58 protein-coding genes and 2 tRNA genes (2 of these 60 cut by a window edge) are annotated in these 54,431 nt (G+C 58.9%); 31 read left to right on the forward strand and 29 right to left on the reverse strand.

Annotation, left to right across the window (positions count from 1 at the left end):
- A protein-coding gene (gene modA / locus ACR3EQ_RS15605) for a molybdate ABC transporter substrate-binding protein (RefSeq protein ID WP_480491170.1) crosses the window boundary here: on the reverse strand, nt 1-494 show its 5' portion. The gene continues 286 nt to the left of window position 1, outside the view; the window shows 494 of its 780 coding nt (coding positions 1-494); the start codon lies at nt 492-494; its stop codon lies beyond the left edge, outside the window.
- A 204-nt stretch (nt 495-698) separates the two neighbouring features.
- Here modA and ACR3EQ_RS15610 point away from each other — a divergent pair.
- Nucleotides 699-774 (forward strand) — tRNA-Val (locus ACR3EQ_RS15610).
- An 85-nt stretch (nt 775-859) separates the two neighbouring features.
- Here the strand turns inward: ACR3EQ_RS15610 and ACR3EQ_RS15615 are convergent.
- Genes ACR3EQ_RS15615 through ACR3EQ_RS15630 form a run of 4 tightly spaced genes read right to left on the reverse strand, consistent with a single transcriptional unit; the run spans nt 860 to nt 5,529 of the window.
- Nucleotides 860-2,101: a dipeptidase gene (locus tag ACR3EQ_RS15615; RefSeq protein WP_480491172.1), complete on the reverse strand. Its 1,242-nt coding sequence runs from the start codon at nt 2,099-2,101 to the stop codon at nt 860-862.
- Between the two features lie 46 nt (nt 2,102-2,147).
- Nucleotides 2,148-3,329, reverse strand: a complete 1,182-nt coding sequence (locus ACR3EQ_RS15620; RefSeq protein WP_480491174.1) for a carbohydrate porin — start codon at nt 3,327-3,329, stop codon at nt 2,148-2,150.
- Nucleotides 3,326-4,090 carry a DUF3299 domain-containing protein gene (locus tag ACR3EQ_RS15625; RefSeq protein WP_480491176.1) on the reverse strand — a complete coding sequence of 255 codons (765 nt, stop codon included), beginning with the start codon at nt 4,088-4,090 and terminating at the stop codon, nt 3,326-3,328. The genes ACR3EQ_RS15620 and ACR3EQ_RS15625 overlap by 4 nt, the downstream gene beginning before the upstream one ends.
- A 26-nt stretch (nt 4,091-4,116) precedes the next feature.
- The gene (locus tag ACR3EQ_RS15630) at nt 4,117-5,529 is read right to left on the reverse strand and encodes an amidohydrolase family protein (protein WP_480491177.1); all 1,413 of its coding nucleotides are present in this window, start codon (nt 5,527-5,529) and stop codon (nt 4,117-4,119) included.
- Between the two features lie 127 nt (nt 5,530-5,656).
- On the opposite strand from ACR3EQ_RS15630, the gene ACR3EQ_RS15635 reads away from it, so the two are divergent.
- A complete protein-coding gene (locus ACR3EQ_RS15635; RefSeq protein ID WP_480491179.1) occupies nt 5,657-6,664 on the forward strand; it encodes a helix-turn-helix transcriptional regulator in 1,008 nt (335 codons plus the stop codon).
- 132 nt (nt 6,665-6,796) lie between these two features.
- On the opposite strand, the gene ACR3EQ_RS15640 is transcribed toward ACR3EQ_RS15635, so the two are convergent.
- The 6 genes from ACR3EQ_RS15640 to ACR3EQ_RS15665 all read right to left on the reverse strand — a co-directional run bounded on the left by ACR3EQ_RS15640 (nt 6,797) and on the right by ACR3EQ_RS15665 (nt 10,490).
- Complete coding sequence (locus ACR3EQ_RS15640; protein ID WP_480491181.1) at nt 6,797-7,594, reverse strand: DUF1217 domain-containing protein; 798 nt, start codon at nt 7,592-7,594, stop codon at nt 6,797-6,799.
- Nucleotides 7,594-7,992: a flagellar biosynthesis repressor FlbT gene (gene flbT / locus ACR3EQ_RS15645; protein WP_170614178.1), complete on the reverse strand. Its 399-nt coding sequence runs from the start codon at nt 7,990-7,992 to the stop codon at nt 7,594-7,596. The genes ACR3EQ_RS15640 and flbT overlap by 1 nt, the downstream gene beginning before the upstream one ends.
- On the reverse strand, nt 7,989-8,366 hold the full coding sequence (flaF, locus tag ACR3EQ_RS15650; protein ID WP_170614179.1) for a flagellar biosynthesis regulator FlaF: 378 nt from the start codon (nt 8,364-8,366) through the stop codon (nt 7,989-7,991). Before flaF ends, flbT begins: the two co-directional genes overlap by 4 nt.
- A gap of 77 nt (nt 8,367-8,443) precedes the next feature.
- A complete protein-coding gene (locus ACR3EQ_RS15655; RefSeq protein WP_170619290.1) occupies nt 8,444-9,655 on the reverse strand; it encodes a flagellin N-terminal helical domain-containing protein in 1,212 nt (403 codons plus the stop codon).
- A 210-nt stretch (nt 9,656-9,865) separates the two neighbouring features.
- On the reverse strand, nt 9,866-10,225 hold the full coding sequence (locus tag ACR3EQ_RS15660; protein ID WP_170614181.1) for a flagellar biosynthesis protein FlgN: 360 nt from the start codon (nt 10,223-10,225) through the stop codon (nt 9,866-9,868).
- Nucleotides 10,215-10,490 carry a rod-binding protein gene (locus ACR3EQ_RS15665; protein WP_170614182.1) on the reverse strand — a complete coding sequence of 92 codons (276 nt, stop codon included), beginning with the start codon at nt 10,488-10,490 and terminating at the stop codon, nt 10,215-10,217. Before ACR3EQ_RS15665 ends, ACR3EQ_RS15660 begins: the two co-directional genes overlap by 11 nt.
- Nucleotides 10,491-10,602: 112 nt before the next feature.
- Here ACR3EQ_RS15665 and ACR3EQ_RS15670 point away from each other — a divergent pair, with 112 nt between their 5' ends.
- From ACR3EQ_RS15670 to ACR3EQ_RS15680, 3 genes are read left to right on the forward strand one after another with little or no spacing between them, the layout of a single operon-like run.
- A complete protein-coding gene (locus ACR3EQ_RS15670) occupies nt 10,603-11,826 on the forward strand; it encodes a flagellar hook-length control protein FliK (protein ID WP_170816970.1) in 1,224 nt (407 codons plus the stop codon).
- Between the two features lie 3 nt (nt 11,827-11,829).
- Nucleotides 11,830-12,495 carry a flagellar hook capping FlgD N-terminal domain-containing protein gene (locus ACR3EQ_RS15675; protein WP_170619288.1) on the forward strand — a complete coding sequence of 222 codons (666 nt, stop codon included), beginning with the start codon at nt 11,830-11,832 and terminating at the stop codon, nt 12,493-12,495.
- A complete protein-coding gene (locus ACR3EQ_RS15680; protein WP_170614184.1) occupies nt 12,467-13,417 on the forward strand; it encodes an aminoglycoside phosphotransferase family protein in 951 nt (316 codons plus the stop codon). The genes ACR3EQ_RS15675 and ACR3EQ_RS15680 overlap by 29 nt, the downstream gene beginning before the upstream one ends.
- Nucleotides 13,418-13,424: 7 nt before the next feature.
- Here ACR3EQ_RS15680 and ACR3EQ_RS15685 read toward each other — a convergent pair whose 3' ends face one another.
- From ACR3EQ_RS15685 to ACR3EQ_RS15705, 5 genes are all read right to left on the reverse strand, one after another.
- On the reverse strand, nt 13,425-14,726 hold the full coding sequence (locus tag ACR3EQ_RS15685; protein ID WP_480491185.1) for an NAD(P)/FAD-dependent oxidoreductase: 1,302 nt from the start codon (nt 14,724-14,726) through the stop codon (nt 13,425-13,427).
- A complete protein-coding gene (locus ACR3EQ_RS15690; protein ID WP_170614186.1) occupies nt 14,723-15,541 on the reverse strand; it encodes an ABC transporter permease in 819 nt (272 codons plus the stop codon). The genes ACR3EQ_RS15685 and ACR3EQ_RS15690 overlap by 4 nt, the downstream gene beginning before the upstream one ends.
- Nucleotides 15,538-16,428 carry an ABC transporter permease subunit gene (locus ACR3EQ_RS15695; protein WP_170614187.1) on the reverse strand — a complete coding sequence of 297 codons (891 nt, stop codon included), beginning with the start codon at nt 16,426-16,428 and terminating at the stop codon, nt 15,538-15,540. Before ACR3EQ_RS15695 ends, ACR3EQ_RS15690 begins: the two co-directional genes overlap by 4 nt.
- Nucleotides 16,428-17,555: an ABC transporter ATP-binding protein gene (locus ACR3EQ_RS15700; RefSeq protein WP_170614188.1), complete on the reverse strand. Its 1,128-nt coding sequence runs from the start codon at nt 17,553-17,555 to the stop codon at nt 16,428-16,430. The genes ACR3EQ_RS15695 and ACR3EQ_RS15700 overlap by 1 nt, the downstream gene beginning before the upstream one ends.
- 70 nt (nt 17,556-17,625) lie before the next feature.
- A complete protein-coding gene (locus tag ACR3EQ_RS15705) occupies nt 17,626-18,711 on the reverse strand; it encodes a polyamine ABC transporter substrate-binding protein (RefSeq protein WP_170679340.1) in 1,086 nt (361 codons plus the stop codon).
- Between the two features lie 139 nt (nt 18,712-18,850).
- On the opposite strand from ACR3EQ_RS15705, the gene ACR3EQ_RS15710 reads away from it, so the two are divergent.
- From ACR3EQ_RS15710 to ACR3EQ_RS15720, 3 genes are all read left to right on the forward strand, one after another.
- A complete protein-coding gene (locus ACR3EQ_RS15710; protein WP_480491188.1) occupies nt 18,851-19,534 on the forward strand; it encodes a GntR family transcriptional regulator in 684 nt (227 codons plus the stop codon).
- Nucleotides 19,535-19,609: 75 nt separating this feature from the next.
- Nucleotides 19,610-21,007 carry an aspartate aminotransferase family protein gene (locus ACR3EQ_RS15715; RefSeq protein WP_480440817.1) on the forward strand — a complete coding sequence of 466 codons (1,398 nt, stop codon included), beginning with the start codon at nt 19,610-19,612 and terminating at the stop codon, nt 21,005-21,007.
- Between the two features lie 181 nt (nt 21,008-21,188).
- Entirely contained in the window at nt 21,189-21,551 is a 363-nt protein-coding gene (locus ACR3EQ_RS15720) for an MmcQ/YjbR family DNA-binding protein (RefSeq protein WP_170614447.1), read from the forward strand.
- 21 nt (nt 21,552-21,572) lie between these two features.
- Here the strand turns inward: ACR3EQ_RS15720 and ACR3EQ_RS15725 are convergent, their stop codons facing one another.
- Genes ACR3EQ_RS15725 through ACR3EQ_RS15735 form a run of 3 tightly spaced genes read right to left on the reverse strand, consistent with a single transcriptional unit; the run spans nt 21,573 to nt 22,748 of the window.
- Nucleotides 21,573-21,986, reverse strand: coding sequence for a hypothetical protein (locus ACR3EQ_RS15725; protein WP_170614192.1), 414 nt, complete (start codon nt 21,984-21,986; stop codon nt 21,573-21,575).
- A 56-nt stretch (nt 21,987-22,042) separates the two neighbouring features.
- Complete coding sequence (locus ACR3EQ_RS15730; RefSeq protein ID WP_480440819.1) at nt 22,043-22,414, reverse strand: hypothetical protein; 372 nt, start codon at nt 22,412-22,414, stop codon at nt 22,043-22,045.
- Complete coding sequence (locus ACR3EQ_RS15735; RefSeq protein ID WP_480440821.1) at nt 22,404-22,748, reverse strand: ORF6N domain-containing protein; 345 nt, start codon at nt 22,746-22,748, stop codon at nt 22,404-22,406. Before ACR3EQ_RS15735 ends, ACR3EQ_RS15730 begins: the two co-directional genes overlap by 11 nt.
- Before the next feature lie 224 nt (nt 22,749-22,972).
- Here ACR3EQ_RS15735 and ACR3EQ_RS15740 point away from each other — a divergent pair, with 224 nt between their 5' ends.
- Both ACR3EQ_RS15740 and ACR3EQ_RS15745 read left to right on the forward strand, forming a co-directional pair.
- Nucleotides 22,973-23,263 (forward strand): hypothetical protein, encoded by a 291-nt coding sequence (locus ACR3EQ_RS15740; RefSeq protein WP_480491190.1) that lies wholly within the window; start codon nt 22,973-22,975, stop codon nt 23,261-23,263.
- A 266-nt stretch (nt 23,264-23,529) separates the two neighbouring features.
- On the forward strand, nt 23,530-24,078 hold the full coding sequence (locus ACR3EQ_RS15745; RefSeq protein ID WP_170614194.1) for an NYN domain-containing protein: 549 nt from the start codon (nt 23,530-23,532) through the stop codon (nt 24,076-24,078).
- A 4-nt stretch (nt 24,079-24,082) separates the two neighbouring features.
- Here ACR3EQ_RS15745 and uvrB read toward each other — a convergent pair whose 3' ends face one another.
- On the reverse strand, nt 24,083-26,269 hold the full coding sequence (uvrB, locus tag ACR3EQ_RS15750) for an excinuclease ABC subunit UvrB (protein ID WP_480491191.1): 2,187 nt from the start codon (nt 26,267-26,269) through the stop codon (nt 24,083-24,085).
- A gap of 81 nt (nt 26,270-26,350) precedes the next feature.
- On the reverse strand, nt 26,351-26,830 hold the full coding sequence (locus ACR3EQ_RS15755) for an SRPBCC family protein (RefSeq protein ID WP_170614196.1): 480 nt from the start codon (nt 26,828-26,830) through the stop codon (nt 26,351-26,353).
- 176 nt (nt 26,831-27,006) lie between these two features.
- Between ACR3EQ_RS15755 and ACR3EQ_RS15760 the strand changes: the two genes are divergently transcribed.
- The 15 genes from ACR3EQ_RS15760 (at nt 27,007) to ACR3EQ_RS15830 (ending at nt 40,357) form a co-directional block, all read left to right on the forward strand.
- Nucleotides 27,007-27,318, forward strand: coding sequence for an ETC complex I subunit (locus tag ACR3EQ_RS15760; protein ID WP_170614197.1), 312 nt, complete (start codon nt 27,007-27,009; stop codon nt 27,316-27,318).
- On the forward strand, nt 27,319-27,795 hold the full coding sequence (locus tag ACR3EQ_RS15765; protein WP_170614198.1) for a GNAT family N-acetyltransferase: 477 nt from the start codon (nt 27,319-27,321) through the stop codon (nt 27,793-27,795).
- Nucleotides 27,796-27,816: 21 nt separating this feature from the next.
- A tRNA-Arg gene (locus ACR3EQ_RS15770) sits at nt 27,817-27,893 on the forward strand.
- A gap of 226 nt (nt 27,894-28,119) precedes the next feature.
- Complete coding sequence (locus ACR3EQ_RS15775) at nt 28,120-28,347, forward strand: hypothetical protein (RefSeq protein WP_170614199.1); 228 nt, start codon at nt 28,120-28,122, stop codon at nt 28,345-28,347.
- Nucleotides 28,348-28,460: 113 nt separating this feature from the next.
- Nucleotides 28,461-29,579, forward strand: coding sequence for a hypothetical protein (locus ACR3EQ_RS15780; protein ID WP_170619286.1), 1,119 nt, complete (start codon nt 28,461-28,463; stop codon nt 29,577-29,579).
- A gap of 191 nt (nt 29,580-29,770) precedes the next feature.
- Nucleotides 29,771-30,784: an inositol 2-dehydrogenase gene (gene iolG / locus ACR3EQ_RS15785; protein WP_170614201.1), complete on the forward strand. Its 1,014-nt coding sequence runs from the start codon at nt 29,771-29,773 to the stop codon at nt 30,782-30,784.
- A gap of 123 nt (nt 30,785-30,907) precedes the next feature.
- Nucleotides 30,908-31,828 carry a sugar ABC transporter substrate-binding protein gene (locus ACR3EQ_RS15790; protein WP_170614202.1) on the forward strand — a complete coding sequence of 307 codons (921 nt, stop codon included), beginning with the start codon at nt 30,908-30,910 and terminating at the stop codon, nt 31,826-31,828.
- A 69-nt stretch (nt 31,829-31,897) separates the two neighbouring features.
- The gene (locus ACR3EQ_RS15795; protein ID WP_170614203.1) at nt 31,898-33,004 is read left to right on the forward strand and encodes an ABC transporter permease; all 1,107 of its coding nucleotides are present in this window, start codon (nt 31,898-31,900) and stop codon (nt 33,002-33,004) included.
- 1 nt (nt 33,005) lies between these two features.
- Nucleotides 33,006-33,824 (forward strand): ATP-binding cassette domain-containing protein, encoded by an 819-nt coding sequence (locus ACR3EQ_RS15800; RefSeq protein WP_170614204.1) that lies wholly within the window; start codon nt 33,006-33,008, stop codon nt 33,822-33,824.
- A 159-nt stretch (nt 33,825-33,983) separates the two neighbouring features.
- Entirely contained in the window at nt 33,984-35,816 is a 1,833-nt protein-coding gene (iolD, locus tag ACR3EQ_RS15805; RefSeq protein WP_170614205.1) for a 3D-(3,5/4)-trihydroxycyclohexane-1,2-dione acylhydrolase (decyclizing), read from the forward strand.
- On the forward strand, nt 35,813-36,712 hold the full coding sequence (gene iolE, locus ACR3EQ_RS15810) for a myo-inosose-2 dehydratase (RefSeq protein ID WP_170614206.1): 900 nt from the start codon (nt 35,813-35,815) through the stop codon (nt 36,710-36,712). Before iolD ends, iolE begins: the two co-directional genes overlap by 4 nt.
- Before the next feature lie 47 nt (nt 36,713-36,759).
- Nucleotides 36,760-37,941 (forward strand): phytanoyl-CoA dioxygenase family protein, encoded by a 1,182-nt coding sequence (locus ACR3EQ_RS15815; protein ID WP_170614207.1) that lies wholly within the window; start codon nt 36,760-36,762, stop codon nt 37,939-37,941.
- A gap of 50 nt (nt 37,942-37,991) precedes the next feature.
- Nucleotides 37,992-38,798 (forward strand): 5-deoxy-glucuronate isomerase, encoded by an 807-nt coding sequence (gene iolB, locus ACR3EQ_RS15820; protein WP_170614208.1) that lies wholly within the window; start codon nt 37,992-37,994, stop codon nt 38,796-38,798.
- Complete coding sequence (locus ACR3EQ_RS15825; protein ID WP_170619283.1) at nt 38,774-39,553, forward strand: SDR family oxidoreductase; 780 nt, start codon at nt 38,774-38,776, stop codon at nt 39,551-39,553. Before iolB ends, ACR3EQ_RS15825 begins: the two co-directional genes overlap by 25 nt.
- Before the next feature lie 24 nt (nt 39,554-39,577).
- Entirely contained in the window at nt 39,578-40,357 is a 780-nt protein-coding gene (locus ACR3EQ_RS15830) for a TIM barrel protein (RefSeq protein WP_170614210.1), read from the forward strand.
- 3 nt (nt 40,358-40,360) lie between these two features.
- Here the strand turns inward: ACR3EQ_RS15830 and ACR3EQ_RS15835 are convergent, their stop codons facing one another.
- The 3 genes from ACR3EQ_RS15835 to iolC are packed head-to-tail and all read right to left on the reverse strand — an operon-like array spanning nt 40,361 to nt 43,023.
- Nucleotides 40,361-41,200 carry a class II fructose-bisphosphate aldolase gene (locus ACR3EQ_RS15835; protein ID WP_170614211.1) on the reverse strand — a complete coding sequence of 280 codons (840 nt, stop codon included), beginning with the start codon at nt 41,198-41,200 and terminating at the stop codon, nt 40,361-40,363.
- Nucleotides 41,197-42,033, reverse strand: a complete 837-nt coding sequence (locus tag ACR3EQ_RS15840) for a 5-deoxy-glucuronate isomerase (protein WP_170614212.1) — start codon at nt 42,031-42,033, stop codon at nt 41,197-41,199. The genes ACR3EQ_RS15835 and ACR3EQ_RS15840 overlap by 4 nt, the downstream gene beginning before the upstream one ends.
- A 9-nt stretch (nt 42,034-42,042) precedes the next feature.
- Nucleotides 42,043-43,023 (reverse strand): 5-dehydro-2-deoxygluconokinase, encoded by a 981-nt coding sequence (iolC, locus tag ACR3EQ_RS15845; protein ID WP_170614213.1) that lies wholly within the window; start codon nt 43,021-43,023, stop codon nt 42,043-42,045.
- Nucleotides 43,024-43,135: 112 nt separating this feature from the next.
- On the opposite strand from iolC, the gene ACR3EQ_RS15850 reads away from it, so the two are divergent.
- On the forward strand, nt 43,136-44,239 hold the full coding sequence (locus ACR3EQ_RS15850; protein ID WP_170614214.1) for a Gfo/Idh/MocA family protein: 1,104 nt from the start codon (nt 43,136-43,138) through the stop codon (nt 44,237-44,239).
- A gap of 37 nt (nt 44,240-44,276) precedes the next feature.
- On the forward strand, nt 44,277-45,410 hold the full coding sequence (locus ACR3EQ_RS15855; RefSeq protein ID WP_170614215.1) for a Gfo/Idh/MocA family protein: 1,134 nt from the start codon (nt 44,277-44,279) through the stop codon (nt 45,408-45,410).
- Here the strand turns inward: ACR3EQ_RS15855 and ACR3EQ_RS15860 are convergent, their stop codons facing one another.
- The 4 genes from ACR3EQ_RS15860 to ACR3EQ_RS15875 all read right to left on the reverse strand — a co-directional run bounded on the left by ACR3EQ_RS15860 (nt 45,411) and on the right by ACR3EQ_RS15875 (nt 49,241).
- Nucleotides 45,411-46,409 (reverse strand): LacI family DNA-binding transcriptional regulator, encoded by a 999-nt coding sequence (locus tag ACR3EQ_RS15860; RefSeq protein WP_170614216.1) that lies wholly within the window; start codon nt 46,407-46,409, stop codon nt 45,411-45,413.
- 194 nt (nt 46,410-46,603) lie between these two features.
- On the reverse strand, nt 46,604-48,175 hold the full coding sequence (locus tag ACR3EQ_RS15865) for a DUF427 domain-containing protein (RefSeq protein WP_170816963.1): 1,572 nt from the start codon (nt 48,173-48,175) through the stop codon (nt 46,604-46,606).
- Nucleotides 48,176-48,280: 105 nt separating this feature from the next.
- A complete protein-coding gene (locus tag ACR3EQ_RS15870) occupies nt 48,281-48,982 on the reverse strand; it encodes a helix-turn-helix domain-containing protein (RefSeq protein ID WP_170614218.1) in 702 nt (233 codons plus the stop codon).
- Nucleotides 48,954-49,241 (reverse strand): hypothetical protein, encoded by a 288-nt coding sequence (locus tag ACR3EQ_RS15875; RefSeq protein WP_170614219.1) that lies wholly within the window; start codon nt 49,239-49,241, stop codon nt 48,954-48,956. Before ACR3EQ_RS15875 ends, ACR3EQ_RS15870 begins: the two co-directional genes overlap by 29 nt.
- A gap of 175 nt (nt 49,242-49,416) precedes the next feature.
- Here ACR3EQ_RS15875 and ACR3EQ_RS15880 point away from each other — a divergent pair, with 175 nt between their 5' ends.
- The 4 genes from ACR3EQ_RS15880 (at nt 49,417) to ACR3EQ_RS15895 (ending at nt 53,341) form a co-directional block, all read left to right on the forward strand.
- On the forward strand, nt 49,417-49,881 hold the full coding sequence (locus tag ACR3EQ_RS15880) for a hypothetical protein (RefSeq protein WP_170807289.1): 465 nt from the start codon (nt 49,417-49,419) through the stop codon (nt 49,879-49,881).
- Nucleotides 49,882-49,990: 109 nt separating this feature from the next.
- Nucleotides 49,991-50,608, forward strand: coding sequence for a ribonuclease HII (locus ACR3EQ_RS15885; RefSeq protein ID WP_170614221.1), 618 nt, complete (start codon nt 49,991-49,993; stop codon nt 50,606-50,608).
- A gap of 105 nt (nt 50,609-50,713) precedes the next feature.
- Nucleotides 50,714-51,817 (forward strand): site-specific DNA-methyltransferase, encoded by a 1,104-nt coding sequence (locus tag ACR3EQ_RS15890; protein ID WP_170614222.1) that lies wholly within the window; start codon nt 50,714-50,716, stop codon nt 51,815-51,817.
- Between the two features lie 147 nt (nt 51,818-51,964).
- Complete coding sequence (locus tag ACR3EQ_RS15895; protein WP_170614223.1) at nt 51,965-53,341, forward strand: adenylate/guanylate cyclase domain-containing protein; 1,377 nt, start codon at nt 51,965-51,967, stop codon at nt 53,339-53,341.
- A gap of 85 nt (nt 53,342-53,426) precedes the next feature.
- Here the strand turns inward: ACR3EQ_RS15895 and ACR3EQ_RS15900 are convergent, their stop codons facing one another.
- Nucleotides 53,427-54,431, reverse strand: partial view of an alkane 1-monooxygenase gene (locus ACR3EQ_RS15900; protein ID WP_170614224.1) — the 3' portion only. The gene runs 132 nt beyond the window's last position; only the last 1,005 of its 1,137 coding nucleotides appear in the window; the start codon falls outside the window, past its right edge; it ends in the stop codon at nt 53,427-53,429.

Raw genomic sequence — 54,431 nt, forward strand, 5'->3', positions numbered from 1 at the left:
TCCCACAGGCCGAGGCTTTGCAACGCGGCCTTGGCATAGACGCCCGCAGGGACGGCATCGACCAGCGCCGTGGCCAGATACCCGCCGTCCAGCGCGGTCATCAGATCGAATTCAGCGGACAGGTCCTGCGCGGGTGCCTGACGGGATGGGCCTATCAGCACAAGACCGTTGCCCAGAAGATCAACACGGGAATCGGGCGCAATCAGCCCCATGTTCTGCAACTGATCCATCCAGTCCTGATTGGCCGAGATGAAAAGATCCGCCGGTGCGCCCTGCTGAATTTGCCGCGCCAGAACTGAGGATGCGGCATAAGACACCGTCACCTGATACCCGGTCCGGTCTTCAAAAACAGGGACGATTTCATCCAGCGCCGTCTTGAGGCTGGCCGCCGCAAAGACCAGAACACCCTCGGCCGTGGCCCGCACCGGAGCCAGTGTCAGGGTGCCAAGGACCAGGGCCGCAATGAGAAAACGGCAGGCGCGGGTCAGGATCATGCGCATTCCTGTGGTTTCAGTTCTTTCGGGAATATCGGAGGCAGCAGGGAACACGCAAGCGCCTTTCCCTGTGGTGAATGAAATTGTGGGCCAGAGGTCTGACGAAATCGCTGATCTGATCCGGTCCGTTCCTGTCCTTTGGCGCAAGAATTTGTTCCGGACCCTCTTGCGCCCGCGCGCAGGCTTGGCTACATGCACCATCACGGGTGATTAGCTCAGTTGGTAGAGCGCTTCGTTTACACCGAAGATGTCGGGAGTTCGAGTCTCTCATCACCCACCATTCTTCAGCCCTGATGTTCTGGCGCCTATCAAAATAAAGACGCGACAACGCCACTTTGCGTTCATCGCGGGTGTTTGTTGTTGGTCTAACGTGAATAGAACCCGTCACGAAGCTCTTGTCGCAAGCGCAGACGCTCGGGGTATTCTTTCAGAAACTGTTCGGGCGGCTTGCCTTCCCAGACCTGCGCGTAGACCCGCATCTTGTTGCCGCCATAGATCTTTTCGAGATCCTCGTTGGAATACCCGCGCGCCCAAAGATCATCCGTGATAGCCGCCAGAATCTTGGCGAGTTCACCGTTGCCGGTGGCTCCTTTGTTGAAGGCGTCGATCATGTATCCGCCGTCATCGTACATGCTTGCGTTTGCAGTTGCGAACTGCACGACAAGTTCGGTCGAGAACATGTCATCCGTTGCGATCCCGACATGGTCGACACCCACAAGCTGGACGTAATAATCGATCATATCTGCGGCCTGTTTGGGCGAGATATCCTCGGGCCAGATGCCGTCCATCATCCATTCCGTAAACGTGGGCGAGATATAGCCGCCTGACTTGGCGGCCCGCAGTGCCTCGTCGTCGGGAATGGCGCGATAACATCCGCGCTCGGTTGCGTTGGGTTCGTTCTTGTAAAGCCCCGCAGGCACAGAATGCGCGTAGACATAAGGCACGCCGGGGTAATTCTCGTCCATATAGTTCATGGCGTCGTTGGCGGTCTTGGAGCCAGTATGGCTGAGGTCCAGCAGGATGCCGAACCGCACCATTTCATCGATGACGGATTTGCCCCAGGGCGTAAGGCCGATGTCACGTCCGTTGTAGGCTGCTAATTGTCCCGAACCCGTTCGGAAAATATCGTTGTAGGCCAGGATCATGCTCTTGATGCCTATGTCCTTGAGCAATGCCATCTTCCTAAGGTCACCATTCAGGATTGTGGCGGTCTGGCTGTTCCAAATGACGGCGGTTTTGCCTTGTAGGTGGGCGGCTTCGATATCCCGGGTTTCATTTACGACAAGGTATTTTTCGGGCTGCTGCGTCATGGCGGCGCGGAAGTGATAATGCTGTTCCAAAAGGGTTTCGAAGGACATGTCCGCTGCGGCCAGTGTCATCTCATGACCTGTGATGCCATTGTCCCGTGCGCGTTCGAAATATGTGTGCAGCTGTTCGTACTCGGTCCAGCCGGTGCCATAGGGGCTGGCCAGCATGCCCAGAACGATTGTGTCCTTCACGAACTGCCTGGCTTCATCTGACGCGTCCCATGTCTTGCTTTCTTCACTGGCAAACAACGCGCCACCAAAGATTATTGCCAGGGCGCTTGCGGCCAACAGGGTCTTCATTACGGAATCTCCCTTGTTATTTGTTGTTCAGGACGTCGGGCGAACCTCAGAAAACGATCCGGGTTCGCAGACTGAACAGCGTGATATTATCCTGATTTGGGTTCAGCAGCGGATTGGAAATGAACTGCACCGATGGCGTGATCTGCAGACCGGGCGAAATCGAAAAGCGATAGAAGGCCTCGACTGTGAATTGGTCTCCGTCGATGCCGCGGGCTTCGGCCCAGTTCAGGCCCAACCCGGCCAGATCGGTGTTTCGGCCGTAATATCCCATGCCGGCCGAGACCGACCGCTTGTACAGCGCGGCCGTCCCTTTCGCGGCCCCGGCACGCAGGAACGGCATCCATTTGTTGTCCACAAACCAAGCGGCAGAGAACGCACCGCCATAGTCTTCGGGGCGGCTGCCGTCGTCGGCGGCACCCGCGTGCCAGAGGGTAAGATGGACATTGTCAAAATAGATGCGGTCGAAGCCGGATGTGTAACCAAGTTCGAGCGATTTGAAGAGATTGCCATCGCTGAAAACATCAAAATCCGGGTCGGACGGGTCGGCATTGGCATCGGCGACACTGGCGACCAAATAAAGGTTGCTGTTGAGCTTGAGGCCCCCGGCAATACCCAATCCGGGATTTGGGGCATTGATGGTTGGATTGGTGTTGAATGCCAGGTTCTGAAACCCGCTATAGGGGCTGACCAGACCGTAGATATCAACAAAGTCGGTCACATCTATCTGACCAAACTGTAATGTCCACGCCCCGTCGTCGGCCCTTTGCGTCCAGAACAGATTGGTCAACAGCAGCCCGGTGTCGTTGAAAGCCGTCCCGGTGATCGACAGGGCGCCGCCGTCCAGTCCAAGAAACTGCGGCGCAACATCCGTATAGCTGTGCCGGTGCTCGATCTTGAATGTCAGAGAGCCACGCTCGGTCGCTTGCCAGTTTCCGTAAAAGCGCGCGATACCGCTGGCTGCTTCTCCGGTTCCCAAGTCTGCGTTCGTGGTTTGGCCCAACGCCAGATAATCCAGGTTGAACCGAACCCCGTTTTCGGCCAGCCGATCTTTCCAATTGAACCAACCCGGCGCGATGTTGCGCGGAAAATCCGAACGGTATTGCGGGTCGGTCAACCCGTCCCCGGGTTCAAGATCGGCCTCAACGGATGAAGGTCCTGACAGCCCCTGCGCATTGGCTGCAGCAACGGTCGCGATGACAAAAACGGCGGCAATCAGGTGCCTTATCATTCGGAAATCCTTGCCCCACCGGTCTTGCGGTCACCCGCCGCGCGGAGACGATCTGCTGCCTGCTTTTTCCACTCCAGCCTGTCTGCCTCTGTTTCCAAAGTTTCAACGCTGTCCGTCTCCAACTGGAAAGTTGCGCGCATGGGCACAAGTCCATCGACAACCATCAGTTCCTGATCCGAAGGGTCAATTGTCAGCTTTCCAGTCAGTCGCACAGGTTCATGAACATAGCTGGGCGTCCAATCGCCGTTCAGCCGCACCCGGATCATCTGGTTGGGCACAGGTGGGGGCATGTGGCTGCACATCCCGCGTTCCGGCACCAAATAGGCCACGGGCTGGCCGTCCGGGTCGCTGGGTGCGGGAATAGCAAAACCCGCCAGCGTAATTGTCTGACCGTCGAATTGCGGGTTACCGGCAGTCCCCGCCTTTCTTCGGCGTTCAGTCACGATTTCCCGCTGATCCAGCAGCCAGTCGACATCCACACCACCGGCCAGCAAGGCATCCTCGGTCTCGGTCAGAAGCTCTTGCCAGTTCTGCCGTTCTTCGGCGCTGCCTTTGTCCTGCTGCAGCCTGCCGCGCAACCGCACAACAAACAGAACGTCGTCGAATTGTTCGGGGCTGAGGTCCCGGTACGGGTCCTCGAATTCCTGCACGGACGGGTCGGGCAAATCAGCCCAGTCCAGCGCTGTGCCTGACATCGCCACCGCAGATTGAGCACACCAGGACATGGCTGCGACGACAGCGAGGAAAAACCAGTGACGCATTAAGAACCTCCGGGTGATTTCTGCGGTCAATCCAGCGTGTTTTTGTAAATTACACCGTCTTTCATGATCACGCGAATGGTTTCCGGGCTATCGGGTCTGGGATCAGCACCGAACCATTGATCCCCGGTACCAACCACCGAGAAATCCTCGAGCGGGTTGCCATCGATCAGCAGAATGTCGGCATAGGCGCCTTCTTCGATCACACCCAGCTTGCCGGCGGTATACGGGTTCATGAAATCGCCCGACAGCGCCACAACCTCGCCACCGGTCGAGGTCAGCGTCACCAATGACGTGTAGGGACCGAAGAATTCGTTATTGAGGTGCTTCTCGTAGGCGATCTGGATGTTGCACGCTTCGACCGAGCCGACACAATCTGTCTGGAACCCGCGCTTGACCGGGCATTCTTTCATGTTGTCGATGTAGCCAGCGAAAGTGGCCGAGGCCGATTTCGCCTTGGCGAGGCTGGAGGGCACATTGGCAACCGCCGGAATATCCAGCAGGCCGGGGTCGAAGGCTGTCAGGTTCGTGGTGATGTAGGCCCCTTTCTCGTTCATGACCTGGGCAATTTCGCAGTCAAACGAGAAGCCATGTTCTATAGACATCACACCTGCGTCGAGCGCACCCAGGATCGCTTCCTTACGATAGGAATGCGCCATGACGTAGCTGCCGTACTCATTTGCCACCTGCACTGCGGCTTTGATCTCTTCAGGGGACCCCGCCAGCAATTGCCAGGGGTCGAATGCCGAAACCACACCACCGGACTGCATGAATTTCAGTTGCGTCGCACCCATGCGAAAATTGTTGCGCGCGAATTTGTAGACATCGTCAACGCCGCTGACTTCCTGCGCCAGGTTCAGGCGGCTCATGTTGGTTTCCGAACCCGGCGGCGCGGTGAAATTGGCAAAGTCGGCGTGGCCACCCCGGGTTCCGATGAACGCACCGGACGGATAGTAACGGGGGCCCTCGATTTGACCCGAGTCGATTGCCCTGCGAAGTCCCCCATTGGCCCCGCCCGCATCCCTCACAGTGGTGAAGCCCTGCATCAGGTACATCTCGGCCATCCGGGCGCCGTGAATGGCGAAGTCTTCCCACGTCGTGTTGGCCTCCATCGCCGGAAGCGTTGGGCCCATCAGCATGAGATGTGCATGCAGCTCGATAAAGCCGGGGGTCAGTGTCCGTCCTCCGCCATCGATCACGGTGGCATCCGGTGCCTCGATCGTATCGGTCGAAACGGATTTAATGAGGTTTCCCTCGACCAGAACGCTGGCATTCTCGATGCGCTGCTCATTCACACCGTCGAAGACATGGACATTGGTAAACAGCGTCTGGGGCGCTTTTTCGTCTTGCGCCTGTGCGGCCAGAGAAGAGGAAAACGTTACCGTGACAACGGCCGCTGAAAGAAGGAAGTTTTGTAAGCCGGACATTAGAAACCTCGTCATATTCAGATCCTTTTAGACTAGCCCGAAAGGGCTTGGACCGGTTGCCACTTTTTCAGTAGGATGTTCGAATGTCGCAGGAAAAGTGGCTACTCGCCCAAACTTGCTGCTTGAGCCGAAGGGGACGATCGTGCCAGTCAATTCTACCGCAGGGGACCATAGCGAGGGCTTTATTCGGCTGGCATTGGCCGCGCCGTTTCTACGGCACCTCACCGACCGCAGGATCGACCCGCGGCCGGCCCTGGATCAGGTGGGCCTCAAGGCCGAATTGTTGTCCGATCCATCCGTCTATGTGCATTCCGAGCTGGTTTTCGGACTTCTGAATGCGTTTTCGGAATTGGCGGGCGATCGGTATCTCGGGCTTCATGTCGGCGAAACCTTCGATCTTCAGGGCTGGCCGCCTTTTGCGCAGGCGCAGCAATCCTCAAAGACGCTTTTCGAGTTTTTCGCCCATTTCGTGCGGCTCGTGCCGCAGGAATCCAGCTCGGTTCGGCACAGGCTGATCGTGGATGCGGACAAAGCGACCTATCGGGTCGAGCGGCAACAAGAGCCCGCGGTTCCACCGATCCAAGTCACCGGTTTCGGCGCCGCAATCTATGTGAGGCTTCTGCAAACCGTTGTTGGCAACTCGTGGGATCCAACTGTCGTGCGATGGGAAAGCCGATACATCAATGGCTTGCCGATCGCCTACAAAGGGATCGAGGTTGGTCTTGGGGCCGACCCCGGAATGCAGCTAAGTTTCCCTGTTGAATGGTTGTTTTTGCACCATGTTTCAGTGGGTTATGTCGCCCCCAAAGTCTCGGCACGACAAGAGGAAGAAGTGACCGTGGTGGCCGCATTGCGATCCGTCTTGCGCGACAAACTGGATGAAACGGATTTGGGACCAGAGGTGGTGGCCGGGTTGCTTGGCATACAGCCGGATCGGTTTCTGAAGGCACTTCAGCAACAAAGCACAACGCTGCCGCGCGAAATCAAACGGCTGCGCATCAATGTAGCAAAGGAACACCTGAAGGACGACAAAAAGACAATCGCAGAGATTGGTCTGATGCTGGGTTACTCGGACAAGTCCCATTTCACGCGGTTTTTTCGAAGCCAGACTGGAGTGACACCAACCAAATTCCGGCTTGGATCTGGCTGAAGCACAAAAGTCCGGACTGGCGGTTCGCGGCCTTTCATAGGCATGTCCGTCAAAAGCCGACAAGAATTCGTAACACATTCTCTCAGAAGGCATCTTAGGGTTGTGAGGTCTCGAGTTCTGCTCGCTATCCCGTCAGAAACCGCCCCCCAACAGGACCAAAGCTGTTTGCGCCGGAGAAATTGAACTTTGTATTTGTGCGATTTGACTGCGGGCCAGATACCTGTCGGTCAAAAGGCCAATGGCATCCGGATCTGAGAATTGAGACAGATCGTCGGAACCGGTCAGGCGGGACAACTTGTCTTTGAAAACCTGAAGCTGTTTGTCGATATCAAGCTGTGCGAAACCTGCTGGCAGGCCCAGCGCCGTTTCCATCATCTTGCGCAGGGGCGGCAGGCTCATCAGATCAAACCACTTGGTGTCCGCGCTCCCGCCGCTTGCCGCCAGATCGGCCAGCGCGTGCTGCGCATAAAGCGAGATTCGCAACGTTTCGTCGCTTTCGCCCACCGCAATCTCGAACCGGGAAACCACGTTGTTGCGTGCTATTTCTTCCATCTTCGCGATTAGGCCGGTTTTTCTGATTTCTCCTGGCCCCAGGCCAAAGGCTTCGGAGAACGCGCGATACCTTTTGTCGGACAAGCGATTGGACAGCGCATCATCGGCCTGGGTGCCGTCTGACAGGATCTTCTGAATGAAAAACCGATTGTTCAGGTCGTTCTCCAGCCCAAACGCCCCCAGCGCAACCTGTAACAGGCGGCGGTCAGACACCAAATCTTCTGCCGCTTTCACTTTGCCGATGTTGTCCAGAAAATACCGGGCCTCGCGGTCATTGACGTTGGACGTGCCGAAGCTTTGCATCTGCGCGTCATAGGTACGCTGCAGGAAGCGCCAACCGACCAGTCCGCCCGATGGTATGACCGGCTGAAAGCTCATCACTGATACGCCATCAGCCGCGCTTCCCGCGGCAGCAGGGATCTGAGCGCTTTCAGGCATTTATAGTGCTGTCCGGCGACAAGGGCCTGCGTTGCCTCGGCCAGAACCCGTCGGCTGTCGGCGTCGGTGAACACCTGGCTCAACTCCTCGACCCGGCGCAGCAATTGTTGGCGGGCCTGATCCGGATCCATATCTCCGGACAAAACAAGCTGAGCCGCGTAGCATACCCGTCGGACAGGTGTATTGACCTCGTCCGGATGAATGGCGTCCCGCAACCGCAATACATTTGCCTCCGGCGTCATGATCGAGAACCGGCTGCGCCGGTCTCCGTTTTCGATCACCACCCCGTTGATCAGCACCCGTTCCTTTGGGGCAAGCTTCAGAACCAGCCCGCTCATCTTGGGTCTCCGTTTTGGCGAAGACCGCGCAGGACGGCCATGTTGATCTCAAGCAAAGGGTCCACCATTGCGTCGTTGCTTAGCACTTTGCTGCTGTGCTGTTCCGTGAACTCGGCCAGATAGAATATCCGGGCACGCAGTTCGGCGGGCAACGCGTTTTCTGAATCTGAAACACCGCTGGCAAGCACCGACCACAACCGCCGGTTTTCGTGCAGCGCATGAACAAACCCGCCATAATCCGCATTACGGCGCGCGGATGCGGCCTTCAGCCTGTGAGTGATCTTGGAAATCGCCTCGTATTCCGTGTCGCGCGGCGTTCGTGTCGGTGCAGCGGTTTGAGCATAAGCGCGTTGGGCTAGAGTGAGAGGGGTCACATGAAATCCTTCCAGCAGGTCGTCTTCAGGCTGTCTTTGCCGGGGCGGATCGCGCCCGCCCCGACAAGGTTTGGATATTACCGGAACAGCGACAGGATCGACTGCGGTGCCTGGTTGGCGATCGAAAGCGACTGGGTGGCCAACTGCTGCTGTACCTGCAGCGCCTGCAGGCGCGCCGAGGTCTCTTCCATGTCGGCGTCGACCAGCGAGCCGATCCCAGATTTGAACGAGTCCGCAAGGTTCGAAATGAACGCTTTTTGGGTTTCGATTCGACCCTGCGATGAGCCAAATGCCGCAGATGCGTCAATCGAAGTGTCGATCAGCGATTCGACTGCTGCCAGGGCGGCGGTCGCTCCTGCTCCGGTGGAGACATCGATCCCCGCCAGCGCGCCCAGGCCGCCGGATCCGGCGTTCACGTACTGGGCCGAGAACGAGATATCCTCGCCGGTGCCATTGGTCACGGACAGTGTCCCCGCAGTGCCTGAATCGTAATCGACGGTCAGGCCGGTAATGCCCAATTCCTCAATCTTTGCTTTCAGGCCTACGGCGACCAGATCGCCGGTAGTGGTCGCAGCGGCATCCGCTGCCGACACCGTGTAGGATACAATCTGATCGTCAATCGCGACGACAACCTTGTCACCGGCGGCGAAGGCGCCGCTGGATTCATCCGTCACCAGGGCGGTGGCGGACGTGGCGCCATTGTCAATTGTGGCCCCCACGCGGTCGTTGCCGGTCGACGCGCCGGTCGAGCCATCGAACACCTGCGCCGCCACATAGCCGCCCGTTGAAAGGTTCTGGCCTGCAACCGTGATGGACGACGCCGTTACCGCACCGGTATTGTCGCGATCCAGAGAGGCCAGGATTGACGCCGACCCGGCTGATCCGTTCACCAGATTCAGGCCGTTGAACTGGGCTGCGCTGACCACAGACGCGATCTGGTCCTTCAATGCGGTCACGTCGTCATTGATCTTGCTGCGATCAACGTTGTCTTCCTGCGCGGCAACGATCTTGGCCTTCATTTGGGTCAGCAGATCCGTCACCGTCTCGGACGCATTGCGCGCCACGGCGACCGTCGATTCACCCAGTGCGAGGCTGTCCTTGATGGCGTTGAACCCCTTGACGTCCGACTCCATCACCTTGGAAATTGCCCAGACGGCAGAGTTGTCCTTGGCAGTCGCAACGTCTTTGCCTGTCGAGATCGCGTTCTGGGTCTGTGCTAGGTTCTTGTTGACCGACTTCAAGGTTTGCAGCGCCACCATTGCGCCGTTGTTTGTCAGAATACTGGACATGTCATTCATCCTTCTCCGTTCGGGCATTTCGGGCCCATGCTGTCCCGCCAAATTGGGCGGGCTTTGATGTCTTTCTGACGGATGCGATGCGCCGTTCGGTCGTTCGCGCCACCTGCTGTTTCCAGATGCAGGCTCACTATTGGTGCCGATCCCCTAACGGAGTGCTAAAGCGAAATGCCGCTAAAATTCCGATTTGAATCAAACCTGCGGCTATGCCCGTTTTTCCAGCTTTGCACTGCGCCGAACGGAAAAGCCGCTGCGTTGCCCGTCTGCCCCATAGGTGCTGAACTCCTGCTGAACACGGCGCAGCTCGGCGATGCGGTCAGCCACCGACCGGATACCTTCGGCCGCGCTTTTCAGCAGATCCTGATTCCGCGAAACCTTGCCTTGAACCCGCATCAGTTCATCCCGGCGAAATACCTGCAGGTCATTGATCGCGTTAATCAGTTTCTCTTTCTCGGGCTCCAGATGCGCCACGCGATTCAGATCACCTTCGGTAAGCGCGTTGCGCTCAAGCTCCAGGACGTTTTCCAGTGATTTCAGCAGGTCAACGTTTCGTTCAGTCGGCATCGGTGTTCTCCATCATGGCTTTCAACAGGATCTCGGACAGGCCCACACCGCCCGACAGGGCCAGTTGCTTTGCCTGATGTTGGACCAGAAAGGTCGAAAACTGATCTTCCCCTGCTCCGCCACCAAAGGTCTTTCGTGTTTCGCCCAACCCGGCGGATTTCAACATCTCGGCCAGAAACGTGGCCTCGAGCTCGACCGCGGCGGCCTGCAACCTGGTCAGAGGCGAAGACGGCTGAGGTGAGGCGGAAGGGGCGGCGATCTTCATGGCTTTCTCCGAAAATTCGATCGAACTTTCCTGATCAAAGGGGAAAGCGGTTAAAATAAACCTAACTTCCGCAAGGCAGGTTTCCGGATACGCAAACGGAGCCCGGAGCAAAATGCCCAACCCGATTCTGATGTCCACCCCGTCAAAATCTGTGCCCGCCAAAGCGAACGCGAACCCGCACCCGCGTGGTGACGTCAAAAAGGAGGCGACCTTCCAGGACATTCTGGAAGGGGAGATCGACACGACCGAGACCGGGGTTGATCCCGAAGCCCCTGAGGTGACTGACGCGGTGCCAGAGCTCGAAAATCAATTGCCGAGGGAACAGGCCGAACCGCAAGCGACGCCGGAACAGCCCGCTCGCCCGGCACCTTCGGATGTGCTGGCGGCCGACGCTCCAGAAGTTGGTGGGGGACCGGATGACTGGACGGGGATTTCCGTGCCGCCGGACGGGGGGACAGACTTCAACGCATCAGTAGAACCTCGGGCGGAAACCGCTCAGGCTTTGAGTCACCCCGTGCAGAGGGTGGAAATGGCTGATCAGGTCGGGCGCAAACCGTCATACTCTCCCATGCCCGCAAACCCTGAAGCTGCGCCGATCCAAGCGGCTATGTCTTCCCTGATAGACAAGCACGTGGTGGTGACTACCACTACCGGGTCTGAACCGAAACAGCAGGGGGTCAGTGCCAACCTTGCGGAGATACCTCAGGGGGATAGTTCGGTCGCTTCAGAATTCAGGCCCGCACCCGCCCGTACCAACGGCGCGGCAGCTGCACCGGGCTTTGCTCAGATGCAATTGCTCGCGTCAGCCAAATCGGATTCCAAGACCGAGCAGTCAGCGGTTCAGGAACTCGACATTTCACAATCGCCGGGTGACACCCGTTCACCTGTCGCGACGCGCGAAGCATCACTTATGAGCAGTCCACCGCCCACTCCCCGCGCAGATATCGCGCGAGCCATCGCAGGACAGATGGCCGCCGTCCTCTCGTCAAGGCCCGGCACCGGAGCCGTTGAGGTCGCCCTGAACCCAGAAGAATTGGGACGGGTCTCGATTGTGTTGAACGGACGCGAGGACGGGTTGCACATGAGCATTACCGCTGAGCGTCCGGAAACGCTGGACCTGATGCGCCGGCATATCTCGGTTCTGGAAAGCGAGTTTCAGAAACTCGGTTTTGGGGGGCTGTCCTTCGAGTTCGGTACATCCCCCGATGCAGGACACGGCGGGTCGGACGCCCATCGCCCTGCAAGCGTGGACAACGGATTGGCCGAGGCCGACCAGATCCTTGACCCGTCCGTTCCAAAAACAGGCCCTTCAAGGGGCATCGACATAAGGCTTTGACGCATGATCACACCCGCCCAATCCGTCACGCAGTCTACGGCTCAGCCGCCTACTGCGGCAAAATCCCGGGCATCTGCCCTGACATCGGATTTTGAAACCTTCCTTTTGATGCTGACAGCACAGGCCCGCAATCAGGATCCTTTGGAACCCCTGGATTCGTCCGAATACGCATCCCAGCTGGCGCAGTTTTTAATGGTTGAGCAACAGGTCCAGACCAATGATTTGCTGACCAGCCTTGCCATGGCGATGACAGGAGCCAATCCCGAGCAACTTGCCAACTGGGTCGGAATGGACGTCCGGTCTGCTTCGGCGTTTCAGTTCGATGGCCAGCCTGTCACCCTGTTTGTCGAACCGGAGCCGGCTGCAGACCAAACCTTGCTGGTCATCCAGAATGCCGAAGGCGCTGTTCTGCAGCGGAAAACTCTGCCCGTTACCGAAACCGAACTGGACTGGGCCGGGGTGGAACCGTCCGGCAATCCTCTGCCTTCGGGCAGCTATTCCGCTACACTGGAAAGCTACAAAAGCGGCGAGTTGATATCGCGCAAGCTGGCCTCGGCCTACACGCGCGTTGTCGAGGCTCAGGTCGCGGAAGGAACGGTTCTTTTGATTCTGGAAAGCGGTGCGGCGGTTCCCGCCGGCGATGTCACCGGTATCCGAACCGGCGCTTGATCTGCCGGGCCGTACAGGCCAAAGGTTGGCAAAGCCCGACTCGTTATTAATCCCGGTAAAGCCCCTGTCCCGTCCGCTTCTTCCTCCGACCGACCTTGTCGATCACCTCTGCCGTCAGAAGCTGATCGCGACCGATGCACAGTTTGAGACGCTTTATGGTGGTCGCACCAATCAGGTGTGGAAGGTGCTGGGCGAGGAGTACGACAGGGTGCTTAAGCTATATCGCACGGCACTACGAAACCCTCTGTTCCGCAACGACGCGGGTCTGGAAGCCGGTTGTCTGCAAGCGCTGGCGCATACCGGGTTCGTACCGCGCCTGCGTGGTTCGGGGCAGTACGGAATGGATCGATGGGTTTTTTATGACCACGCCCCCGGATCGCCCTGGCAATCCGGGCCGGAAGAGGTCGCGTCGTTGCTGAACAGGCTGCATTCCCTGCCTCCGGCGGTCGAGGCCCCGGACGGTTGCAACGGCAGCGCCGATCTGGCCCGTCATGGCCAGCAAATCCTTGAAGCCTGCACGTCCGCAGACCGGTCCCGGCTTGAGGGTTTGAAGCCGGTCGGGCAGGTCGCTGCTTTGCCCCATCGCTGCCTGATCCACGGGGACCCGGTTCCGGGCAATATCCTTGTTGCATCATCGGGCTTGACCCTGATCGACTGGCAATGCCCGGCTTTGGGGGATCCGTGCGAAGACCTTGCCCTGTTTCTGTCGCCCGCAATGCAGGTTCTGTATCGCGGAGCAGCTTTGACGCGGGATGAAGAAGACCGGTTCCTGTCAGCCTACCAAAACGCAGCGGTTACGGATCGGTACCGGAGCCTGCGCCGCTGGTACACGTGGCGCACGGCGGCCTATTGCCTGTGGCGCAAGGAAAATGGCGCACCGGATTACGCAAAAGGGTTCGAACTGGAACTGGCGGCGCTTTGATCCGTGCTCAGAGATCGTCCAGCGCGAGCAGCGCATAGGCGGGGGGCATCAGGGCACGCCGCCAGGGCCCTAGTGGGAAACGACGCGGCAAGCGGGTCATTGGCGGCGGAAGATCGTCAGGCTGTCCCAGGACAAGCCGGGCCAAGGCGCGGCCGCAATAGGTCCCCATGGCGACCCCGTTGCCATGGTAGGCAAAGCCGGCGAACATCCCGGTCTGCCCGGGAACAGCCCCGACAAATGGAACCAGATCGCGGGCCAGGCACACCATTCCGGACCATGTGTGCGTTACGTCCACATCGGCCCAGCCCGGGAACATGCGCCTGAAATCCTGTTTCACTTTCCGGCGAATGGCCGCCTCGGCGCGGGCCGAGGACAGCAACCCGCCGCGCATTCCGAACAAAAACCGCCGGTCGGGCATCAGCCGGAAATAGTGCAACAGGTTCCGGCTATCGTATGACATCTGATCCGTGGTCCAGCCCTGCGCCTGCAACTCGGCTTCGGACAAGGGCCGGGTGACAAGAACCGTCGACTGGGCGGGCATGTACCGGCCCGCCATCCAGGGCGGGATGTTTTCACTGGAATAGCCGTTGGTGCAGACCAGCACGTTATCCGCACGCAAGTTGCCGTTCGGTGTTTCAAGTTCGAAGCCGCTGCGGGTCTTTTCTATGTTTGAAACCGGACTGGACTGAAAGAACTGTGCACCGGACGATCCGGCGGCTGCTGCCAGACCGAACAGGTATTTCCGGGGATTCAGGGCAAACCCAACGGGAGTTGTGTAACCGCCGTAAAACGGACCGCCGAACCCCAAGTGCAACAATTCTTCCCGCTCGTGCAAGACACCGGACGCGTCCGCCTTTTTGCGCAGTGCATCCATCGCGCGTTTTGAATGGGCAAGTTGTGTCTCACCGCCCGAATGGGTATCGGCATCAATGCCGTGGGCCGAGAGCAGGTCGGCAACAAGCGCCACGGCGTCCTGTTCGGCCTGTTCATAACGCTCGGCTGCGGGTTCCCCGAAACGGCGAGCCAATCCGGTGTGGCTCAGTTTCGATCCCCCCAGACAGCAGAACCCGCCATTGCGCCCCGAGGCGCCCCAACCGGGCGTTGCCGCTTCGAGCACGGCGACCGAAACGCCTTTCCGGGCCAGGTGCAAGGCGGCGGAAACACCTGTGAAGCCGCCCCCGATGATGGCGGCGTCAACCTGCGACCCGCCAGGAAATGTGGGCCAGTCCGGTGCTGCGATGGTTTCGTCCCACCAGCACCCCTGCCGGGGGGCGGGGCCGTAGGTATAATCAGGAAACAGGCGCTTCATTCAGTGCGCGCCGCCGCCGTCTCGTCCTGACGTTGCCGTACCATGGCCCGCTTTGTCACCAGTGACGCGGTGATCACCCCGACCGTCACCGCCGCAATCATGAGCGTGGACAGCGCATTGATCTCAGGGCTGACGCCCAGCCTGACGGCCGAGAATATCTTGATCGGCAAGGTCGTGGCCGACGGCCCCGAGGTGAAAGATGCGATCACCAGATCGTCCAGTGACAGGGTGAAAGCCAGCAGCCAGCCGGAGATCACCGCAGGCGCGATGATCGGCAACGTGACCAGCCGGAACGCCTGCGCCGGAGAGCAGCCCAGATCAAGCGCTGCCTCTTCCAGAGACTGATCGAACGTCACCAGCCGCGAGGAGACCACGACCGAAACGAAGCACATCGAAAAGGTTGTGTGGGCCAGAACGATGGTCAGGATGCCCCGGTCCAGACCGATGCCGATGAACAGCAGCAGCAGGGACAGGCCGGTGATCACTTCGGGCATGACCAGCGGCGCGTAGATCATGCCGGAGAACAGCGTACGGCCAAAGAACCGCCCGCCGCGCACCAGCACATAAGCCGCCGCCGTGCCCAGAATGGTGGCCAGCGTTGATGAGAACACCGCAACCCGGATCGTGACCCAGGCGGCATCCAGAAATGCTTCGTTCTGGACCAGTTCCCCATACCATTTGGTCGAGAACCCGGCCCAGACCGTGACCAGTTTGCTTTCGTTGAAGCTGAAGATGATCAGGATGATCATCGGAATGTAAAGGAAAGCGAAGCCCAGTGTCAGGGAAACCGCGTTGAACCAGCTTAGCCTGTTCATTTCTCGGCCTCCGTCTGTTTCTGCTGATTGCGCTGGAACAGCACGATCGGAATGATCAGGATCAGCAGCAGAACCACCGCCACGGCGCTTGCCACAGGCCAGTCGCGGTTCGAGAAGAACTCTTCCCACAACACCTTGCCGATCATCAGTGTCCCGGATCCGCCCAGAAGCGACGGGATCACGAACTCACCAATCACGGGGATCATCACAAGGAAGCATCCGGCGATGATGCCGGGCCGCGACAGCGGGATTGTCACCAGCCAGAACGCCTGCAGACGTGAACATCCCAGATCTTCGGCGGCTTCGATCAGCGATCCGTCCATCCGTTCCAGCGCCGAATAGACCGGCAGGATCATGAAGGGCAGATAGGTATAGACGATGCCGATATAGACCGCCGTGTTGGTGTTCAGGATGGTCAGCGGGGTCGAAATGATCCCGGTCCACAGCAGAAACTGGTTCAGATAGCCTTCGTTGCTCAGGATGCCCATCCAGGCGTAGACCCGGATCAGGAACGAGGTCCAGAACGGCAGGATCACCAGCATCATCAGCGTCGGGCGCCATTCCTCGGGCGCGCGGGCCATGCCGTAGGCAATGGGGTAGCCTACGATCAGCGTCAGAACGGTCGAGATCAGGGCGATTTTGACGCTGGACAGGTAAGCCTTCCAGTAAAGGTCATCCTCGGTCAGCCAGACGAAATTCTCCAGATCCAGTTCACTGAAGAAGGCCTTGATGCCGGCCCACCCTTCGGACAGGTCCAGCGTCGGCGTATAGGGCGGGATGGCAAGGGCCGTGTCCGACAGCGAAATCTTCAGGACAATGAAGAATGGCACCATGAACAGCGCCAGCAGCCAGACATAGGGAAGTGCGATCAGCAGGGCCCGGCGCATCAGCGATCCAGCAGAACCGCGGCGGTCGCTGTCCAGGACAGCCAGACCGGGTCTTCCCATGTGAAGGATCGGCGCGAGATGCGGCGCGTATTGGCCGTTTGCGCCTTGATGATCGTGCCGTTCGGCAGTTCCACGTGATAGGTGGACAGATTGCCCAGATAGGCAATGTCATGCACCTTGCCCTGCACCGCGTTGATCGCGTCGGCGGGGCGTTCGGCCGAAATTGTCACTTTTTCGGGGCGGATCGCCAGATGACAGGTCTGACCGTTTGAAAATCCGCTTCTTGACTGTGCCGTCAGCGGTGCCTGCCCTTCGGCCCAGTCGATCTTGTACGTCTCTTCGCCATTTGCGGTCGCCCGGCCCTCGATGATGTTCACATCCCCGATGAAGTCTGCCACGTAGACCGAGTTTGGCGTCTCGTATATCCGGTCGGGGGTGGCCACCTGCTTGAGCTGCCCCTGATCCATGACGGCGACGCGGCTGGCGACGGTCATGGCTTCTTCCTGGTCGTGTGTCACGATTACGAAAGTGGTGCCCGTCTTTTCCTGAATATCCATCAGTTCGAACTGCGTGTCCTGCCGCAGTTTCTTGTCCAGCGCGCCCAACGGCTCGTCCAGCAGCAACAGTTTGGGCGCTTTTGCCAGCGAGCGTGCAAGCGCGACCCGCTGTCGCTGACCACCCGAGATCTGATGCGGCTTGCGGCGGGCAAACTGCTCCAGCCGGGTCAGACGCAACATTTCTTCGACCCGGTTTTCAAGATCACGCTTTGGCATGTTGTCCCGGCGCAGGCCAAAGGCGATGTTGTCCCAGATGCTCAGGTGAGGAAACAGGGCATAGGACTGGAACATCATGTTTACCGCCCTTTTGTTGGGCGGGATCGGATCGATGTCCTGACCGCCAAGCATGATGTGCCCTTCGGTCGGGGTTTCGAACCCCGCCAGCATCCGCATCATGGTGGTCTTGCCACATCCGGACGGCCCGAGCAGAGCAAAGAACTCCTTCTCGAAGATATCCAGAGACAGATTGTCGATGGCGGTAAAGGCCCCAAAACGTTTGGTCACGTTCTGAAACTGGATCAGCGGTTTCGCCTGTGGGTCATCCCATGGCGCAAAGACGTCAGAAGTCACTGTGGCCCCCGTGTTGCCGGACTGGAAACAGGCGCAGGGCAGCAAAGGCCGCCCTGCGCCGATAAATCGGTCAGGTGCCCGATTTGATCTTGGTCCAAAGACGAGTCACAACCCGCTGGGTCTTCGACGGATAGGGTGTCGTGATGTACAGGTTCTGCATGGTCGCCTCATCCGGATAGATCGCCGGATCACCGATCACGTCTTCCTCGAGGAACTCCTGCGACGCCTTGTTGCCGTTGGCGTAGTAGACATAGTTCGAGGCGGCGGCCATGTTGTTGGCATCCAGAATGAAGTTCAGGAACTTGTGCGCGCCTTCCGGGTTCGGGGCATCCGCAGGAACCGCCATCTGGTCGAACCACATCAGCGAACCTTCGGCAAACGGGTGGTATTCGATTTCCACACCGTTTTCGGCCTCAGCCGCGCGATCCCGCGCCTGCAGGATGTCGCCTGACCATCCAACGGCCACACAGATGTCACCGTTTGCCAGCGCGTTGATGTACTCGGAGCTGTGGAATTTCTGAATATACGGACGTACACCCATCAGAACTTCCTCGGTCTTGCCGATTACGTCCTTGTCGTGGCTGTCCGGGTCCTCACCGATATACTGCAGCGCCATCGGAATGATTTCGGCAGGTGCATCCAGGAAGTGCACGCCGCATGAGGCCAGCTTCTCCATGTTCTCCGGCTTGAGAACCAGATCCATGCTGTTCAGGGCAACGTCCTCGCCCAGCACTTCTTTGACCTTGCCGACATTCACGCCGATACCTGTGGTGCCCCACATATAGTTGATCGAATAGGCATTGTCCGGGTCATACCCTGCGGTACGGTTCTGAATGACATCCCAAAGGTTGCCCGCGTTGGACAGCTTTGAAGTATCCAGCTTCTGGAACGCGCCGGCCTGGATTTGACGTTGAAGGAATGTGCCGGATGGCACCACCACGTCATAGCCCGAGCCGCCCGCCAGCATTTTGGTTTCCAGAACCTCGTTGCTGTCGAAGACGTCGTAGATCAGGGTCAGGCCCGTTTCTTCCTCGAACTTATTCAGCAGTTCTTCGTCGATATAGTCTGACCAGTTGTAGACACGCACCTCTTCGGCAAATGCTGCCGATGTCCCCAGTGCAACCACCGCTGTCAGTGTCAGCGTTTTAATGTTCATTTTCTTCTCCCTGCTTATTCACGCGTATTTTCACTTTTTTTGAGATTTGATCAAGTTTTGTATTTTCTTGCAAGACAGACTAAGGTTCATCCCGAACCAAAAGCTGCTGGTTCAGGTCCAGACAAACAGGGTGAAGCAATTGGATTTGATCAAAAATAAACCATCTGGAACTTCGGCGGACAATGAAAAAAGCCCGGCACATGCGCAGGTCTACCACAGGCTGAAGTCGCAGATCCTGTTCGGTGAGCTGGTCCCCGGTCAACCCGTGACGATCCAGGGTCTGACCGAATCTCTCGGTGTCGGCATGACCCCGGTGCGCGAGGCAATCCGCCGGCTGATCTCGGACGGTGCGCTGGTGTTTCAGGGCAACCGCCGTGTCAGTGTGCCTCTCTTGTCGAACGAGGATGTCGAGCAGGTGATATTCGCCAGAATGTCAATAGAATCAGAGCTTTCCCGCCGTGCTGCGGCGCGTATTAACCCTGCGGACATTGATCGGCTGGAAGAGATCGACCAGCGGCTGGACCGCACCATAGTGGATGGTGACGTCAGTGGTTACCTGCGTCTGAACCATGAATTTCACGAGACGCTTTATTCCCATGCAGACGCCCCGATTCTCAGCGATCTGGCCGAGCGTTTGTGGTTGCGATTCGGTCCGTCCCTGCGGGTTGTCTGCGGTCGGTTCGGCACACAGAGCCTGCCCGACCGGCACAAAGACATTATTGACGCGCTTCGCCGTGGGGATGCGGAAAGTGCCGGAAAGGCGGCCGCGCAGGACATCGAGCAAGGCATGGCACTGATGGCTGACACGCTGACTGACGCATAATGTGAAGTGATTCGATTGACAGCGCAGAATTTGATCATATTGTGTGACGCAACCATCGTTGCAGGGGATTCTCGGATGTCCATCATAACCAATCACATGCCCACCGCCGAACTTCAGGCCCTGGATGCGGCCCATCACATACACCCGTTTTCCGCAAACGGCTCACTCGGAAAGGAAGGGGCCCGCGTCATCACCCGCGCCAGCGGCGTTTACCTGACTGACAGCGAAGGCGAAGAGATTCTTGACGCCATGGCCGGACTGTGGTGCGTCAATATCGGCTATGGCCGTGATGAACTGGCCGACGTGGCCGCTCGTCAGATGCGTGAACTGCCCTATTACAACACCTTCTTCAAAACGACCCACGTGCCCGCCATTGCACTGGCCGCCAAGATCGCCGAACTGGCCCCGGGCGACCTGAACCACGTCTTCTTCGCCGCCGGCGGGTCCGAGGCCAACGATACCAATATCCGCCTCGTGCGGACCTATTGGGCCGAAAAAGGTCAGCCCGACAAGAACATCATCATCAGCCGCCACAACGCCTATCACGGCTCGTCTGTGGGTTCGGCTTCGCTGGGCGGTATGGCAGGCATGCATGCGCAGGGCGGCATCCCGATCCCGAACATCCACCACATCAACCAGCCCAACTGGTGGGCCGAAGGCGGCGACATGTCGCCGGAGGAGTTTGGCCTGGCCCGTGCGCGCGAGCTGGAAGAAGCCATTCAGGAACTGGGCGAAGATCGGGTCGCGGCCTTTATTGCCGAACCGGTTCAGGGTGCAGGCGGCGTTATCGTCGCGCCCGACACATACTGGCCCGAGATCCAGAGGATTTGCGACAAATACGATATCCTGCTTATCGCCGATGAGGTGATCTGTGGATTTGGCAGAACCGGAAACTGGTTCGGGTCGCAAACCGTTGGCATCAAACCGCATATCATGACCATCGCAAAGGGCCTCAGCTCGGGCTATGCGCCCATCGGCGGCTCGATCGTGAACGATGAGATTGCCGAGGTTATCGGCGGCACTGAATTCAACCACGGCTACACCTACTCTGGTCATCCGGTCGCCGCAGCCGTCGCGCTGGAAAACCTGCGTATCCTCGAAGAGGAAAAGATCGTCGAACATGTCCGCGATGTGGCCGCGCCTTATCTGAAGGAAAAGTGGGAGGCTCTGGCCGATCACCCATTGGTGGGTGAGGCGAAGATCGTCGGCATGATGGCATCGATCGCGCTGACCCCGGACAAGGCCAGCCGTGCCAAGTTCGCTTCCGAACCGGGCACGATCGGGTATATCTGCCGCGACCGCTGCTTTGCCAACAATTTGATTATGCGCCACGTGGGTGACCGCATGATCATTTCGCCGCCGCTGATCCTGACCCCGGCGGACATCGATGAGATGTTCGTGCGCATCTACAAGTCACTGGATGAGGCGCAGGCCGAGATCATCAAGCAGGGGCTGATGAAGGCGGCATCCTGACGCGATTGCGCCGCGCCGCGTGATTGGGCCCCGAAATCCTGACAGGATTTCGGGGTCGTTTTCTTTCAGGAAAGCTGAGAATTTCGGGCATGCCTAAACCAGAGCGGCCGGTCAGGGTTATTTCAAAATTAACACGCGCCGCATATTGCCACGTCTCACCCGGACCGGCACTGTCATCGGGATGACCCGCGATGAATTCAACACCTTCTGCGCCTCGCTCACAGCCACCAGACATGTGGTACAGTGGGGCAACGCGGATGTGTGGAAAGTGGGCGGCAAGGTGTTTGCGATCTGCGGCTGGAACGAAGGGCGCGATGCGTTCACCTTCAAGGCTACCGATCTGGCTTTCGAGGTGCTGGGCGACGAACCCGGCATCCGCCCCGCGCCCTATTTGGCGTCGCGCGGGATGAAATGGCTGCAGGTCTATGAGCCGCGCGGGATGAGCGATGCCTCGCTGCGCGAGCATATCGTCACCTCATACGAAATGGTCGTGTCCAAGCTGACCAAGAAGGTAAGGGTGGAGTTGGGGCTGCAGGGTCGATGACCCATTCCGCCCGCCGACCGATCAGGACAGCTGAGCCCCAGCGCAGTCTCGAAAGATACGAACTTGCGGTGCCGCGCCGTCCAATGGAAACTCGGTCAGCTTGTCCTGCGTAAAGGCATAGGCGGTCTGATTGTATTCCAACCCATCCAGAACATTGCCAAACCCGGTATCCGTGACGGTCAGAGATTCGGCGTTTTCGGACAGAACATGGCGCGGTGTCGCGATTTCGATGGGGTTCGGGCCGTCAAAGCGCATGGCGAACCACGGCGCCTGCGTCCAACCCTCGGTCTTGCGGGTGATGGTCAGCGTATAAAGCGGTTGCGCCGGGTCATAGGTCAGAAAGATTTCGGCCGTGCTTGTGTCGTGCGACAAGGTGCAAATCGACCCGACCGTGGCCTCCCATGCGGTGGCTGGCGTGGCTAAGAGAAGAGACAAAAAAACAAAGCGCATCCTTTGGTAACTAGCCGCTGACGGCGTTGAGGCAAGTGTGACTATCCCTTCATCGCGTTCAACAGGTCCAGCAACCGTTTCCGATCATCGTCATCCGCATAGTCGCCGGTGGCCAGACGTTCCGCGATGCTCAGGCGCAAACGTTCCCGCTGGGTGCGTACCTCTTCACCAGCGGTTTCGGCCAGCGTCTTCATGATCATCGCTACTGCCTGTTGCCGCTTGGTGGTGGGGTTGGCGATATAATCGACGAGGCTTTGCTGACCGGAATCTAGGATGTTTTCGGCCAGAGCCCTCAACTGATCGCCATTCGGCAGCAGCGGGGCGGGGGTGCCCTCGGGTGGCAGGATTTCCGGCACGCTGCGCGGGGTTTCGGCCAAAGCGTTTGCGCCGTCGACAAAAGCCTCAGTAATCATCCGGGTGATCCTGATCGCGCGGGTCCTTGAACAGGGCCGAGGCGATAGCCACGCCGTAATCGGTATAGACCCACGGATTGACCCGCCGCCCGCCGCGGCCCTTGGGTTTTGAGATCACATTCTGTGATTGCAAATCGGCGACCTCGGCATCGGTCAGCTGAAAGCGGTAGCCCTCGAACAGGTCCTTGTTGCGCGACACGGCCTGATTGAAGGCGCTGACGGACTTTCCGTAGAACTGCGCCAGATCCTCGGCCAGCACGACGCGAGTGCCGCGCACCCGGTGAATGGCGCTTTGGACTTCATGCGTTGAGGGCAGTGCGTTTGGGCTCGTCATGGCAACCGTTTGGAATCACAATTTGTGATTTCAAACGTGAAGCAGCGGGCGCTGGGCTGCAACCTTGAAGTGTTAGCCGTCCGGATACGGTCAGGCGTATAGTTGAAAACGCCCACAAATCCCTCGTATCAATGCGAGATTTCGCGCTGTCGTGCTAGGGTGCGCCTGGCGAGGTCGCTCCGGCCCCGCTACATTGCAATTTCGCCAGACGAGGGAGGAAAGTGATGTTTGCGCGAATTACTCAATACAAAATGAAGCCCGGCACGCGGGAGGCGGCGACGGCGAAGATGAATGCGATGAAAGCGGAAATCATGGGGATGCCGGGGATGCATTGCTTTACCAATGTGATGAACGAGGATGGTTCGGGCTATGTGATCTCGGTCGTGGAAAGCGAGGCGACCTCGAAGACAAACGCGCCCAAAGTGGCCGAACTGTGGGGCCATTTCGCCGAATTCATGGAAGGCCCGCCCTCACCGGTGGGATACGATGTGATTGCGCATTGGGACAAGGGGTAAAGGTTTGGGCGGGGTTACCCGCCCTCATTTTCTAAGTCCTAGTGGGATGTGCAAGCGTTTCCCGCACCAACGCGGAGAACTGCGACGCGCGCACATCGCGCTGGGCGGTAATCTGGTAGCGCGCGGCGCTTTTGGCGGCATAACATTGATCGCTTGCTGAAGTGCTATAGTAAGACTTCTCAGCAACGAAGTCGGCCATTCTTTTGGCAGTGAGGCTGGAAAATCTCTATATTGCATAGCTTTACAAATTCACTATCAATCCTCGTATGATAGGATTACTGCTTCTTCTAATTGTTTCTATTTTTTTCGCATTTTTGTCGGTCGTGATCTTCGGCCCAATAATAACTTTGCCGCTGTTGGCTGGAGCGGTAGGAACCGTTCTCGCTGTTGTCCTGCTGGCCAGGCACTGGCATCGAAAACGAATAGAGTGGGTCGTTATCGATGGGTCGAACGTGCTTTATTGGGAAAACGATAAACCAGCTTTGCATTCGGTCAAATTAGTCATTGAAAAGTTGGTTTCGGACGGGTTTGAACCCATAGTCTGGTTTGATGCTAACATTGGTTATTTGGTTTCAGGCCGGTACATGAACCCCACTAACCTTTCCAAAGCTCTTCGATATCCAGCACGACGAATTTCAGTGGCCCCAAAAAGGACGCCTGCAGATCCTTTGTTGATCACCGACGCGGAACAATTGAATGCGCGCATAGTGACAAATGATCGTTTCAGAGATTGGGAAGAGCACTTCCCTCACATAACTCATCAAGACTTGTTTTTGCGAGGCCAGATCCGAAACAATCAAGTTCAATTCAAGTAGATTTCTACCGCTTCCTCCGCTTCACATTTCCGCCCCGCTGCCCCGGCCTGCCAGCCGTTGACCGTCCGCGTGATTTCACCGCGTCTTCTGAGGCTTTCTCGACCGCCCATTGGCGCGCCATTGGGTCGTCGGCGACGGCCAGATCGACTGCTTCCAGACGTTTGATCTCATCCCGGATGTTGGCGGCCTCTTCGAATTCCAGGTTCTCGGCGGCTTTGCGCATTTGCTCGCGCAGTCCGTCCAGATGGGCCTCGAGGTTCGCGCCGTGCATCGGTTTGTCGATGGTGGCGGTGACGCGGTTCATATCCACGTCGCCTTCGTAGAGACCGGCCAGAACGTCCTCGACATTCTTCTTCACCGTCTCCGGCGTGATGCCGTGTTCCTGATTATAGGCGAGCTGTTTGGCGCGACGGCGGTTGGTCTCGCCCAAGGCGCGCTCCATGGAACCGGTGATCTTGTCGGCATACATGATCACGCGGCCATCGGCGTTCCGCGCGGCGCGGCCGATGGTCTGGATCAGCGAGGTTTCCGAGCGCAGGAACCCCTCTTTGTCTGCATCCAGAATGGCGACCAGCCCGCATTCGGGGATGTCGAGCCCTTCGCGCAGCAGGTTGATGCCGACCAGTACGTCAAACGCCCCCAGTCGCAGGTCGCGAAGGATTTCGATGCGTTCCAGCGTGTCGATGTCCGAGTGCATGTAGCGGACCTTGATGCCCTGTTCGTGCAGGTATTCGGTCAGGTCCTCAGCCATGCGTTTGGTCAGCGTGGTGACCAGCGTACGGTAGCCATTGGCGGCGACCTTGCGTACCTCGTCCAGTAGATCGTCTACCTGCATCGAGACGGGGCGGATTTCGACCTCCGGGTCCAAGAGGCCCGTGGGGCGGATCACCTGTTCGGTGAAGATGCCGCCGGTCTGTTCGATCTCCCACTTCGCCGGGGTGGCCGAGACAAAGACGGATTGCGGGCGCATGGCGTCCCATTCCTCGAACTTCAGCGGTCGGTTGTCCATGCAGGACGGCAGGCGGAACCCGTGTTCGGCCAGCGTGAACTTGCGTCGGTAGTCGCCCCGGTACATGCCGCCAATTTGCGGGACGCTGACATGGGATTCGTCGGCAAAGACGATAGCGTTGTCGGGGATGAATTCGAACAGGGTCGGGGGCGGTTCACCCGGCGCGCGGCCCGTCAAGTAACGTGAGTAGTTCTCGATCCCGTTGCAGACGCCCGTGGCCTCGAGCATCTCAAGGTCAAAGTTGGTGCGCTGTTCCAGACGTTGGGCTTCCAGCAGTTTGCCTTCGCCGACGAGTTGGTCCAGCCGGATGCGGAGTTCTTTCTTAATCCCAATAATCGCCTGCCGCATCGTCGGTTTCGGCGTCACGTAATGCGAATTCGCATAAACGCGCACCTGTTCCATCGTGGCGGCGCGCTCGCCGGTCAGGGGGTCGAATTCAGTAATCTGTTCCAGTTCCTCGCCGAAGAACGAGAGCTTCCACGCGCGATCCTCAAGGTGGGCAGGCCAGATTTCCAGACTGTCGCCGCGCACCCGGAACGACCCGCGCTGAAAGGCCTGATCGTTGCGCCGGTATTGCTGGGCCACCAGATCGGCCATCACCTGCCGTTGGTCGTATTCGTGGCCCACCTTCAGGTCCTGCGTCATTGCCCCATAGGTTTCGACCGAGCCGATACCGTAGATGCATGAGACCGAGGCGACGATGATCACGTCATCGCGCTCCAGCAGCGCCCGCGTGGCCGAGTGGCGCATCCGGTCGATCTGTTCGTTGATCTGGGATTCTTTTTCTATGTAAGTGTCCGATCGCGGCACGTAGGCCTCGGGCTGGTAATAGTCGTAGTAGGACACGAAATACTCGACCGAGTTTTCGGGAAAGAATCCTTTGAACTCTCCATAAAGCTGCGCCGCCAGCGTCTTGTTCGGCGCAAGAATGATGGCAGGGCGTTGGGTTTCCTCGATGACCTTGGCCATGGTGAAAGTCTTGCCCGTCCCGGTCGCGCCCAACAACACCTGATCGCGTTCGCCGTCCAGAACACCCCCGGCCAGTTCCTTGATGGCCGTGGGCTGGTCACCCGCCGGCGCAAATTCGGTGTGCATGACAAACCGCTTGCCGCCCTCGAGTTTCAGGCGCGCGCGCACGTCCTCTGCGGTCAGTTGGGTCTTGTCGGAATGGGCATAGGGCATAGGCAGGCTCCGGGTCAGACCCCTACATTTGTTCTTATTTTGTCCAACTGCAAGGGCTGATCCGGATTGGAGTGCGCAGTTCTAATAATAGGCAAACTGCAGGTAAGGAATGTGGTCCGACTGCACTTTCTCAGCGAGCGCTTTCAGGTTGCGGTCCAAAACCCGCCCGATCATCGGCTTCAGTAGCATCTGCCCCAACAGCCAACCCAGAGGCCCATATTTCATTTGAAAGTCCATGCTCCAGACCACCCTTGAGCGGTTGTTCGCAAGTGGTTCGATAGCAATCGCTGCGTGCGCTTCGGTCAAAGGCATGGCAGACATGTCCGACAGTTGAACACGATAGCCCCGGTTGATTTGCCAGTCCGTGACTTCTTCTACCAATGAGGTGCCGTTTTCAAAGTGGCAGCGCCGTTTTGATCCCACGCCATTCTGGCCTCGTGTCAAGGCATCCACGGATTTTACCTGAGGAGCGAATTCGTCGATATTCATGAACCGGCTCAGTACAGACCAGATGGCCTCGGGCCGGGCATCGATTTCCAGGGTTCTTTCGTGATGGATCATCTGTCTATCCTCGTCATGGGGTTCAACAATATTTAGATGACCATGATGACAGTTTCTGGCATCAGCAGAGCCGTGCGATGCCGAAAGCCTACGGGCGCGCCGCGACAATTGCGGACTTGTCCCCGTGCGCGCTCTGACGCATAACATCCAAAGCCAAGTGAGTACGGAGAGGCGACATGCGCGCACGGATTTACCAGCCTGCAAGGAATGCGATGACCTCGGGGATGGCCAAGACCCGCAAGTGGGTTCTGGAATACGCCCCTGCATCCGCGCGTGAGGTTGATCCGTTGATGGGCTGGACCTCATCCAGTGACACACAGACCCAGGTGCGTCTCAAGTTCGACACCAAGGAAGAAGCGTTGGACTATGCCAAGAGCAATGGGATTGATGCGGTTGTCAGCGAACCGCACAAGCGCAAACCGAACCTGCGCGCCCGTGGCTATGGCGAGAATTTCGCAACCGACCGGCGCGGTCCCTGGACCCATTGAATGATCGAAATCCGCGAGGCCGACCCAACCTCGGACGCATTGCGCCCGGTGGTCGAGGCGCATTTTGCCCATAGCGAAACGGCAGGGCCTGCAGAAAGCAACCACACCATGGACGCCGAGTCGCTGGCAGGGCCGGGCATTCGGTTCTGGGCGATGTATGAGGCCGGCAAGCCGGTCGGGTGCGGTGCGCTTAAGACCCTGCCGGACGGTACGGCCGAGGTGAAATCCGTGCATATCATCTCAGAAGTGCGCGGGCGCGGGCTGGCGCGCACCATGATGAACCACCTGGCAATTCTGGCGCAGAGCGAAGGGGTTTCCGCCCTGGTTCTGGAAACCGGTGCCGACCACCTGCCCGAATATGACGCGGCCCGAAAGCTGTATGAGGCGCTGGGATATGCGTATTGCGGGCCGATCTACGGTTATGAAGACGACCTCAACAGCGCCTTCATGCGCTTGGCCCTTGAACCCCGCCCGTAAAAACCGCAAGAAGGGCGCAGCGGTCCCTTAGCTCAACTGGATAGAGCAGCTGACTTCTAATCAGCAGGTTGAGGGTTCGAGTCCTTCAGGGATCGCCATTTTACAACAACAGGTTAACACCCTGAGCTTGCAAACGCGTGGTTTTATTTTCGTTTGGGCGAAGATTTTCAACGGATCTTTTTAAAAGGCCTGTTCGAAATTTGGCGAATGGCCATACTCTGCCATCTCTTAGGCCCAACGATTTCCCGCTCCGTAACGAAAAAGTGGTAATCGAACGCGACGTGGGGCAGTCTGGAAACCTGCGCCCAGCCAGGAGGTTCCGAAATGCCCCGCTACAACGACATGTTCGAACTGTCGGTCAAGGACATCGACCTGATCGAAAGCTCTCTCCGGATCGCTTTGGCATCGCAGTCTCACGCATCTGCGCAAGAGGATGAAGACGAGAAATCGAAGCGGGAAGAAACGCTTCGCGACATTCAGGAACTGTTGGGGCGGCTTCACGACCAGAAGATATTCTACCGGCCCAAAAGCGGCGTTTACGTCGGGGGCTAGTCTGGGGACACGCGGCCCGGACTTGGACGGTGTTCTGTGCGCTTCGTGAATACGTCACAGACGGATTAGCCCGATCAATGTACCTTTCGAGTATTTTTAGAAAGGTCATTGTTATGCGAACATACAAAATCTCGACACAAAAGCTGAGCGTTGCGCCCGGAATCACGGTGAAATTTCACGGAAAAGTCTATGTGGATTTCCCCAAAGCCAGGATTGAGATTCCAACAAGCGTAACAGGCTGCAAGGACCACACCTACCGCATCACTCTGGACCCGGCCAAAGGTCATTGGGGCGGTCAGGACAGCCACAAATGGACGCTTGCAAACTACGAGGTGGTCGTTCGGCTGAGTATCGATCCAATCAGGCCGAGATTTGTCAACGCCGAAGTCTTTCACACGGTCAACGGGAAGCGCCACCGGTTGTGGCACGATGAGTTCGACATCTATGACCCTTACAAAGAGCGCAAGGTCGAGATGTTCGCGCAGGGCGCTTTTATCGATCCGATCAAGTCGAATGCCGACCATACATATGCGGTTGGATACGATGATGCCGGTAAGCGGAACTACCTGTGGCCTTGCGGGGGCGATCACGACGAAAACCAGCGGTCCATCGGTCATGGAATGGCCTTTCAACCCGAATGTGATTGCCTGTCGCAAATGCGAACCGATCCGCTGACAAAGGGTCTGGCCGGAATCCGGTACGGTCTCGACGGTGTCTGCCATCAGGCGACCAACAGGATCATGTGTACGGCCGGGCTGGAGGTGAATGACGCAAAAGGTTATAAATCAAAGGGTTGGACAAATCTGACGTACACGCTTTACGGGCGGTTGGGTCTGTTGGCACCTCATGGAGAGGGTGTCAGGAGGTGGAAAAGCATCTGCGACGGCTGCCTGACTAAGCGCTACCCGCGGTGTTCGGAAGAAACAGAGTTTTTGGTATCTCCAAACGAACATCCGGGACTGATGCAATCGCACGTGGATTTGCATCAGGAAATGATCGTCCAGTTGCGTCATGACCTGCTGGATGCCTACACGAAGCTTGCTGCCGGAATGCTGACGCCAACGGAATACGCGGATGTGCTGAACGCATCCATCAATGGCCACAAGGCGCAGATGCAGGACGTTCTGGGTGACACCCTGCATGCAGAGATTTTTGAGGATATCGCCACTGTCGACGTGGTCGTCGTTGACCCCAAAATCGCCGAAGCTGTTTTTGCAAACGGTGTGTCGTAGGCACGCTTCAAGTGCAGTCAGGCAGCAGATCCGGCAACGAAGAACACGGCAAAGCCGGGCCTGCCACATCGGGTCTGACAGGCTCATGCGACCGGATTCTGCACCAATTTTCAGCACTGCGCAAAAACATCTTGCAACCGGTTGCAAAGCGAAACATTCTGTCACGCGAATAAAGGATTCGGGAGAATTGAATGCTGAGGATCGGATTGCTGGGGGCCGGACGTATCGGCCGCGTGCATGCGCAGGCGATCACCGCCCACCCAAAAAGCCAGCTATGTGCTGTGTCCGACGCGGTGGCAGAGGCGGCTGAAGGCCTTGCCTCGGACACCGGGGCCGAGGCCCGCAGTTCTGACGACATCATCGCGGACCCGGCAATCGATGCGGTGCTGATCGCCACGCCAACGGACACTCATTCCGGCCTGATCGAAGCGGCAACCCGTGCCGGAAAGGCGGTTCTGTGTGAAAAACCTGTTGATCTGAACCTCGAACGCGCCATCGCCTGTCAAAAGGCCACGGCGGACAGTGGCCAACCTGTCATGATCGGGTTCAACCGCCGGTTCGACCCCAATTTTTCCGCGCTTAAGGCTGCGTTGGACGCAGGGGAAATCGGCAAATCCGAAATGTTGTCGATCACCTCATTCGACCCCGCTCCACCGCCGGTCGGTTATATCAAGGTGTCCGGCGGCTTGTTCCGGGACATGATGATCCACGATTTCGACATGGCGAATTATCTGATGGGTCAGCTGCCAAAAACCATCTCCGCCGTGGGGACATCGGTTGTGGACCCCGAAATCGGCAAGGCCGGAGACGTGGATACCGCTGTTGTTACAATGACTTATGATGATGGTCGGATAGCCGTCATCAAGAACTCCCGCCGGGCGGCCTACGGATATGATCAGCGCGTCGAACTGCTGGGTTCTGAGGGTTTGTTGCAGGCTCACAATATGCTGGAAAACACGGTGGTCAAATCCACCGACAAAGGCGTTGTCGGGGCGAAACCAACCTATTTCTTCCTGGAGCGTTACATGCCGGCCTATCAGGCGGAATGGGATGCGTTTGTACAGGCGGCCCTGACGGGTGCCGCGCTGCCGGTGACGCTGGAAGACGGGGTTGCCGCGCTTGCAATGGCCGAGGCCGCGACGCGGTCGACGCAGTCCGGAAGGCCGGTTGACATGTCTGAAATTTTGAAACCGGTTGCAAAATGACCGGAATGCTTCAAACTGACATCAGCTCCGTATCAGATCGGAGTCGCAGAGATTCGGCGCTGCCGAATGATTGGGGCTGACACCCCGACACCAAAATAGACTGTTCTAATGGGAGGAAACAGAATGAATAAGTTCGTAAAGGGCGCACTGGCAGCAGGGGCTCTGGCGCTGGCGACACCTGCATTCGCGCAGGAGATTGTTGTCGTTTCGCACGGCCAGGCCAATGATGCCTTCTGGAACGTCGTCAAGAACGGTGTTGAGCAGGCCGGCAAGGACGTGGGCGTGAACGTCGAATATCGCGCGCCTGAAACTTTCGACATGGTGGCCATGTCGCAGCTGATCGACGCTGCCGTGAACCAGGAACCCGATGGTCTGATCGTTTCTATCCCGGATGCGGATGCGCTTGGCCCGTCAATCGAACGCGCAGTTGCAGCCGGTATCCCGGTGATCTCGATAAACTCGGGTTCTGACGTTTCCAAGGAACTGGGCGCCTTGCTGCATGTCGGTCAGGACGAGTTCGACGCGGGCAAGGCCGCTGGCGAAAAACTGGCGTCGATGGGCGGCAGCACGGCGATCTGCGTCAACCACGAGGTGGGCAACGTCGCGCTTGACCTGCGGTGCGCGGGCTTCACCGAAGGTTTTGGCGGCAATGTCGAAGTTCTGCCGACCTCGAATGATCCGTCGGAAATCGAATCGAAGGTGGCTGCTGCGCTCGCCGCTAACGAAGCCATCGACACCGTCATGGCGCTGGGTGCCAGCTCGGCTGGTGAGCCTGCTGTTGCAGCCGTCAAAGGGTCTGGCCGCGACGTGAACGTCGCCTCGTTCGACCTGTCGGCAAACTTCCTGCAGTCGATCGCGGATGGCGACGCGGCCTTTGCCATCGACCAGCAGCAGTACCTGCAGGGCTACCTGTCGGTGAACTTCATGGGTCTGCACGCCAAATACGGCCTGATGCCGGGCGGCAACGTGCCTTCGGGTCCGAACCTGATCACGCAGGAAAAGGCGGCGCAGGTGATCGACCTGTCCGCGCAGGGCATCCGCTAATCCCGGAAAGTTCCGGCAAACAACAGGATCGGCGCCAGCGCGCCGATCTCACCGAATTGGGAGGAAACCATGAGTGAGTCAGCGCCCGTCGTATCGGACGAAAGGGTCAAGAAAGAACCGTTCCTAACCAAACTCATGAAACGGCCTGAGTTGGGCGCGATGGCAGGTGCCGTCCTGGTTTTCGTGTTCTTTGCGATCACTGCGGATGAGTCGATGTTTACCCTTGCCGGCGTCATGAACTTCATGACCCCCGCCGCGCAGCTGGGGATTCTGGCCATCGGGGCCGCGCTGCTGATGATCGGCGGAGAGTTCGACTTGTCGATCGGGTCGATGGTCGCGTTCTCGGGGCTGTTTTTCGGCGTCTGCGTCGTGACCTGGCAATTGCCGCTGATCTTCGCCATCCCAATGACATTCCTGTTCGCGGCCTGTGTCGGTGCGATCAACGGCAATATCGTGATCCGCTCGGGCCTGCCATCGTTCATCGTGACGCTGGCGTTTCTGTTCATTCTGCGCGGCCTGTCCCTGGTTGGTTTGAAAATGGCGACAGGCGGCTCGACCCAGTTGCGCGGTGTGCGCGATGCGGTCGAAAACGACTGGCTGGCACCATTCTTTTCGGGCGAAGCGTTCGGCGGCCTGTTCGCCTGGTTGGCGGCCAACGGCATGATCGACACGTTCAAAAGCGGTGCGCCCAAGGTGCCGGGTATCCCGGTCGAAATCCTGTGGTTCATCGTCATCACGCTGGCGGCGACTTATGTGCTGCTGCGCACTCCGGTCGGAAACTGGATCTTCGCCTCGGGCGGGGATAGGGTTGCGGCTTCGAACTCGGGTGTTCCGGTCAACCGCGTCAAGGTTTCGCTGTTCATGCTGACCGCCTGCTGCGCCGCATTGGTTGCGATCATCACGGTGATGGACGCTGGTTCGACCGATGCGCGCCGGGGCTTCCAGAAAGAATTCGAGGCGATTATCGCCGCGGTTATCGGCGGCTGTCTGCTGACCGGCGGATATGGCTCGGCCATCGGGGCGTTCTTTGGCTCGATCATCTTCGGCATGGTTGTCATCGGCCTCACTTATACCGACTTCGATCAGGACTGGTTTCAGGTCTTCCTGGGCGCCATGCTGCTGATCGCCGTTCTGTTCAACAACGCGATCCGTAAACGCGTAACCGGGGAGCGCTGATATGACCGAAGACACCAAGTTTCACCACGGCGACGCGACCGATGCCGCCCCGATTGTGGAAATGAAAAATATCGAAAAGCACTTTGGCAATATCATCGCCCTTGCTGGCGTCAGCTTTGACGTCAAGCCCGGGGAATGCCACTGTCTGCTGGGCGACAACGGTGCGGGTAAATCCACTTTCATCAAGACCATGTCCGGCGTGCACAAACCCACCAAGGGCGAGATCTTTTTCGAAGGTCGGCCCCTGCATTTCGACACGCCGCGCGATGCGATGGAGGCGGGCATTGCGACCGTGTTCCAGGATTTGGCAATGATCCCGCTGATGAGCGTGACGCGCAATTTCTTCATGGGCCGCGAGCCTACCAAGGGCAAAGGTCTGCTCAAGCGGTTCGACGTCGATCAGGCAAACGATGTCTGCATGGAAGAGATGCGCAAGATGGGCATCAACCTGCGTGGGCCGGATCAGGCCGTGGGCACCCTGTCCGGGGGGGAGCGTCAAACCGTCGCCATCGCCCGTGCGGTCTATTTCGGTGCCAAGATCCTGATCCTGGACGAACCGACTTCAGCGTTAGGCGTGCGCCAGACCTCGAACGTGCTGGCCACCATCGACAAGGTGCGCAGCCAGGGCGTCGGCGTTGTGTTCATCAGCCACAACGTGCGCCACGCGCTGGCGGTGGGCGACCGCTTTACCGTGCTGAACCGCGGCAAGACACTGGGCACTGCAAGGCGTGGCGAGATTACGCCGGAAGAGTTGCAGGACCTGATGGCAGGCGGTCAGGAGATGGCCCAGCTCGAAGGATCGCTCGGCGGGACCGTCTGAGCGACGAACGACAGGATGTTCCGCCGCAACGGGTGGGCCATCCAAACCCCGTGGCACCAGACGGCCGCACCCTGATCAGGCCGGTTCATGCGCCTGAAACCTTCAAAAATGCGAAACCCGACAGATTGCCCGCAGCGGCATGTGTTGAAAGGGATCAAGATGAGCAAGACAATCCGACTGACCGCCGCGCAAGCTCTGGTGCGCTATCTGGGGGCACAGATGAACGAGGGCGGAGAGCCTTTCATCGCCGGTGTCTGGGCGATTTTCGGTCACGGCAACGTGGCCGGTCTGGGCGAGGCCTTGCATGGTGTAAGGGACAGCCTGCCAACCTATCGCGGTCATAACGAGCAGACCATGGCGCATGCGGCCATTGCATATTCCAAACAGATGCGCCGCACGCGTGCCATGGCCGTGACCTCGTCAATTGGTCCCGGCGCCACCAACATGGTGACGGCAGCGGCGCTGGCCCATGTGAACCGGCTGCCGGTTCTGCTGCTGCCCGGCGACGTGTTCGCCACGCGCGGTCCCGATCCGGTTCTGCAGCAGATCGAGGATTTCGGAGACGGTACCGTCAGCGCCAATGACTGCTTCAAACCGGTCAGCCGTTATTTCGACCGTATTTCCCGCCCCGAGCACCTGCTCACGGCGCTGCCGCGCGCCTTCCGCACCATGACCGACCCCGCCGATTGCGGGCCGGTAACGCTGGCCTTCTGTCAGGACGTGCAGGCCGAGGCCTACGACTACCCCGAAAGTTTCTTTGAACCCCGTGTCTGGTATCAACGCCGCATCCGCCCGGACGAGGGCGAACTGGCCCGCGCCGTGGCCGCGATCAGGGCAGCAAAACGCCCGGTTATCGTTGCCGGCGGCGGGGTGCACTATTCAGGCGCGACCGATGCGCTGCAAAGCTTTGTTGAAACGCACAACATTCCGATTGCCGAGACGCAGGCGGGCAAATCCGCGCTGGCCTGGGATCATCCGCTGAATCTGGGCCCCATTGGTGTGACCGGCGGGCAACCCGCCAATGATATCTGCGCCGAAGCCGATCTGGTCTTGGGCATCGGTACGCGTTTGCAGGATTTCACTACCGGCTCGTGGGGTCTGTTCTCGAACCCCGAACGCGAGATGGTCTGCCTGAACACTGCTGCCTATGACGCCGAGAAACATGGCGCGATGCCCCTGCAATCTGATGCGCGTGTCGGGTTGGAGGAGTTGGGCGTCGCTCTTCAGGGCTACCGCGCTGATCCCGTGGCTGACACGCTGAAGGTGGAATGGTTCGGCAAGGTCGACAAACTGACAGACGCGCCCGGCGACGGCAATGCCCTGCCCACGGACATGCAGGTGGTGGGCGCGGTTCAGCGCGCCGCGCATGACGATACAGTGGTCATGTGCGCGGCGGGCACCATGCCGGGTGAGTTGCACAAGCTGTGGAAAGCGCCGCGCCCCGGTGCCTACCACATGGAATACGGCTTTAGCTGCATGGGGTACGAGATCGCGGGGGCGATGGGCATCAAGATGGCCCAGCCCGATCGGGACGTGATCTGCTTTACAGGCGACGGCACCTATATGATGGCGAACTCGGAAATGGCGACGGCGGCGATGATGGGTGTCTCTTTCACCGTGGTCATTACCGACAACCGCGGCTTTGGCTGCATCAACCGTCTTCAGATGGGTACGGGTGGGGCCGAGTTTAACAACCTGCTGGATCATGCGGTGCATGAGAACCCCTCGGCCATTGATTTTGCAGCCCATGCGGCGGCGATGGGGGCGACATCGGTCAAGGTCAGCAGCATTGCCGAACTGGAAGATGCGCTTGCCAAACGTGGCGAGGTCACAGGACCTTATGTGGTGGTGATCGACACCGATCCGTACCCCTCGACCGAATATGGCGGCACATGGTGGGAAGTGGCGGTTCCCGAGGTCAGCATCCGCCCTGAAGTGAATGAAAAGCGCGCGGCCTATGAAGTCGCCATCAAGGAAAGAAACACGAAATGAGCGTGAAAATCGGGATCTCTCCGATCGCCTGGCAAAATGATGACCTGCCGGATCTGACCGCCGCCTATACAATGGAGCAGGCGCTGAAGGAGTCGCGTGAGATCGGTTACACCGGTGTCGAACGCGGCCAGCGGATGCCCGGCGACACTGACGGGCTGCGCGCCTATCTGGAAGGCAATGATATCGCGCTATGCGGTGGCTGGTGCTCGGGCGCGTCGCTGGTCAACGATTTCGCGACAGAGCGTGAGGCCGTGCGCGAGCAGGTCGAGCAATTCGTGGCTCTGAACAGTCCGTGCATCGTCTATGCCGAATGCTCGAACACCGTGCAGGGTCAGATCGGCACCCCGGTCAACAACCGCCCGAAACTGTCCAGGGACGAGGTCTTGGCCTATGCCGCCAAGATCACCGAGCTGGCGAAATGGATGGCGGATCAGGGTATGCCGATGGCCTACCACCACCACATGGGCACGATCATCGAAACCGAAGATGATGTGAACTGGCTGATGGAAGGGTCGGGCCCAGAGGTAAAGCTATGTTTCGACACCGGCCACCTGCTGTTTGGCGGTGGGGACGTTCTGGCCGCCCTGAGCCGCTGGGGCGACCGGGTGCACCATGTCCATTTCAAAGACATCCGTCCGGCGGTCGTGCAAGACGTGCGCGAGAACAACCGCAGCTTTCTGGATGCGGTGATTGCCGGCGCGTTCACGGTTCCGGGCGATGGCTGCATCGACTTTCAGGCCGTGTCCAATGCGCTGAAAGCGATGGATTACGACGGCTGGATCGTGGTCGAGGCCGAGCAGGACCCGGCCAAAGCGCCGCCCTATGAATACTCCAAGAAAGGCTACGACCACATCGTCGAGGTCTGTGGTCAGGCCGGATTGGAGATCGTCGCGTAACATCCGCCCAATTGGGCAACACCTTGGCCATGAGAAAGGAGAACGTCATGGTAGATCGGGACCTTGGTTTTGTCGGTTATTTCGACCGGGAATCCTGTGATCTGGATGAATTCAAGGTGCTGACCTCTCAGAACCTCGACGCTGGCGCGGTGTCACATGCCGCGTCGGTCGAGAAGAACGTTCCAATCTACGACATGCAGGCCCTGCGCCCTGCGCTGGAACAGGCGGATCAGCGCAAGGCGCTGTTGGCAGAGTGGGGCCGCGTTCTGGACAAATCCGCGGGTGTGATTGCCCTGAAAGGTGCCTTCGCGGACACGTCCGTGATCGACCGGGCCAGCGATGTCTTCCATCGGATCATCGCAGAAGAACGCCAAAGCGGCGCGGGTGAGGGCGATCACTTTGCCGCATCGGGCGCCAATGACCGGGTCTGGAACGCGCTGCAAAAGCAGTGCCTACGTGACCCTGAAGGCTTTGCGCTTTATTTCGGAAATACGGTCATCTCCGCCGCTTGTGAGGCGTGGTTGGGGCCGAACTATCAGGTCACGGCCCAGATCAATCAGGTACGTCCCGGAGGCAAGGCCCAGCAGGCGCACCGCGATTACCATCTGGGGTTCCAGAGCGCCGACACGGCCGCGCGCTATCCGGCGCACGCCCATCTGGTTACCGCATCTTTGACCTTGCAGGGGGCGGTTGCCCATTGCGACATGCCGATCGAAAGCGGCCCGACCAAGCTGCTGCCGTTCTCGCAGCTTTATCCGCCGGGCTATCTGGCCTTTCATGACGCGGCGCATCGGGCGCATTTCGAACAAAACTGTATTCAGTTGCCTTTGGAAAAAGGGGATGCGGTGTTCTTCAACCCGGCCCTGTTTCATGCCGCAGGGGAAAACAGCAGCGCGGATATTCACCGGATGGCGAACCTGCTGCAGATTTCATCCGCCTTTGGCCGCGCGATGGAGGCGATTGACCGGCGTTCCATGTCTCAGGCTGTGTTTCCGGCGCTGATTGCACTGAGACAACGCGGTGAACTCAGCACGGCAGAGTTGGATGCAGCTATTGCCGCAACGGCCGAGGGTTATCCGTTTCCAACCAATCTGGACACCGACCCACCCATCGGTGGCAACGCGCCCGAAAGTCAGGCCGACATCCTGCGCCGGGCTGTGTCTGAGGGATGGACCGAAGCGCAACTGTCCGAGGCCTACGCAGCCCTGCAAACAAGGCAAGCTGCCTGAATTCAAGACACTGGCGGGCCGTCAAGGCCCGCCCAATAAGGAGAAAACACATGGCAGACCTGCTGAAAAAGCCGTTCGGAACCCGGGGCAAGGTGCACGATATCACGCCCGCAAGTGCCGGGTGGCGCTATGTCGGTTTCGGGCTTTACCATCTGAAAGCGGGCGACCGGGCAGCCGAGGCAACCGGCGACCGCGAGGTCATTCTGGTGATGGTTGAAGGCAAGGCACAGATCAGCGGAGCGGAGCAGGACTGGGGCGTTCTTGGTGACAGGATGAGTGTTTTTGAGAAAACCCCGCCCCATTGCCTCTATCTGCCAAACGGAACCGAGTGGGAGGCTGTGGCCGAAACCGATTGCGTCATCGCCGTATGCTCGGCCCCGGGCAGGGGCGGACATCAGGCCCGCCGCATCGGCCCCGATGGGATTACCCTGACCGAACGGGGCAAGGGTGTGAACACGCGCTACATCAACAACATCGCGATGGAGAATGAAGACTACGCCGACAGCCTGCTGGTGACTGAAGTGTTCACGCCGAACGGGCACTGGTCCAGCTATCCCAGCCACCGCCATGACGAGGATGACTATCCGCGCATCACCTATCTTGAGGAAACCTATTACCACCGCCTGAACCCCGCCAATGGATTTGGCATTCAAAGGGTCTATACCGATGACGGGCAGCTGGATGAGACGATGGCCGTTTCGGATGGCGATGTTGTGACCGTCCCGCGCGGACATCACCCTTGCGGTGCGCCATATGGTTTTGAGATGTATTACCTGAATGTCATGGCCGGCCCGCTGCGAAAGTGGCGCTTTGTTCCGGCCCCCGAAGTTGAATGGATCATGGAGCGGGACGGTTGACCGATAGCTTTGCCAGTTACCCCAGCCTTGCAGGCCAAACCGTCTTCGTCACAGGCGGCGCTGGCGGCATCGGGGCCGAAACCGTGCGGGCCTTTGCCGCACAGGGTGCGAAGGTAGGGTTTCTGGACATCAACGCGGATGCCGGGCTCGCCTTGCTGGCCGATCTGGACGGCGAGCACGCCTTTGCCCAATGCGATCTGCGCGATATCGAAGCCCTGCAGACGGCAATCGGAGAACTGGCCGACGAATTGGGTGCTGCCGATGTACTGGTCAACAATGCCGCCCATGACGACCGCCACGACTGGCGCGAAGTGACGGCCGAGTATTGGGATGAACGTATGGCGATCAACCTGCGCCACATGTTCTTTGCCATTCAGTCTGTTGCTCCGGGCATGATTGCAAAAGGCGGCGGCTCAATCATCAATCTCGGTTCGAATTCCTGGTGGGAGGCCGGGGCCGGTTTCCCCGCCTACGCCACGGCAAAATCCGCCGTTCACGGCCTGACCCGAACCATGGCGCGCGAGCTTGGAGACCACCGGATTCGCATCAACACCGTTGTGCCCGGCTGGATCATGACGGACCGACAGAAAGACCTGTGGGTGACGCCCGAAGCGCTGGCAAAACAGGTTGACCGGCAATGTCTGCCCGACCCCATCGATCCCGTCTACGTGGCCCGCATGGTTCTGTTTCTGGCCTCTGATGATGCCGCGATGTGCAGCGCTGGCAATTTCATGGTCGAAGGCGGCTCGATCTGATCTGCACTTTCTAGGAGAGCTGGCATGTCCCATCCGTTTCAACTTGCGGCCTGCGCCGAGATGCTCTGGCTGGATAAACCTCTGCACTGGCGGGCGGCGCGGCTGAAGGAAATGGGGTTCGGCGTGGGGCTTTGGAGCTGGCCTGATCTGGACCTACCAAAGCTTGAAGCCACCGGCGCGGAATTCACCATCATGGACGGCTATGTGGAAGGACGACTGGCCGATGATGAAGGCGCCGAGATGCTGCTGAAAACCGCACGCGAGTCGGCACAGGTCGGCAAGCGGCTGGGTGTACAACGCCTGAATTTGCACGGAACGGGTCTGGGCGAAAACGGAATACCAATCTGGCAGCATGATGTCGTGACCGGCCAGATGTGGCTGAAAGCGCGCGATACGCTGAACCGCATTTGTGATCTGGCCGAGGAGGAAGGCGTGGTCTTCACGCTGGAAAACCTCAACCAACTGGACCATCCCGGTTGTCCGTTCGGATCGACCGAAGACGTTCTGGCCCTGGTGTCGTCTGTTGACCGCCCTCAGCTGCGCATCAATCTGGATCTCTATCACACGCAAATCGGCGAAGGCGACCTGATCCGCTGGTGCGACAAATGCCTGCCCTGGATCGGTGAGATTCAGGTGGCTGACAATCCCGGCCGATGTGAGCCCGGAACGGGCGAGGTCAACTACGCCTCGGTCGCGCGTGCGCTTTTTGATCTTGAGTATCGGGGGCCGGTGGGCATGGAAGCCTACGCGCTGGAGGATCCCGAAACTGCGCTGGCTGCGTTCCGAGCGGCATTCACGGTCTGACGATTATCGCTGTAGTGGGGCGCCGAATGCGCGGATCACCGTTCGGGCGGCGGCTTCGACCGGATCGTGCGTCTCTTTCAAAATGGTGACACGATCGAACCGGTCGGGGTCGCGGTTGACCGCGTCGCGCAATGCGGCGCCAAAGGCCATGCGCAGCTCGGTTCCGATGTTGAATTTGCAGATCGAGCTGTCACGCGCCAGCCGGCTGCGCTGTTCCACCGGCACACCGGAGCCGCCATGAATCACCAATGGCACGTCTGTCATCGCGTCGATCCGCGCGATGCGGTCCTCGTCCAGACCGCCTTCCTTGTTTTCCTGCAAATGGACATTTCCGACCGAGATCGCCATCGCATCCACACCGCTTTCGCGGGCGAATTTTGCAGCTTCTTCCGGATCGGTTCCGTTTGATCCCTCGCCCCCCGAATAGCCGACAAAACCGATCTCGCCCTCGCAGGAAATCCCTGCCGCATGGGCCATTTCGGCAATCGCCGCCGTTTCATCGATATTTTGCTGCAGTGGCTTGCGCGACCCATCGAACATCAACGAGGTAAAGCCGCTGTCCTGCGCTATTTTGCATTCCTCGAACGTGTAGCCATGGTCCAGATGCGCGACGACAGGAACCGAGGCGTTTTCGGCCAGATGCCGGAACATCTTGCCAAGAATCGGCAACGGCGTGTGCTCGCGGCAGCTGGGGCCCGCCTGCAGGATCACCGGCGCGTTTTCCGCCTCGGCCGCGGCTACATAGGCGCGCATGTCTTCCCACCCCAGCGTGACAAGGCCCCCCACGGCATAGCCCTGTTCATAGGCGGGCCTCAGAACTTCGGAAAGCGTAACAAGGGTCATTTGAATTTCGCGATCATGTCTTTGATGCCTGGAATCGTCTCAATCTGGTAGGCATGTGTCGGCTGGAAATACTGCACCAGCGAGCGCTGGCTGAGGCCGCCGAGGATGGTGAAATAGTACATCTCATACCCCGGCAGTACGCAGCAGGGATGATAGCCGTTGTCGATGCAGATCGTGGATCCGTCGACAATATGATAGGCATCGCCGGGTTCGTTGTCCTCGCGCTGCAGCATTTGCAGGCCAGACCCCCAGTTGGGTTTGAAACGGAAATTGTAGGTCTCGTCATGCCGGGATTCGTCCGGCAAGCGATTGGTGTCGTGTTTGTGGCTGGGGAAACCCGACCATCCGCCCTGACCGACTGTGAACAACTCGCTGACCAACAGGCGACCAACCTTGTCATGCTGTTTCTGGCCGAGGATGTGCTTGATCTTGCGGTGCGTTTTGGTGTCGTCGCTGCCGTATTGCACAAGGTCATGCTGGCGCACATCGAACGGATCCAGAACCTTGTCGTATTTTGCACCCGCAACAAACACCTCGGTCTCGTCCGACACGCAGACCATCTGCGCCTTTGCGCCCACCGGCACATAGACACCTTCCGGCTCGCCGTCCCAGACATCGTCGCCCCGGTTGCCCAACCGGGGGAACTGAACCCCTTCGACATCGACATCGACACTGCCGGTGGCGGGCACGATGCAGGTCTCATAGCCGGGCACCTGATATTCGAACGCCTCGCCCTTCTTCAGCTTGACGATGTTGAAATAGTTCAGCGGAACGGTCGGATCGTCCGCGTCGACGATCGGGTTGTTCCGGTTGTCATAAGGCGCGATATGCATATCAAACTCCTATGAGGTGGGGCCGGGATGCGCGGCCAAAAAAGCGTTCAGTTCCGGCGTCGTCGGCATGGCGGGGGCGCAACCGGGTTGCGACACCACAATCGAGGCACAGGCCGAGCCACGCATCACGGCATCTTCCAGCGAATACCCCGCCGCAATTGAGGCCAGCAGACCGGCCATGAAACTGTCGCCGGCGCCGACGGGCTTGATCGCATCGACAGGGTAGATTCCGGTCGTGATCTCCTGACCGTCAGCAAGGGTCACGGCACCTTTTTCGCCCATCTTGTAAATCACGACGCGGCCCGGTTTTGCGGCCAGTTCACGGGCCTTGGCAAACCCCTTGTCGATGCCACCCGCCATGAACCCGAATTCTTCGTCATTGCCCACGATCAGGTCGCTCGCTTCGCCTGCCCGGGACAGAACGTCGGCGGCAACCTCGGGCGAAGGCCAGCTATAGGGGCGATAGTCGATGTCGAAAATCACCGGCAGACCTGCGTTGCGCGCGTTCTCGAAGGCGCGGAACGTGGCGCTGCGTGAGGGTTCCGAAGCAAATACCGTTCCGGCAGAAAGGACGGCTGAGAAGGCGCCGTAGTCGACCTTGTCCACATCCTCTTCCGTGACCTGGAAATCGACCGCGCCGTTGCGATAAATCACGTTCTGGAAGTTCTCGGTCGTGCTTTCATAGATCGCCATGGACATGCGGTATTCACCGCCGACCACGCGGATGTAGGATGTATCCACGCCGTAGTGCCGCAACCGGTTCAGGCAAAACCGCGCAACGGCGTCGTCCGAAACCGACGTGACCAGCGATGCCCGGCTGCCCAGCTTGACCAGACCGGCACATATGTTGGCGGACGAGCCACCCAGATCGGCGTGGAAGGTATCGGCATCCTCGCTTTTGACACCGATCGGGGTCGCGAACAAATCCATGCCTGCGCGCCCGAAAACGGCAAACCGGTTTCCTTTGATACCATCTATCAAAGCGCTCAATTCATGTCCTCCGGCAAAATGGGGTCGGCAAAGTTTGGACCTTGCGTTGAATCGATTCACACGATACTGATTTTGCAACCGGTTGCAAATGATATGTTCGGAGCCGTGACAGATGCCTGAAATCGGAATTGGAATTGTTGGTGGCGGCTATATGGGCAAGGCCCATTCCGTTGCCATGGCGGCGGTGGGCGCGGTGTTCAACACCGCGTTGCGTCCGCGTCTCGAGATGATCTGTGCCTCTAGCCTCGAAAGCGCAGAACGGTATCGGACGGCCTATGGATTCAAGCGCGCGACCGGTGATTGGCGGGCGCTGGTCAACGATCCGGAGGTCGAGGCCGTGGTCATCGCCTCGCCGCAGGAAACCCACCGCCAGATTGCCGAGGCGGCCTTTGCCCTGGGCAAGCCGGTACTGTGCGAAAAACCTCTGGGCGCATCGATGGAGGATGGCGAGGCAATGGTTGCCGCAGCCGAAGCGGCCGGTGTCGCGAACATGGTCGGGTTCAACTATGTCCGCACGCCCGCGACTCAATTTGCACGGAAACTGATTGCTGACGGAGAATTGGGTGATGTCACCTGGTTCCGGGGCGAACATACCGAGGACTTTTATGCCGATCCCGACGCTCCGGCCACGTGGCGCACGACGGGCATGGCCAACGGAACCATTGGCGATCTTGCGCCCCATATGGTCAATGGCGCGCTTGCCTTGATGGGACCGATTGCCGAGGTGATGGCCGAGGTTGAAACCGTCCACGAAAACCGCCCAGGCGGCAAAGTCACCAATGACGACCATGCCCAGATCATGTGCCGGTTCGCAAATGGCGCGATGGGCAATATCTATGTCAGCCGCATCTCAACCGGGCGTAAGATGGGCTACGCATATGAGATTTCGGGCACCAAGGGCGCGCTTCGGTTCGATCAGGAAGACCAAAACGCCCTTTGGTTCTATCGCCGCGAAGGTTCCGAGGCGCATCGCGGATTTACCAAAATCCTGACAGGCCCCGCGCACCCCGACTATGAACCCTTTTGTCAGGGCCCGGGTCACGGCACTGGTTATCAGGACCAGATCATCATCGAGGCCAAGGACTTCCTGCAGGCCATCGACACTGGCGAGCCGATCTGGCCAACTTTCCGCGACGGGCATGAGGTCAACCGCGTGCTGGCGGCTGCACTGGCATCGTCGGAGCAGCGGCAATGGACAGAGATCCGCGATTTCTGATCGCAAAAACACCAAATTTCTACAGAGAGAAAAAACCATGGCAAAGCTGAAATGGGGCATGATTGGCGGTGGCGAAGGCAGCCAGATCGGACCCGCGCACCGTCTGGGCGCTTTGGCGGACGGGCAGTTTGAATTTGCGGCAGGTGCGCTGGATCACCGCCCCGATGTGGGCCGCGAATATGCGCAGCGACTGGGCATTGCTGCCGATCGCGCCTATGGCGGCTGGCAGGACATGCTGGCGGGCGAAAAGGAGCGCCCCGACCGCATCGATCTGGTGACGATCGCCACCCCGAATGCGACGCATTTCGAGATCGCGAAAGCCTTTCTTGAGGCCGGGTTCAACGTGCTGTGCGAAAAGCCCATGACCATGACCGTCGAAGAAGGCGAAGAGATCGTCCGCATAGCGCAGGCGTCGGGCAAGATCTGCGCCGTGAACTATTGTTATTCCGCCTATCCTATGGTGCGCCAAGCCCGCGCCATGGTGCGGGCGGGCGAGATCGGCAATGTGCGGCTGGTGGTGACCAATTTCAGCCACGGACATCACGGCGACGCCACGGATGCCGACAACCCCCGTGTGCGCTGGCGTTATGACCCGGCGATGGCTGGCGTTTCGGGCCAGTTCGCTGATTGCGGCATTCACGCCCTGCACATGGCCAGCTTCATCTGCGACGACGAGGTCGAAAAGCTCTCGGCCGATCTGGCCTCGACCATTACGAGCCGCGTGCTTGAAGACGATGCGATGATCAATTTCCGCACCCGGAAAGGCACGGTTGGACGGCTCTGGACATCGTCCGTGGCCATCGGGCGTCAGCACGGGTTCGACATTCAGGTTTTTGGCGAAACCGGTGGGTTGCGCTGGACCTCGGAACAGCCCAACCAGCTGATTTATACACCCGTGGGCGGCAGAACCCAGATCATCGAAAAAGGCGAGGGCGGTCTGCATGAAGAGACTCAGCGTCTGTCACGCGTTGCCATCGCCCACCCCGAAGGTTTCCCACTGGCTGTGGCCAACATCTATTGCGATCTGGCCGATGCCATCCGGGGTGAGCTGCGCGACGGTCTGCCTACGCCGTCGGACGGCGTCCGCTCGATCGCGGCGGTTCATGCCGCGGTCGCTTCGTCGAAAGAAGATGGCGTCTGGAAAGACGCCCGTCCGCCGATGTTCCGCTGATTATGAGCGGGGCCGCAACGTGCCCCGCTCAATCACCCGGCAGGGGAAGATACGTGCTTCGGGATACCGGGCGGGGTCCTTCAACATCTCCTCGACAAGATCGACGGACGAGGTGATGATCTGCTTGATCGGTTGGTGAATGGTCGTCAGATTCACGCTTTCCCAGCGCGACATTTCCATATCGTTCAGACCGATGATGCCGATATCGATGCCCGGTTTCAGCCCGTGATCCGACAGGGCGGACAACGCCCCGATCGAAAGGATGTCATCGCCGCAGAAATACCCATCAGCCGGAGCCCCTTCCAGGAGTCGCAGCATCTCGGCGCGCCCGGCTTCAAACGAATAGTTGTCGGCGAAAGAATGGGACACTTCCAGGTCGTTGTATTTTTCGACTTCTTCCATAAACCCGCGATACCGGTCCATGGCCGAAGTCGCATCCCTTGGGCCACCCAGATATCCGACACGCTTGTAGCCGCGTGCCATCAACTCACGCGCGGCCATGCGCCCGCATTCCACGTTGTCGATCCCCACGACGTGAACTTCGGGCGAGGTGGCAGACCGACCGAACGTGTGCACAACGGGGACGCCTGCGTCGTGAAACGCCTTGGCAAAGCTCGGCGGCAGAGTGGACGAAGCGACAATCACCGCATCAACCGAATACTGCCGCAGCATCCTGACCGAATTCGCGGGCTCCGTTTCGTCCGTCAGATTGACAATCAGCGGGCGCAGCCCGCGTTCCTGCAGGGCGCGGGTGAACTGGTCGAACACCTCAAGGAAAATCGGGTTGTGAAAGTTGTTGGAAATCAGCCCGATCAGCTTGGTCCGCCCTGTCGTCAGAGAGGATGCAAGCGCGTTGGGGCTGTACCCCAGTTCCTGCGCGGCTTTTTCGACCTTGCTGCGGGTCTTGGCCGAAACCGACGCGCCCTCGGTAAACGTGCGCGAGACCGCCGAGCGCGAGACGCCGGCAAGGGCTGCAACATCTTTGAGCGTGACACTCATGATTGGTGTCTGTCGATTGGGGGGAGGCTAGGAAGCAATTTCATAGTAGCACTATGCACCTTTGCACGAAACTTGCAATCGGTTGCAATGCGGCGGTTGCAATGGCGCAGATGAAGGGGTCAGCCCCTTGAAGCAGGCGGCGTGTCATGCCCAAAAAACGCATAAGTCTGGCGCGCCCTCAAGCTGATCGTATGTCAGCCGTCCAGCACCGCGTCCGCAGCCGTTTTGAGAGCAAATGAGATTATGGGCTGCGATACATTGTGCAGCCTGACCTCTCCCAGGGGAACGGCGTTCGAACAGGCGGGTTCAATGTCCTTTGACACGACGATCCTGTGGTTTGCCGACTTCCCGTATTCACCAAGCCGGGCCGCTATATTGGCGGCCTGACCGATGACGGTGAAATCCAGCCGCTCGCGAGAGCCGACATTGCCATACGTCACCCGGCCATAGGCCAACCCGATCGAGCAGTCGCAATGCGCATCCGAGCCCTCCCCGCGCAGGGTGGCCAGTTTTTCCACGATCCCGATGGCCGAACGCTGCGCATTGGTGCGGGCGGCGGCGGCATCGTCGCCTGCCGGAAACACCGCAAGAACCGCGTCACCGATGAATTTCAGAACCTCGCCACCGTTTTCGTGCACGATCCCCGAAACCGTTTCGAAGAAATCGTTGAGCAGGTTGATATAGGCTGATCGGCCCAGATTCTCTTCAAGGCTGGTCGAATTGCGAAGGTCGCAGAACATGATGGCGGCATCGATTTCGTCGCCGTCGCCGCGTCGGATCTCGCCGCCCAGAACCCGTGCGCCCGTGCGTTTGCCGACATAGGTTTCCAGCAGAACCTGCGCGTTTTCGCGCTGCATGAACACCTCGTAAAACCGCGCGATTACGGCTGAGCATTCAAAGACCAGCCCAAGGTTTTCGGTGGTGAACCCATCCGGGTGATCGCAGGTCAGGGTCAGCACATTGGTGCGCCCGTCCGAAAAGCGCAGCGGCATGGCAACATAATCGGTGGCGCCTTTTGCGCGCAGGTCTTCCATGATCGGAAAGCTGTTATGGGGGTTATCGTCGTTCAGCCGCTGACGTACCCCGCCCAGCCCGTTTGAGACGTGGCGCAACGGGCTGTTGATATAGGCGGGGTGATCGTGAATTTCATAGGTCGGGACGTTGGTCGAAATCTCGGCCGCGCCCTTTTCCCAGATGTAGTGTTTTCCCGCGATCAGCGGGTGCAGGGACCAGGCCAGAATGCTGAGGCGCTGAATGTGAATACCATGGTCCAGCATCTTTTCCGCAAGGGCTTTGGTAAAGGCTTCGGGTGTTTCGTTCTCTGATGCGCCGCGCATCAGCCAATCGATCAGAGGGCCGCTGATGTTGCCATCCTGCGGTTCGCGAAGCGTGTTTTCCCCTAGATCCAGATCGGTATACGCATTGCGCATGAACCCGATGTGACCTTGTATGGCGGCGCTTTCGGGCAGGGCATCCTCATACGCCCAGACGGAGTTTCCCAGGCGCTCGCCGGCCAGAATCACATCATGATAGGTCGCGGTTCCTTTGAACGGGCAGAAGGTCTGCAATTCGGTTTCATCGCTCAGATCAACACATACATCCTCGCGGGGTATGTAGATCATCGGCGCAAGGCGTGTTTCATACATGACCTTGGCGTTTGCGCTTTCCGCCAGAAGGATCTGATCGCGGTATATCGCAATCCGCCCCTTCAGCCGTTCGACCGAGATTCCATATCCTTTGGTTTCAGGTTTGGCGTGGATGTTCATCATCAACCTCCGCTGGCGCAGGTCTTTATAGGATGGGCCTTCACCGCCGGTTTTCCAAGGGCGTTAACGATGATTTGCAGAATTGTGCGCGGCAATGCTTGCGGATCAGACCATCTGAATGACGTCTTTTTCGATCGAAAGCATATAGCCCTTTTTGGCAATATTCTTGACCAGCAATTCGCTGACCATCTGATTGCCCAATGCATCACGCAGCCGCTTGATCCGGGTGGCACCGGCGGCCTCGTCGCAGTCGGCGGCATCCCTGCCCGAAATCATCGCTTCGATCTGAGCGCCGGACAGAACCTCGTCATCAAGCCGGGACTCGGCCAGAACCGACAGGGTTTCCATCGCCGCCGGGGTCAGTTTGAAATCCATGTTGTTGAGATAGACGGTGTTTTCCTCGCGGCTGATCAGCAGCGACGTCACCTGAATGCCGGTCCGTTCGATCTGCGCCATGCGCCGGTTCAGCAGAACGAGCATCACCAGAAACACCAGGGCCGAGATCAGCATCGCGCTGGCAAAGACCAAAAGGACAAAGATCACCATCCGGTAGCTGGACAGCGTGTCGGCAAATGCCGTGCCGGATTGGGCCAGAATCTCCAACAGGCGAATCTCGGTTTGCGAAGTCAGGTCGGACTCGATGAACAGGCGTTCGACACGGGCGTTGAAGGCGTTTGCATCTGGCAGGGTCCAGAACAGGAAGACGGCTGCCGTAATCAGAATCAGGACAATCGCGGCAATGCCCGCGCCAACTAGCCGCGCACCGGATCGCCGGGCCTCAGAAACGGAGAAAGAATTTTCCGGCATTTGCCTTCCTTTGATCCAATCCTTCGGGTCCGAATACGGATATGACGTTCAACAAGGTCCAGCCCGAAGCGCCGAGGCGTTGGGCGACCTCGGATTTGGCCTGTCCCTTGTCGCAGGCTGCAACCTGCATGACGCCATAATGCAGCCGCAGGGGGTTGTCCTGTTTGGCCTTGTAATCCGCATAACACTGGGCCGCCGCCGCAGTGGGTCCCAGCGATATCAGGGCCCCGAAGGCCAGAGAAGAGAGGATCTGTTTCATAGGCCGCATCCTGCGCATGAGGTGGCCGGAAATTCAATATCTCAAGGGGTTTGCGACGCTGATATCGGATAACAACCGCCCGTTATTGTTTGTCCGGCATGGTCGGCCCCAGGTTCTGGTCATCAAGTTCCCGGCCGTGAGCAGGCCGCCCGCAAAAAGACAAAGGACAGGCATAATGCACAGGAAATTCATTGCGCTGATCATTGCGACCGCCATCACGATAACCGGCATTTCCGTGTCACAGGCGCGCGCAGCCGACACCAGGGATCTGCTGGGCGGATTGGCGGCGCTGGCCCTGATTGGGGCAGGTGTTCACTACTACAACAAGGAAAGGCGCGCGGATCAGGCAACACGGCAGCACGCGCCGGTCTACCAGCCCCCTGTCGTCGATCACTACCCGGTGCGCCCGCGGCCGCAGCGGCTGGCACGATATGACCTGCCGCAGCGGTGCCTGCGCACCTTCAAGTCGTATTCGAACAAGCGCCCCCTGCTGACGCCGAAATGCCTCGGCAAGCATTACCGATATTCCGATAGCCTGCCCCGCCAGTGCGAAGTTGGTTTCTGGGATGGCAAAAAGGTCAAGCGGGCATACGAACCCGCATGCCTGCGCCAGCAAGGATACCGTGTGGTTCACCAGTAACGGGTTTCGAGCAGGAGCGGCGCCACAGAAGCGCCGTGCAGGAGAGGGTGGCGCAGGCTGCCCTCTCTTTTTTCTTGCGGTATTGGCCGAAAAGCGCTTTGCCGGAAGTATGACACAACCGAATTTCGATCTGGAACAGGCGCTTCTGGCGCGGGGGCATATCAGGGTTGCCGGCGTTGACGAAGTCGGGCGCGGCCCGCTGGCCGGACCTGTGGTTGCCGCTGCGGTCATCCTGAACCCCGATGATATCCCCGAAGGTCTGAACGATTCCAAAAAACTGACCGCAAAGCGCCGCCAAGCGCTGGACGTTGCGCTGCGCGAACGGGCCGAAATCGCGTTGGGCGAGGCTTCGGTGCCGGAAATAGATGAACTCAACATATTGCGTGCCTCGCATCTGGCCATGACGCGCGCGGTTCAGGCTTTGGACCCGGCCCCGGATTTTCTGCTGATCGACGGCAACATGATTCCGCGCGGGCTGAAACTGCCGTCCCAGGCGGTGGTCAAGGGGGACGCCCGATCGCTGTCGATTGCGGCGGCCTCGATCATCGCGAAAAACTGGCGCGATCGGGTGATGGTGGATTTGGCGCAACAGCATCCCGGCTATGGGTGGGAGGCAAACGCCGGATATCCGACAAAACAGCACCGCGACGCGCTGCAAAATCTTGGTGTCACCCCACATCATAGACGTTCGTTTAAACCGGTCCACAATATCTTGTATCAAGAGTAAATCGTAAGTCGCTGATTCAAAAAAGAAATTGACGGCGAATCGTCTTTGACTCATCCTTGTCTCAACCAAATGAGCGCAAAAGCGCCGTGGAACCGAGGCAGTGAAATGACCACAATCAAGACAAAGGGCGCGGCGGCGCTCCCTATTAACACGATTCTATCCGGCGACTGCATCGATGTGATGAACAGTCTGCCTGAGGCGTCGGTAGACCTGATCTTTGCAGACCCGCCATATAACCTGCAACTGAAAGGCCAGCTTCACCGCCCTGACAACAGCCAGGTAGATGCCGTCGACGATCACTGGGATCAGTTTTCCAGTTTTGGTGCCTACGACCAGTTCACGCGGGACTGGCTGAAGGCGGCGCATCGCCTGCTGAAGCCGAATGGCGCGATCTGGGTGATCGGCTCTTACCACAACATCTTCCGCGTGGGATCCGCCCTTCAGGATGCCGGGTACTGGATTCTGAATGACGTCGTGTGGCGCAAATCCAACCCGATGCCGAATTTCCGGGGCAAGCGGTTCACCAACGCACACGAGACGATGATCTGGGCATCCAAGCGCGAAGGCGCGAAATACACGTTCAACTACGAAGCTCTGAAGGCCCTGAACGAAGGCGTGCAGATGCGCAGTGACTGGGTGCTGCCGATCTGCACCGGGCACGAGCGTCTGAAGGATGAAAACGGCGACAAGGCGCATCCGACGCAAAAGCCGGAATCGCTGCTGCACCGCGTTCTGATCGGCTCGACCAATCCCGGCGATGTCATTCTGGACCCGTTCTTTGGCACCGGCACGACCGGAGCTGTCGCCAAGATGCTGGGCCGCGAGTTCATCGGGATCGAGCGCGAAGAAAGCTATCGCAAGGTTGCCGAGAAACGCATTGCCAAAGTGCGCAAGTTTGACCGTGAAGCGCTGGAGGTCAGCGCCAGCAAACGCGCCGAGCCGCGTGTGCCGTTCGGCCAGCTGGTCGAACGCGGTATGCTGCGCCCGGGCGAGGAGCTGTATTCGATGAACCAGCGCCACAAGGCCAAGGTTCGTGCGGACGGAACGCTGGTGGGCCAGAACGTCAAAGGCTCGATTCATCAGGTCGGTGCACATCTGGAAAATGCGCCGTCCTGCAACGGCTGGACCTACTGGTGCTTCAAGCGCGACGGCAAGACGGTGCCGATCGACGTGCTGCGCCAGCAGATTCGGGCCGAGATGCACAACTGAATTTACCAATACCGCCGGTGCCTGTGGCCTGACACAAGGCACTAAGCCTTGCCCCGCCGTTTTCGGCGGGGTCTTTTGTTTTGCGCCGCACGATGCTTGGATGGCAACAATTCCGGTTTCCAGCCGTGCAACAACGGAGCAGCAACCATGACGGACACCACGGCCAGCACATCCCGATTTGACCGATTTTTCTTCACGAAACCGGACAGTTACGATCTGGACAACAAGTATACTCTGGCAGCGATGGAACAGCACAAGCGCGAGGGGCTGGAACTGGCTGTACGCGCGCGGTGGATCGCGATGGGATTGACGGGAGTTCTGCTGATCTTTCTGAACCCGCACCCTGAGGTTTTGTACTACCATTTCATTCTGCTGCTGATCTGCGCAAATGGCTGGCTGATCCGGCGTGCTGGACGAGTGGGGCAATCGCGAATCGAACTGCTGCTGATCTTTGTTGATCTGATGATTATGACCCTGGGGATGATCATCCCAAACCCGTTCAGCGACGATGTCCGACCATTGGCCATGCAGTACCGGTTCGATAACTTCCAGTATTTCTTCATTATTCTGGCTGCGGGTACGCTTGCCTATTCCTGGCGTACCGTTGTCGCGCTGGGCACCTGGACGGCGGCCATGTGGACAGTCGGCTGGATCATCGCCTGGTGGGTGGCAACGCCCATTCCAGGCATCAGCGAGCGGGTGGCAGAAGCCCTGAAAGGGTATCCGGATGTGGCCGAACTGCTTGATCCCAACAGCTTCATGGTGTCGCAGCGCGTACAGGAGGTGATTGTCTTTCTGATGGTCGCAGTGACCCTTGGCGTATCCATGCGGCGTCTCAACCGGCTGCTGCTGAGCAACGCGGGGCTTGTGCGCGAGCGGGCCAATCTGTCGCGGTATTTCTCGCCAAATGTGGTCGACGAGTTGAGCCAGAATGACGAACCGCTCAAGCAAATCCGTAAGGAAAACATCGCTGTCCTGTTCATCGACATTGTCGGGTTCACCAAGTTTGCGGCCGGTCGTGATCCTTACGAGGTGATCGAGGTTCTGCGCGGGTTTCACGCACGCATGGAGACCGAGGTGTTTCGGCATCACGGAACGCTGGACAAGTACCTTGGGGACGGGTTGATGGCCACGTTTGGTACCCCGGTGCCCACATCATTGGACGCTAGCAACGCGGTGGCCTGCGCCCGCGACATGGTGGGTGTGATTGATAGATGGAATCTGGAACGGCGGCGCGCAGGTGAGCCCGAGATCCATGTGGGGATCGGCGTTCACTATGGTTCGGTGGTGTTGGGAGATATTGGGGCCAACAGGCTGGAATTCGCGGTGATCGGAGACGCAGTCAATGTGGCGGCGAAACTTGAGGCGACGACCCGAACCCTGGGCGCGCGGGTTGTCCTGAGTGACGCAGTGTTCAGGCAGGCGAAGCAGGAAAACCAGCTCTCATCTCTGGATGGGTTCACAAAACGGGAAAACCAGGCCGTGCCCGGTGTTGAGACGCCCGTGGATGTCTGGGTACTTTGAGCAGCAAGCGCTCCCGCCGATTTATCCTGCATCGCAGATGCAATCTAAATCGTTGGGCCGGGCAGCACGCCGAGGCGTGCTGCGGTCAGGCTTTGGGCATCGGGTTCTGCGCCTTGTTGTAGGGCCCCCAGTCCGTGATATCGGGGTAATATTGACGCCGCCATGCGCGAACCCGCGGGTTCATCACTTGCCGCCAGAAAGGCGGGATCATCGCGGCAATGGTCATGACCGGATAGCCGTGTGGCAGTTGGGGGGCGGTGTCCTCGGAATGGTGTTGCAGAAGTGGGAAGCGGCGGTTCGGCTTGTAATGATGGTCCGAATGGCGTTGCAGGTTGATCAGCAGCCAGTTCGATGCCTTTTGCGACGCGTTCCACGAATGGTGCGGGTGGACGTGTTCGTATTTTCCGTCGCCCAGATGTTTCCGGGTCAGACCGTAATGTTCCACGTAGTTCACCAGTTCAAGCTGCCAGACCGCGACTCCGGCCTGCAGCAGGAACAGGCCCAGTCCGGACCAACCGCCCAGTGCAACCGCCAGCAGCAGCATCCCTCCTTGCAGGGCCCAATACCGCCAGAACGGATTTGACCGATCGGTCCAGGGCCGGTCCTTGCGGCCGAGTTTGGCCTTTTCCGCACGGAACGCCGAGACAAGACATTCGCGCAGGACACGGGGATAAAACCGGTGAAATCCTTCGTTGTAACGCGCCGTGACCGGATCGCGCGGCGTGCCCACGTAGCGGTGATGCACCAGCAGATGTTCAGAGCGGAAGTGGGAATACAGAACCATGGACAGCAGGATGTCTCCCAGCCAGCGCTCAAGCCTGCCTTTCTGATGCATCAGTTCATGGCTGTAATTGATCCCGATTGTGCCCGAGAGTACACCCATGCCGAAGAAAAGGCCGATCTTCGCAGCCACGCTCAGGTGGTCCGTGTGCGTGGCGTACCAGATCAGGCCGAACAATGTCAGGAACTGCAGCGGGACCCAGATTTTAGTCAGCCAGATATACCAGCCAAGCATGGAATCGGGCGTATCCGGGTCGCCATTTTCAAGCTCCATCCCCGTCAAACGGTCGAGCAGGGCAAAGGTCCACCA

It is taken from the genome of Ruegeria sp. AN11, assembly GCF_056536005.1.

Excerpts from the sequence above, each read along its gene's own strand:
- ACR3EQ_RS15840 (WP_170614212.1), bottom strand. The coding sequence starts at position 42,033 with ATGCATATCGCGCCTTATGACAACCGGAACAACCCGATCGTCGACGCG.
- ACR3EQ_RS15755 (WP_170614196.1), bottom strand. The coding sequence starts at position 26,830 with ATGATCCATCACGAAAGAACCCTGGAAATCGATGCCCGGCCCGAGGCC.
- ACR3EQ_RS15730 (WP_480440819.1), bottom strand. The coding sequence starts at position 22,414 with ATGATTACTGAGGCTTTTGTCGACGGCGCAAACGCTTTGGCCGAAACC.
- ACR3EQ_RS15670 (WP_170816970.1), top strand. The coding sequence starts at position 10,603 with ATGCCCAACCCGATTCTGATGTCCACCCCGTCAAAATCTGTGCCCGCC.
- ACR3EQ_RS15855 (WP_170614215.1), top strand. The coding sequence starts at position 44,277 with ATGGCAAAGCTGAAATGGGGCATGATTGGCGGTGGCGAAGGCAGCCAG.
- ACR3EQ_RS15740 (WP_480491190.1), top strand. The coding sequence starts at position 22,973 with ATGTTTGCGCGAATTACTCAATACAAAATGAAGCCCGGCACGCGGGAG.
- ACR3EQ_RS15800 (WP_170614204.1), top strand. The coding sequence starts at position 33,006 with ATGACCGAAGACACCAAGTTTCACCACGGCGACGCGACCGATGCCGCC.
- ACR3EQ_RS15720 (WP_170614447.1), top strand. The coding sequence starts at position 21,189 with ATGACCCGCGATGAATTCAACACCTTCTGCGCCTCGCTCACAGCCACC.
- ACR3EQ_RS15620 (WP_480491174.1), bottom strand. The coding sequence starts at position 3,329 with ATGATAAGGCACCTGATTGCCGCCGTTTTTGTCATCGCGACCGTTGCT.
- ACR3EQ_RS15690 (WP_170614186.1), bottom strand. The coding sequence starts at position 15,541 with ATGAACAGGCTAAGCTGGTTCAACGCGGTTTCCCTGACACTGGGCTTC.
- ACR3EQ_RS15865 (WP_170816963.1), bottom strand. The coding sequence starts at position 48,175 with ATGAACATCCACGCCAAACCTGAAACCAAAGGATATGGAATCTCGGTC.
- ACR3EQ_RS15715 (WP_480440817.1), top strand. The coding sequence starts at position 19,610 with ATGTCCATCATAACCAATCACATGCCCACCGCCGAACTTCAGGCCCTG.
- ACR3EQ_RS15630 (WP_480491177.1), bottom strand. The coding sequence starts at position 5,529 with ATGACGAGGTTTCTAATGTCCGGCTTACAAAACTTCCTTCTTTCAGCG.
- ACR3EQ_RS15685 (WP_480491185.1), bottom strand. The coding sequence starts at position 14,726 with ATGAAGCGCCTGTTTCCTGATTATACCTACGGCCCCGCCCCCCGGCAG.
- ACR3EQ_RS15830 (WP_170614210.1), top strand. The coding sequence starts at position 39,578 with ATGTCCCATCCGTTTCAACTTGCGGCCTGCGCCGAGATGCTCTGGCTG.
- ACR3EQ_RS15815 (WP_170614207.1), top strand. The coding sequence starts at position 36,760 with ATGGTAGATCGGGACCTTGGTTTTGTCGGTTATTTCGACCGGGAATCC.
- ACR3EQ_RS15880 (WP_170807289.1), top strand. The coding sequence starts at position 49,417 with ATGCACAGGAAATTCATTGCGCTGATCATTGCGACCGCCATCACGATA.
- ACR3EQ_RS15885 (WP_170614221.1), top strand. The coding sequence starts at position 49,991 with ATGACACAACCGAATTTCGATCTGGAACAGGCGCTTCTGGCGCGGGGG.
- ACR3EQ_RS15760 (WP_170614197.1), top strand. The coding sequence starts at position 27,007 with ATGCGCGCACGGATTTACCAGCCTGCAAGGAATGCGATGACCTCGGGG.
- iolE (WP_170614206.1), top strand. The coding sequence starts at position 35,813 with ATGAGCGTGAAAATCGGGATCTCTCCGATCGCCTGGCAAAATGATGAC.
- ACR3EQ_RS15615 (WP_480491172.1), bottom strand. The coding sequence starts at position 2,101 with ATGAAGACCCTGTTGGCCGCAAGCGCCCTGGCAATAATCTTTGGTGGC.
- ACR3EQ_RS15660 (WP_170614181.1), bottom strand. The coding sequence starts at position 10,225 with ATGCCGACTGAACGAAACGTTGACCTGCTGAAATCACTGGAAAACGTC.
- ACR3EQ_RS15860 (WP_170614216.1), bottom strand. The coding sequence starts at position 46,409 with ATGAGTGTCACGCTCAAAGATGTTGCAGCCCTTGCCGGCGTCTCGCGC.
- uvrB (WP_480491191.1), bottom strand. The coding sequence starts at position 26,269 with ATGCCCTATGCCCATTCCGACAAGACCCAACTGACCGCAGAGGACGTG.
- ACR3EQ_RS15675 (WP_170619288.1), top strand. The coding sequence starts at position 11,830 with ATGATCACACCCGCCCAATCCGTCACGCAGTCTACGGCTCAGCCGCCT.
- ACR3EQ_RS15890 (WP_170614222.1), top strand. The coding sequence starts at position 50,714 with ATGACCACAATCAAGACAAAGGGCGCGGCGGCGCTCCCTATTAACACG.
- ACR3EQ_RS15625 (WP_480491176.1), bottom strand. The coding sequence starts at position 4,090 with ATGCGTCACTGGTTTTTCCTCGCTGTCGTCGCAGCCATGTCCTGGTGT.
- ACR3EQ_RS15870 (WP_170614218.1), bottom strand. The coding sequence starts at position 48,982 with ATGCCGGAAAATTCTTTCTCCGTTTCTGAGGCCCGGCGATCCGGTGCG.
- iolD (WP_170614205.1), top strand. The coding sequence starts at position 33,984 with ATGAGCAAGACAATCCGACTGACCGCCGCGCAAGCTCTGGTGCGCTAT.
- flbT (WP_170614178.1), bottom strand. The coding sequence starts at position 7,992 with ATGAGCGGGCTGGTTCTGAAGCTTGCCCCAAAGGAACGGGTGCTGATC.
- ACR3EQ_RS15705 (WP_170679340.1), bottom strand. The coding sequence starts at position 18,711 with ATGAACATTAAAACGCTGACACTGACAGCGGTGGTTGCACTGGGGACA.
- ACR3EQ_RS15850 (WP_170614214.1), top strand. The coding sequence starts at position 43,136 with ATGCCTGAAATCGGAATTGGAATTGTTGGTGGCGGCTATATGGGCAAG.
- ACR3EQ_RS15825 (WP_170619283.1), top strand. The coding sequence starts at position 38,774 with ATGGATCATGGAGCGGGACGGTTGACCGATAGCTTTGCCAGTTACCCC.
- ACR3EQ_RS15795 (WP_170614203.1), top strand. The coding sequence starts at position 31,898 with ATGAGTGAGTCAGCGCCCGTCGTATCGGACGAAAGGGTCAAGAAAGAA.
- iolG (WP_170614201.1), top strand. The coding sequence starts at position 29,771 with ATGCTGAGGATCGGATTGCTGGGGGCCGGACGTATCGGCCGCGTGCAT.
- ACR3EQ_RS15790 (WP_170614202.1), top strand. The coding sequence starts at position 30,908 with ATGAATAAGTTCGTAAAGGGCGCACTGGCAGCAGGGGCTCTGGCGCTG.
- ACR3EQ_RS15775 (WP_170614199.1), top strand. The coding sequence starts at position 28,120 with ATGCCCCGCTACAACGACATGTTCGAACTGTCGGTCAAGGACATCGAC.
- ACR3EQ_RS15680 (WP_170614184.1), top strand. The coding sequence starts at position 12,467 with ATGTCACCGGTATCCGAACCGGCGCTTGATCTGCCGGGCCGTACAGGC.
- ACR3EQ_RS15780 (WP_170619286.1), top strand. The coding sequence starts at position 28,461 with ATGCGAACATACAAAATCTCGACACAAAAGCTGAGCGTTGCGCCCGGA.
- ACR3EQ_RS15735 (WP_480440821.1), bottom strand. The coding sequence starts at position 22,748 with ATGACGAGCCCAAACGCACTGCCCTCAACGCATGAAGTCCAAAGCGCC.
- ACR3EQ_RS15875 (WP_170614219.1), bottom strand. The coding sequence starts at position 49,241 with ATGAAACAGATCCTCTCTTCTCTGGCCTTCGGGGCCCTGATATCGCTG.
- ACR3EQ_RS15835 (WP_170614211.1), bottom strand. The coding sequence starts at position 41,200 with ATGACCCTTGTTACGCTTTCCGAAGTTCTGAGGCCCGCCTATGAACAG.
- iolB (WP_170614208.1), top strand. The coding sequence starts at position 37,992 with ATGGCAGACCTGCTGAAAAAGCCGTTCGGAACCCGGGGCAAGGTGCAC.
- ACR3EQ_RS15665 (WP_170614182.1), bottom strand. The coding sequence starts at position 10,490 with ATGAAGATCGCCGCCCCTTCCGCCTCACCTCAGCCGTCTTCGCCTCTG.
- ACR3EQ_RS15895 (WP_170614223.1), top strand. The coding sequence starts at position 51,965 with ATGACGGACACCACGGCCAGCACATCCCGATTTGACCGATTTTTCTTC.
- ACR3EQ_RS15695 (WP_170614187.1), bottom strand. The coding sequence starts at position 16,428 with ATGCGCCGGGCCCTGCTGATCGCACTTCCCTATGTCTGGCTGCTGGCG.
- ACR3EQ_RS15655 (WP_170619290.1), bottom strand. The coding sequence starts at position 9,655 with ATGTCCAGTATTCTGACAAACAACGGCGCAATGGTGGCGCTGCAAACC.
- ACR3EQ_RS15765 (WP_170614198.1), top strand. The coding sequence starts at position 27,319 with ATGATCGAAATCCGCGAGGCCGACCCAACCTCGGACGCATTGCGCCCG.
- ACR3EQ_RS15745 (WP_170614194.1), top strand. The coding sequence starts at position 23,530 with ATGATAGGATTACTGCTTCTTCTAATTGTTTCTATTTTTTTCGCATTT.
- ACR3EQ_RS15640 (WP_480491181.1), bottom strand. The coding sequence starts at position 7,594 with ATGAGCTTTCAGCCGGTCATACCATCGGGCGGACTGGTCGGTTGGCGC.